The organism is Actinoplanes sp. 13 (genome assembly GCF_056134165.1).
Genome location: NZ_JBVYOQ010000029.1, coordinates 56,805 through 106,922, shown reverse-complemented (window position 1 = coordinate 106,922; position 50,118 = coordinate 56,805). Strand labels below are relative to the sequence as shown.

The 50,118-nt window shown below is 71.3% G+C and carries 47 protein-coding genes, 4 tRNA genes and 2 pseudogenes (1 of these 53 cut by a window edge); 27 read left to right on the top strand and 26 right to left on the bottom strand.

All coding sequences use genetic code 11. The features are described from left to right. A partial coding sequence (locus tag AC0NH5_RS35755; protein WP_474411521.1) for a cbb3-type cytochrome c oxidase subunit I occupies nt 1-465 on the top strand: 465 nt, incomplete at its 5' end. Between the two features lie 273 nt (nt 466-738). Next, nucleotides 739-1,938: pseudogene (locus tag AC0NH5_RS35750) on the top strand (MFS transporter); the annotation flags it as partial. A gap of 562 nt (nt 1,939-2,500) precedes the next feature. Here AC0NH5_RS35750 and AC0NH5_RS35745 read toward each other — a convergent pair. The 3 genes from AC0NH5_RS35745 to AC0NH5_RS35735 form a co-directional block, all read right to left on the bottom strand. After that, the gene (locus tag AC0NH5_RS35745) at nt 2,501-3,160 is read right to left on the bottom strand and encodes a GNAT family N-acetyltransferase (RefSeq protein WP_474411519.1); all 660 of its coding nucleotides are present in this window, start codon (nt 3,158-3,160) and stop codon (nt 2,501-2,503) included. Nucleotides 3,161-3,243: 83 nt separating this feature from the next. Further along, complete coding sequence (locus AC0NH5_RS35740) at nt 3,244-3,822, bottom strand: isochorismatase family protein (RefSeq protein WP_474411517.1); 579 nt, start codon at nt 3,820-3,822, stop codon at nt 3,244-3,246. Between the two features lie 10 nt (nt 3,823-3,832). Next, a complete protein-coding gene (locus AC0NH5_RS35735; RefSeq protein ID WP_474411516.1) occupies nt 3,833-5,119 on the bottom strand; it encodes a nicotinate phosphoribosyltransferase in 1,287 nt (428 codons plus the stop codon). 119 nt (nt 5,120-5,238) lie between these two features. On the opposite strand from AC0NH5_RS35735, the gene clpS reads away from it, so the two are divergent. From clpS to AC0NH5_RS35710, 5 genes and pseudogenes are all read left to right on the top strand, one after another. Then, the gene (gene clpS / locus AC0NH5_RS35730) at nt 5,239-5,529 is read left to right on the top strand and encodes an ATP-dependent Clp protease adapter ClpS (RefSeq protein ID WP_474411514.1); all 291 of its coding nucleotides are present in this window, start codon (nt 5,239-5,241) and stop codon (nt 5,527-5,529) included. A 20-nt stretch (nt 5,530-5,549) separates the two neighbouring features. After that, on the top strand, nt 5,550-6,050 hold the full coding sequence (locus AC0NH5_RS35725; protein WP_474411512.1) for a DUF2017 domain-containing protein: 501 nt from the start codon (nt 5,550-5,552) through the stop codon (nt 6,048-6,050). 59 nt (nt 6,051-6,109) lie between these two features. After that, a pseudogene (locus AC0NH5_RS35720) lies at nt 6,110-6,606 on the top strand (M67 family metallopeptidase). Between the two features lie 57 nt (nt 6,607-6,663). Further along, complete coding sequence (locus tag AC0NH5_RS35715) at nt 6,664-6,978, top strand: MoaD family protein (protein ID WP_474411510.1); 315 nt, start codon at nt 6,664-6,666, stop codon at nt 6,976-6,978. Between the two features lie 5 nt (nt 6,979-6,983). Continuing rightward, the gene (locus tag AC0NH5_RS35710) at nt 6,984-7,949 is read left to right on the top strand and encodes a PLP-dependent cysteine synthase family protein (protein WP_474411508.1); all 966 of its coding nucleotides are present in this window, start codon (nt 6,984-6,986) and stop codon (nt 7,947-7,949) included. 99 nt (nt 7,950-8,048) lie between these two features. On the opposite strand, the gene AC0NH5_RS35705 is transcribed toward AC0NH5_RS35710, so the two are convergent. Then, nucleotides 8,049-8,432, bottom strand: coding sequence for a hypothetical protein (locus AC0NH5_RS35705; protein WP_474411506.1), 384 nt, complete (start codon nt 8,430-8,432; stop codon nt 8,049-8,051). Nucleotides 8,433-8,705: 273 nt separating this feature from the next. Here AC0NH5_RS35705 and AC0NH5_RS35700 point away from each other — a divergent pair, with 273 nt between their 5' ends. The 5 genes from AC0NH5_RS35700 (at nt 8,706) to AC0NH5_RS35680 (ending at nt 13,379) form a co-directional block, all read left to right on the top strand. Further along, entirely contained in the window at nt 8,706-9,452 is a 747-nt protein-coding gene (locus AC0NH5_RS35700) for an MBL fold metallo-hydrolase (protein ID WP_474411504.1), read from the top strand. 65 nt (nt 9,453-9,517) lie between these two features. Further along, a complete protein-coding gene (locus AC0NH5_RS35695) occupies nt 9,518-10,720 on the top strand; it encodes a glycosyltransferase (protein ID WP_474411502.1) in 1,203 nt (400 codons plus the stop codon). 10 nt (nt 10,721-10,730) lie between these two features. Continuing rightward, nucleotides 10,731-11,459 carry a ribonuclease PH gene (gene rph, locus AC0NH5_RS35690; RefSeq protein ID WP_474411500.1) on the top strand — a complete coding sequence of 243 codons (729 nt, stop codon included), beginning with the start codon at nt 10,731-10,733 and terminating at the stop codon, nt 11,457-11,459. Continuing rightward, nucleotides 11,456-12,070: an RdgB/HAM1 family non-canonical purine NTP pyrophosphatase gene (gene rdgB / locus AC0NH5_RS35685; RefSeq protein ID WP_474411498.1), complete on the top strand. Its 615-nt coding sequence runs from the start codon at nt 11,456-11,458 to the stop codon at nt 12,068-12,070. Before rph ends, rdgB begins: the two co-directional genes overlap by 4 nt. Before the next feature lie 61 nt (nt 12,071-12,131). After that, nucleotides 12,132-13,379, top strand: coding sequence for an ATP-binding protein (locus AC0NH5_RS35680; protein WP_474411496.1), 1,248 nt, complete (start codon nt 12,132-12,134; stop codon nt 13,377-13,379). Here AC0NH5_RS35680 and hutH read toward each other — a convergent pair. From hutH to AC0NH5_RS35650, 6 genes are read right to left on the bottom strand one after another with little or no spacing between them, the layout of a single operon-like run. Beyond that, nucleotides 13,372-14,907 carry a histidine ammonia-lyase gene (hutH, locus tag AC0NH5_RS35675; RefSeq protein WP_474411494.1) on the bottom strand — a complete coding sequence of 512 codons (1,536 nt, stop codon included), beginning with the start codon at nt 14,905-14,907 and terminating at the stop codon, nt 13,372-13,374. The two genes, AC0NH5_RS35680 and hutH, sit on opposite strands and share 8 nt — an antisense overlap. Continuing rightward, the gene (hutI, locus tag AC0NH5_RS35670) at nt 14,904-16,052 is read right to left on the bottom strand and encodes an imidazolonepropionase (RefSeq protein ID WP_474411492.1); all 1,149 of its coding nucleotides are present in this window, start codon (nt 16,050-16,052) and stop codon (nt 14,904-14,906) included. Before hutI ends, hutH begins: the two co-directional genes overlap by 4 nt. After that, nucleotides 16,049-17,335, bottom strand: coding sequence for a formimidoylglutamate deiminase (locus tag AC0NH5_RS35665; protein WP_474411490.1), 1,287 nt, complete (start codon nt 17,333-17,335; stop codon nt 16,049-16,051). Before AC0NH5_RS35665 ends, hutI begins: the two co-directional genes overlap by 4 nt. Next, nucleotides 17,332-18,486 (bottom strand): allantoate amidohydrolase, encoded by a 1,155-nt coding sequence (locus AC0NH5_RS35660; RefSeq protein WP_474411488.1) that lies wholly within the window; start codon nt 18,484-18,486, stop codon nt 17,332-17,334. The genes AC0NH5_RS35665 and AC0NH5_RS35660 overlap by 4 nt, the downstream gene beginning before the upstream one ends. Then, complete coding sequence (locus AC0NH5_RS35655; RefSeq protein ID WP_474411486.1) at nt 18,483-20,114, bottom strand: urocanate hydratase; 1,632 nt, start codon at nt 20,112-20,114, stop codon at nt 18,483-18,485. Before AC0NH5_RS35655 ends, AC0NH5_RS35660 begins: the two co-directional genes overlap by 4 nt. 11 nt (nt 20,115-20,125) lie before the next feature. Further along, nucleotides 20,126-20,971, bottom strand: a complete 846-nt coding sequence (locus tag AC0NH5_RS35650) for a MurR/RpiR family transcriptional regulator (RefSeq protein WP_474411484.1) — start codon at nt 20,969-20,971, stop codon at nt 20,126-20,128. A gap of 261 nt (nt 20,972-21,232) precedes the next feature. Here AC0NH5_RS35650 and AC0NH5_RS35645 point away from each other — a divergent pair, with 261 nt between their 5' ends. Both AC0NH5_RS35645 and AC0NH5_RS35640 read left to right on the top strand, forming a co-directional pair. Next, the gene (locus AC0NH5_RS35645) at nt 21,233-22,024 is read left to right on the top strand and encodes an MOSC domain-containing protein (RefSeq protein WP_474411482.1); all 792 of its coding nucleotides are present in this window, start codon (nt 21,233-21,235) and stop codon (nt 22,022-22,024) included. Between the two features lie 71 nt (nt 22,025-22,095). Continuing rightward, on the top strand, nt 22,096-23,028 hold the full coding sequence (locus AC0NH5_RS35640; RefSeq protein WP_474411480.1) for an expansin EXLX1 family cellulose-binding protein: 933 nt from the start codon (nt 22,096-22,098) through the stop codon (nt 23,026-23,028). A gap of 90 nt (nt 23,029-23,118) precedes the next feature. Here the strand turns inward: AC0NH5_RS35640 and AC0NH5_RS35635 are convergent. The 3 genes from AC0NH5_RS35635 to AC0NH5_RS35625 form a co-directional block, all read right to left on the bottom strand. Further along, a tRNA-Leu gene (locus tag AC0NH5_RS35635) sits at nt 23,119-23,193 on the bottom strand. A gap of 774 nt (nt 23,194-23,967) precedes the next feature. Next, nucleotides 23,968-24,444, bottom strand: a complete 477-nt coding sequence (gene bcp / locus AC0NH5_RS35630) for a thioredoxin-dependent thiol peroxidase (protein ID WP_474411478.1) — start codon at nt 24,442-24,444, stop codon at nt 23,968-23,970. Further along, complete coding sequence (locus AC0NH5_RS35625) at nt 24,437-24,877, bottom strand: S-adenosylmethionine decarboxylase (protein WP_474411476.1); 441 nt, start codon at nt 24,875-24,877, stop codon at nt 24,437-24,439. Before AC0NH5_RS35625 ends, bcp begins: the two co-directional genes overlap by 8 nt. Nucleotides 24,878-25,094: 217 nt before the next feature. Between AC0NH5_RS35625 and AC0NH5_RS35620 the strand changes: the two genes are divergently transcribed. Further along, entirely contained in the window at nt 25,095-25,451 is a 357-nt protein-coding gene (locus AC0NH5_RS35620; RefSeq protein ID WP_474411474.1) for an Asp23/Gls24 family envelope stress response protein, read from the top strand. On the opposite strand, the gene AC0NH5_RS35615 is transcribed toward AC0NH5_RS35620, so the two are convergent. From AC0NH5_RS35615 to AC0NH5_RS35580, 8 genes are all read right to left on the bottom strand, one after another. Continuing rightward, entirely contained in the window at nt 25,438-26,094 is a 657-nt protein-coding gene (locus tag AC0NH5_RS35615) for a response regulator (RefSeq protein ID WP_474411472.1), read from the bottom strand. The genes AC0NH5_RS35620 and AC0NH5_RS35615 overlap by 14 nt on opposite strands. Next, nucleotides 26,091-27,254, bottom strand: a complete 1,164-nt coding sequence (locus AC0NH5_RS35610) for a sensor histidine kinase (RefSeq protein WP_474411471.1) — start codon at nt 27,252-27,254, stop codon at nt 26,091-26,093. Before AC0NH5_RS35610 ends, AC0NH5_RS35615 begins: the two co-directional genes overlap by 4 nt. A gap of 38 nt (nt 27,255-27,292) precedes the next feature. Continuing rightward, nucleotides 27,293-28,063 carry a hypothetical protein gene (locus tag AC0NH5_RS35605; RefSeq protein ID WP_474411470.1) on the bottom strand — a complete coding sequence of 257 codons (771 nt, stop codon included), beginning with the start codon at nt 28,061-28,063 and terminating at the stop codon, nt 27,293-27,295. Continuing rightward, entirely contained in the window at nt 28,060-28,815 is a 756-nt protein-coding gene (locus AC0NH5_RS35600) for an ATP-binding cassette domain-containing protein (protein WP_474411469.1), read from the bottom strand. The genes AC0NH5_RS35605 and AC0NH5_RS35600 overlap by 4 nt, the downstream gene beginning before the upstream one ends. 198 nt (nt 28,816-29,013) lie before the next feature. After that, on the bottom strand, nt 29,014-30,000 hold the full coding sequence (locus AC0NH5_RS35595) for a hypothetical protein (RefSeq protein WP_474411468.1): 987 nt from the start codon (nt 29,998-30,000) through the stop codon (nt 29,014-29,016). Continuing rightward, the gene (locus tag AC0NH5_RS35590; protein ID WP_474411467.1) at nt 29,997-30,731 is read right to left on the bottom strand and encodes a DsbA family protein; all 735 of its coding nucleotides are present in this window, start codon (nt 30,729-30,731) and stop codon (nt 29,997-29,999) included. Before AC0NH5_RS35590 ends, AC0NH5_RS35595 begins: the two co-directional genes overlap by 4 nt. Then, nucleotides 30,728-31,207 carry a MauE/DoxX family redox-associated membrane protein gene (locus AC0NH5_RS35585; protein WP_474411466.1) on the bottom strand — a complete coding sequence of 160 codons (480 nt, stop codon included), beginning with the start codon at nt 31,205-31,207 and terminating at the stop codon, nt 30,728-30,730. Before AC0NH5_RS35585 ends, AC0NH5_RS35590 begins: the two co-directional genes overlap by 4 nt. A gap of 89 nt (nt 31,208-31,296) precedes the next feature. Further along, nucleotides 31,297-31,845 (bottom strand): sigma-70 family RNA polymerase sigma factor, encoded by a 549-nt coding sequence (locus AC0NH5_RS35580; RefSeq protein ID WP_474411465.1) that lies wholly within the window; start codon nt 31,843-31,845, stop codon nt 31,297-31,299. Between the two features lie 95 nt (nt 31,846-31,940). On the opposite strand from AC0NH5_RS35580, the gene AC0NH5_RS35575 reads away from it, so the two are divergent. The 6 genes from AC0NH5_RS35575 (at nt 31,941) to AC0NH5_RS35550 (ending at nt 39,827) form a co-directional block, all read left to right on the top strand. After that, nucleotides 31,941-33,611, top strand: a complete 1,671-nt coding sequence (locus tag AC0NH5_RS35575) for a copper resistance CopC/CopD family protein (RefSeq protein WP_474411464.1) — start codon at nt 31,941-31,943, stop codon at nt 33,609-33,611. Nucleotides 33,612-33,756: 145 nt separating this feature from the next. Continuing rightward, complete coding sequence (locus tag AC0NH5_RS35570; protein WP_474411463.1) at nt 33,757-36,927, top strand: DNA polymerase III subunit gamma/tau domain-containing protein; 3,171 nt, start codon at nt 33,757-33,759, stop codon at nt 36,925-36,927. 92 nt (nt 36,928-37,019) lie between these two features. After that, nucleotides 37,020-38,138 (top strand): winged helix DNA-binding domain-containing protein, encoded by a 1,119-nt coding sequence (locus AC0NH5_RS35565; RefSeq protein WP_474411462.1) that lies wholly within the window; start codon nt 37,020-37,022, stop codon nt 38,136-38,138. Between the two features lie 208 nt (nt 38,139-38,346). Further along, the gene (gene orn / locus AC0NH5_RS35560; protein ID WP_474411461.1) at nt 38,347-38,937 is read left to right on the top strand and encodes an oligoribonuclease; all 591 of its coding nucleotides are present in this window, start codon (nt 38,347-38,349) and stop codon (nt 38,935-38,937) included. A 117-nt stretch (nt 38,938-39,054) separates the two neighbouring features. Further along, nucleotides 39,055-39,130: transfer RNA gene (locus AC0NH5_RS35555), tRNA-His, on the top strand. A 184-nt stretch (nt 39,131-39,314) separates the two neighbouring features. After that, entirely contained in the window at nt 39,315-39,827 is a 513-nt protein-coding gene (locus tag AC0NH5_RS35550; RefSeq protein ID WP_474411460.1) for a SigE family RNA polymerase sigma factor, read from the top strand. A gap of 133 nt (nt 39,828-39,960) precedes the next feature. Here AC0NH5_RS35550 and AC0NH5_RS35545 read toward each other — a convergent pair whose 3' ends face one another. Then, on the bottom strand, nt 39,961-40,404 hold the full coding sequence (locus AC0NH5_RS35545; protein ID WP_474411459.1) for a hypothetical protein: 444 nt from the start codon (nt 40,402-40,404) through the stop codon (nt 39,961-39,963). Between the two features lie 100 nt (nt 40,405-40,504). Here AC0NH5_RS35545 and AC0NH5_RS35540 point away from each other — a divergent pair, with 100 nt between their 5' ends. Further along, the gene (locus AC0NH5_RS35540; RefSeq protein WP_474411458.1) at nt 40,505-41,389 is read left to right on the top strand and encodes a DUF6461 domain-containing protein; all 885 of its coding nucleotides are present in this window, start codon (nt 40,505-40,507) and stop codon (nt 41,387-41,389) included. A 107-nt stretch (nt 41,390-41,496) separates the two neighbouring features. Here AC0NH5_RS35540 and AC0NH5_RS35535 read toward each other — a convergent pair whose 3' ends face one another. Then, nucleotides 41,497-42,726, bottom strand: coding sequence for a L,D-transpeptidase (locus AC0NH5_RS35535; protein ID WP_474411457.1), 1,230 nt, complete (start codon nt 42,724-42,726; stop codon nt 41,497-41,499). Between the two features lie 150 nt (nt 42,727-42,876). Then, complete coding sequence (locus AC0NH5_RS35530) at nt 42,877-44,115, bottom strand: L,D-transpeptidase (protein WP_474411456.1); 1,239 nt, start codon at nt 44,113-44,115, stop codon at nt 42,877-42,879. Between the two features lie 138 nt (nt 44,116-44,253). Between AC0NH5_RS35530 and AC0NH5_RS35525 the strand changes: the two genes are divergently transcribed. After that, nucleotides 44,254-44,326: transfer RNA gene (locus tag AC0NH5_RS35525), tRNA-Lys, on the top strand. A 131-nt stretch (nt 44,327-44,457) separates the two neighbouring features. Here the strand turns inward: AC0NH5_RS35525 and AC0NH5_RS35520 are convergent. Beyond that, nucleotides 44,458-44,730, bottom strand: coding sequence for a hypothetical protein (locus tag AC0NH5_RS35520; RefSeq protein ID WP_474411455.1), 273 nt, complete (start codon nt 44,728-44,730; stop codon nt 44,458-44,460). Between the two features lie 319 nt (nt 44,731-45,049). Here AC0NH5_RS35520 and AC0NH5_RS35515 point away from each other — a divergent pair, with 319 nt between their 5' ends. The 4 genes from AC0NH5_RS35515 to AC0NH5_RS35500 all read left to right on the top strand — a co-directional run bounded on the left by AC0NH5_RS35515 (nt 45,050) and on the right by AC0NH5_RS35500 (nt 49,576). After that, the gene (locus tag AC0NH5_RS35515) at nt 45,050-46,093 is read left to right on the top strand and encodes a helix-turn-helix domain-containing protein (RefSeq protein WP_474411454.1); all 1,044 of its coding nucleotides are present in this window, start codon (nt 45,050-45,052) and stop codon (nt 46,091-46,093) included. Continuing rightward, nucleotides 46,090-47,244 (top strand): hypothetical protein, encoded by a 1,155-nt coding sequence (locus tag AC0NH5_RS35510; RefSeq protein ID WP_474411453.1) that lies wholly within the window; start codon nt 46,090-46,092, stop codon nt 47,242-47,244. Before AC0NH5_RS35515 ends, AC0NH5_RS35510 begins: the two co-directional genes overlap by 4 nt. A 168-nt stretch (nt 47,245-47,412) precedes the next feature. Then, nucleotides 47,413-49,371: an endo-1,4-beta-xylanase gene (locus AC0NH5_RS35505; RefSeq protein ID WP_474411452.1), complete on the top strand. Its 1,959-nt coding sequence runs from the start codon at nt 47,413-47,415 to the stop codon at nt 49,369-49,371. A gap of 132 nt (nt 49,372-49,503) precedes the next feature. After that, nucleotides 49,504-49,576: transfer RNA gene (locus AC0NH5_RS35500), tRNA-Lys, on the top strand. A gap of 96 nt (nt 49,577-49,672) precedes the next feature. On the opposite strand, the gene AC0NH5_RS35495 is transcribed toward AC0NH5_RS35500, so the two are convergent. Next, nucleotides 49,673-50,118, bottom strand: partial view of a DUF4190 domain-containing protein gene (locus AC0NH5_RS35495; protein WP_474411451.1) — the 3' portion only. 349 nt of this gene lie beyond the right edge of the window; only the last 446 of its 795 coding nucleotides appear in the window; its start codon lies off the right edge, out of view; it ends in the stop codon at nt 49,673-49,675.

The window sequence follows — 50,118 nt, the reverse complement described above, 5'->3', positions numbered from 1 at the left end:
CACTTCTGGCTCACGATGATCGGCTTCCACAGCACGTTCCTCGTGCAGCACTGGCTCGGCACCAAGGGCATGCCCCGGCGGTACGTGGACTACCTGCCCAGCGACGACTTCACCTTTCTGAACACCTTCTCCACGGTCGGATCGTTCGTGCTGGGCCTGTCGACCCTGCCGTTCATCTACAACGTGTGGAAGTCGTACAAGGTCGGCAAGGTCGTCACGGCCGACGACCCGTGGGGCCACGGCAACTCGCTGGAGTGGGCCACCACGACGCCGCCGCCGCTGCGCAACTTCGACCGGATGCCGCGGATCCGCTCCGAGCGCCCGGCCTTCGACCTGAAGTTCCCGGAACTCGCCGCCGGCCAGACCATCGCCGGCCCGCCGGAGGGCGGTGCCCGGCCGCTGAGCAGCGAGTCCGACGGGGGAGCGCGATACCAGGAAGACGTCGCCACCGACCGGGACAAGTAGTAAGACGATCTGAAATGCCGCGGCGGCCCGCACTCCCTCGGGAGTGCGGGCCGCTTCGCTTGGCGCGGGTCCGCGCCACCCCGCCTGCCCGCGCTAACCCGCGGGTCCGCGCCACCCCGCCTGGCCGCGCCAACCCCGCCTGCCCGCGTCGCCCCATGCCTGGCCGCGTCGTGCGTTCGGCACTGAGTCGGGCGTCACCGCTGGTGGTGGCGGAACTCGTTGGATTTATGTCGTACCTCCACGGCAGGATGGGCCGCGGAGGTCAGGATCGACATGTTGCTCACGCCTTACCGGGAAACGCTCGCGTTACCGAAGATTCCCTCGTTGCTGGTGGTGGCCACGCTCGCCCGCATCCCGATCGCGGCGGCCACGGTGGTGCTCACCCTGCACGTCGTCACCGAGCTCGGCCGGGGTTACGGCGCGGCGGGTCTGATCGGCGCCGCGGCGACTCTCGGTGGCTCGTTCGGCGCTCCGGTGATGGGCCGCCTGATCGACCGGCGCGGGCTGCGGCCGGTGCTGGTGCTCACCACGATCGCCGAGGTCGTCTACTGGCTCGTGGCCCAGTCGCTGCCCTACTGGGCCCTGCTGCCGGTCGCCGTGGTCGGCGGTTTCCTGGCCCTGCCCGCCTTCTCGGTGGCCCGGCAGTCGATCGCCGCGCTGACCCCCGAGTCGCATCGGCTGCCCGCCTTCGCCCTCGATTCGATCACCACCGAGATGTCGTTCATGGCGGGTCCCGCGCTCGGTGTGCTGATCGCCACCACTGCCGGCTCCCGCGTCGCCATGATGACGCTGGCCGTCGGCATCCTGCTGGCCGGCATCGGCCTCTGGCTGCTCAACCCGCCGGTCCGCGCCGCACACGAGAAGCCGGTGGAGAGCGGCGAGCGCGTCTCCCGGCGCAGCTGGCTCAAGCCGCGTTTCGTCGCGATCCTGGCCGTCACGATGGCCGCCACCCTGGTTCTTTCCGGCACCGACGTCGCCGTGGTCGCCGTGCTGCGCGACTCCGGCCAGATCGAGTGGACCGGCGCGGTCCTGTCCCTGTGGGCGCTGTTCTCGCTGATCGGCGGCTTCGCCTACGGCACCCTCCGGCGCGGCGTGCCCGCCCTGGCCCTCTTCGCCCCGATGGCCCTGCTCACGATCCCGGTCGGCCTCGGCGGCGACCACTGGTGGTTGCTCGCCCTCCTGCTGATCCCGGCCGGCGCCCTCTGCGCCCCCACGATCACTGCCAGCTCCGACGCCATCAGCCGCATGATCCCGGCCGCCGCCCGCGGCGAGGCGATGGGCATGCACAACTCCGCGCTCACCGTCGGTGTGGCTCTGGGCGGCCCGCTCGCCGGCCTGGCCATCGACAGGTTCGGCCCGGCGTGGGGCTTCGTGGCCGTGGGCGCGGTGGGCGTCGTGGTCGCCCTCTTCGTCCTCCCCGCCGAACTCCGCCGCCGCCGCGACCTCTCCCCGCCCACTCCTGTCACCGAACCCACTGTCGCCACCGGATCCACCGTCGCCACCGGATCCGCTGAGGCCACCGGATCCGCTTCGGCCACCGGACCTGCTTCGGCCACCGGACCTGCTTCGGCCACCGGACCTGCTTCGGCCACCGGACCCGCTTCGGCCACCGGACCCACGGTGGCCACCCACGACCCCGCCGTCCCCGGCGCAGCTTCGCGCGATGCCGCTGACCTTGGCGCAGCCGCGCGTGAGGCCGTTGAGCCCGGTGCAGTCGTGTCCAAGGCCGCTGAGCCTGGTGCAGCTGCCCGCGAGGCCGCTGAGCTCGACCCGGTCACGCGCGAGGCCGCTGAGCCTGGTGCAGCTGCCCGCGAGGCCGCTGAGCTCGACCCGGTCGCGCGCGAGGCCGCTGGGCTCGGTGCGGCTGCGCGTGAGGCCGCTGGCCCGGGTGCAGTCGCGCGGAAGGGCGCCGGCCCCGGCGTAGGTGGGCGTGACGCCGTGCCGGACGACGTGATCAGCTCGGGTACGTCCGGACCTTGAGCGATTGACCGCCGCTTTCGGTCGCCAATCGTCCAAGATCGGGTCGGGTGCGAGGTCAGAGACCGAAGAGGGGGAGGCAGGGGAGAAGGCCGTCGACGGTGGCGGGCGGGTGGTTCAGCTCGAGCCACTTCTCGCGGGTGAGGCGGAGACGGTCGGAGATCAGGGCCTCGTCGCCCCGGGCGTCGATCGAGATGCCGTCGTGTTCGTAACCCAGCTTGCGCGACACGCCCTGTGAGGCGTGATTGTCCTGGAAGACGTCGGTGCGGGCGTGCTCGGCGCCGAGGTGGTCGAAGGCGAGGGTGAGCAGGGCGGCGCGGGCCTCGGTGCCGTAACCCTGACCCTGATGCGGCAGACCCAGCCACGACCAGGTGGTGACCTGCCGGGTCACCGCGAAGTCGCGCCCCACCAGCGCGACCACTCCGATCGGCGTGCCGGCGTCGTCGGTGGTGCGGTAGACGCCGAGAGGGAGCTGCCACTTGGCCGGGGTCCAGTCGGCGAGGCTGGTCCAGTGGCCGGTCAGCACGCCGCGGGCCCGTTCCTCGGGGGTGCCGTCGGTCCAGGTGGTGAGGAACGGCCGTTCGCCGGGCTGGTGCATGCCGTCGGCGGCCAGCCGGGCGAGACCGGGCAGTTCCTCCTCGCGGGGTAGGCGCAGCTCGAGGCGGGGCGTGCGGATCCGGATTCCGAAGGGCGGCCAGACATCGGCGAGTTGCGACATCGGGTCAGAATTCCAGATCCGGTCGGTACGGACCGCCCCGCGCGGGGTGGACGGTGAGTCGCGCGGTCCGGCGTTCGGCGGGGTCAGGCGTCGACGACGGGCTCGCCGGTGGTGACGACGGAGGCGGCGCGGAGCTGTTCCAGGGCGGCGTCGGTCGTGGCCCGGGCCACGCCGGCGGTCAGTTCCAGCAGCACGGTGGTGGCGAAGCCTTCGGCGGCGGCGTCGAGCGCGGTTGCGCGTACGCAATGGTCTGTCGCGATGCCCACGACCTCGACCTCCGTGACTCCCTTGTCCCGCAGCCAGTCGGCGAGGGTTTCGCCTGTCTCGGTGTGGCCCTCGAAGCCGGAGTAGGCAGCCTGGTGGGCGCCCTTGTGGAAGACCGCCTCGATCCGGTCGGTGACCAGCTCGGGGTGGAAGTCGGCGCCGGTCGTGCCGACCACGCAGTGCTGCGGCCAGGAGTCGACGAAGTCGGGCTGCGCGCTGAAGTGCGAACCCGGATCGATGTGGTAGTCCTTCGTGGCGACGACGTGCTCCCACCGGTCGCCGGCTTTGGCCAGCACCAGCGAGATGCCCTTGGCGACTGCCGCGCCGCCGGCGACTGCCAGTGAGCCGCCTTCGCAGAAGTCGTTCTGGACGTCGACGATGATCAACGCGCGGGACATGCGAACACCCCTAGGTGGTGGGAACGATGACGACGGGGATGGCGGGATCGCCGGCGGAGAGCTTGAGGCCCTCCCACGGGATGGAGATCAGGCATTGCCGCAGGTGGTCGCGGGACTCGGCGAGTGTCGGCGCCGGGAGCACCTCGCCGTCGGCGATCCAGCCGTGCTGCAGCATGCGGTCGTTGGCCTGGTGGTCGGGGACACCCTGGGAGTAGATGATCTCCTCGGTGGCGGTGCCGGTGGGCTTGTGCCGGCGCACCGCGGTCTTGCGGCCGCCGACGGTGCCCTTGTTCTCCGAGCGTTTGACCACCGGGCGCCCGTCCACCTCGACCAGCTTGTAGACCAGGCCGGCGGTGGGCGCGCCGGAGCCGGTGACCACCGCGGTGCCGGCGCCGTACATGTCGACCGGTTCGGCGGCGAGGGTGGCGATCGAGTACTCGTCCATGTCGCCGGAGACGATGATCTTCGTCTCGGTGGCGCCGAGGGAGTCGAGCAGCTCGCGGGACTGCTGGGCCAGGACCGACAGGTCGCCGGAGTCGATGCGGACGGCGCGCAGGTCGGGCCCGGCGACCGCGATCGCGTTGCGGATGCCCTGGCTGATGTCGTACGTGTCGACGAGCAACGTGGTGTTCTTGCCCAGGGCCGCCACCTGTGACCCGAAAGCGGTCGGCTCGTCGTCGTGCAGCAGCGTGAACGCGTGCGCCGAGGTGCCCGTGGTGGGGATGCCGAAGGCCCGGCCCGCCGCCAGGTTGGAGGTGGAGGCGAAACCGGCCAGGTACGCCGCCCGCGCCGCCGCCACCGCGGCCTGCTCGTGGGTGCGCCGCGAGCCCATCTCGATGATCGGCCGGCCTCGTGCGGCGGTGACCATCCGGGCGGCCGCCGCGGCGATCGCGCTGTCGTGGTTGAGCACCGACAGGATCAGCGTCTCCAGCACCACGCACTCGGCGAAGCCACCGGAGATGGTGAGGATCGGTGAACCGGGGAAGAACAGCTCGCCCTCGAGGTAGCCGTCGACGTCGCCGGTGAAACGGTAGTTCGCCAGCCAGGCCGCGGTGGTCTCGTCGACCACGCCGGACGAGCGCAGGAACTCGATCTCGCCGGGCTCGAACCGGAAGTCCCGGATCATCTCGATCAGGCGGCCGGTGCCGGCGACCACCCCGTACCGCCGCCCGGTGGGCAGCCGGCGGGCGAAGACCTCGAAGACGCATCGCCGGTCCGCGGTGCCGTCCTTCAGCGCGGCGCTGATCATGGTCAGCTCGTAGTGGTCCGTCATGAGGGCCGGCGCGATCGTCTCCACGCGCCTAGCCTATTGCGCTCGCCGCCCGGATGCGGGCCACGGTCCACTGAACGGCTGCTGACCAGCGGTTCGGTGCCTCGATTCACCGGTTCGCCGAATCCGGTGGCACCATGGGGGGCATGGCGTTGCCTCAGGTTGCTCCCGTCGAGACGCCGGAGATCGAGGAAGTACCGGCCGCGGACCGGCCGTGGGTGACCATCGTCTGGGACGATCCGGTCAATCTCATGTCGTACGTGACGTGGGTCTTCCAGAAGCTCTTCGGCTACAGCAAGGAAAAGGCCGAGTTGCTGATGATGGACGTGCACACCAAGGGCAAGGCGGTGGTTTCCACCGGCGCCCGGGAGCGCATGGAGATGGACGCCAACCAACTGCACGGATACGGTCTCTGGGCAACTGTGGACCGGGCCTGACAAAGCGGGTGGGGAATAGCATGTTCCGACGCAGCGGCGGCCATTGTGTGGCCACGTTCGCGCACGACGAGGTGCGTGTTCTGCGCAAGGTGGCCGCTGAGGTGGTCGGCCTGCTGACCGACGGCATGGATCACACCGATCCGGTCGTGTCGCGGCTGTTCCCGGACATCTACCCGGATCGGCCGGAGGACTCCGAGGAGTTCCGCCTCTACACCGAGGGCGACCTGAAGACCAGCAAGATCGACCAGGCCGGTGCGATCCTGGCGGCGCTGCCCGACGAGGGCGAGGGTGAGGTGCGCCTGGACGGCGAGGCCGCCGAGGCCTGGCTGCGGGCGATCAACGACGCCCGGCTCGCCATGGGCACCCGGCTGGACATCCAGGCGGACACCGATCTGGCCGACGAACTGGACGAGGCGGTCCTCACCGATCCCGGATCGAGCCGGGTCTTCCAGCTCTCGGTGTACGCGTACCTGGGCTATCTCCAGGAGTCGCTGCTGAACGCGCTGCCGGAGATCAAGTAACGCCCGGTGTGGGCACTGCCACGCTGGAGGCACGGAAATCTCACGGTAATGTGAACGGCGTGCTGACCATCGACCGTGCGATCGTCGACGCGATCGTCGCCCACGCCCGCCGGGACCACCCGGACGAGGCCTGTGGCGTCATCGCCGGCCCGATCGGCAGTGACGTGCCGTCCCGGCACATCCCGATGGACAACGCGGCCCGGTCGATGACGTTCTACGAGTTCGACTCGATGGAGCAGTTGCGGGTCTGGCGCGAGATGGACGACCTCGACGAGGAGCCGGTGGTCATCTATCACTCGCACACCGCCACCGAGGCGTTCCCGTCGCGGACCGACATCTCGTTCGCCGGCGAGCCGAACGCGCATTATCTGCTCGTCTCGACCCGCGAGCCGGATTCCGACGAGATCCGGTCGTTCCGTATCGTGGACGGTGTGGTGACCGAAGAAGAGGTCAACATCGTGGATGCGACGGTGAAGGCGTGATTTCCACCTCCGTGCAGTCGTACATGTTCGGGCAGAGCCCGGCGTCGGTCTTCTACGAGTGTCGCTGTCGCTGACACCGGCCGACCGACCCCTGCCTTTTCCCGTTCGACGTCTCTAGGAGCATGACAGTCATGGCTATCGAAGTCCGCGTTCCCACCATCCTGCGCAACTACACCGGCGGCGCCAAGGTCGTCGAGGGTGCCGGCGACACGCTCACCGCCCTGATCGACGACCTCGACGCCAAGCACAACGGCCTCAAGGGCCGGCTGATCACCCCCGAGGGCGGCCTGCACCGCTTCGTGAACATCTACGTCAACGACGAGGACGTCCGTTTCCTCGGTGCGCTGGACGCGAAGCTCAACGACGGCGACTCGATCACCATCCTGCCGGCGGTGGCCGGCGGCGCCCTCGGCTTCGCGGCAGCTGCCGCCCTCTTGGGGGTCTAACCCTCATGGCTCGTTATGAGAGCCTGCTGGACGCATGCGGGGGCACGCCGCTGGTCGGCCTGCCCCGGCTCTCCCCGGCGGTGCCCGACGGGGCGCCGCCGGTGCGGCTGTGGGCCAAGCTCGAGGACCGCAACCCGACCGGCAGCATCAAGGACCGCGCGGCGCTGTTCATGGTGCGCGAGGCCGAGGAGTCGGGGCATCTGCGCCCCGGCGACACCATCCTGGAACCGACCAGCGGCAACACCGGCATCGCGCTGGCCATGGTGGCGAAGCTGCGGGGTTACCGGCTGGTCTGCGTGATGCCGGAGAACGTGTCGGCCGAGCGCATCCAACTTCTCCGGATGTACGGAGCGGAGATCATCTTTTCGCCGGCCGCGGGCGGCTCGAACCAGGCTGTGGCGACCGCGAAGCAGATCGCCGCCGAGCATCCCGACTGGAAGATGCTGTTCCAGTACGGCAACCCGGCGAACGCCCGCGCCCACTTCGAGACCACCGGTCCCGAGCTGCTGCACGACCTGCCCACGATCACGCATTTCGTGGCGGGGCTGGGGACCACCGGCACGCTGATGGGCACCGGGCGGTTCCTCAAGGAGAAGGTCGAGGGCATCCAGATCGTCGCCGCCGAGCCGCGGTACGGCGAGCTGGTCTACGGGCTGCGCAACATCGACGAGGGTTACGTGCCCGAGCTGTACGACGCCTCCGTGCTCGACCGGCGGTTCTCGGTCGGGACGCGGGACGCGGTTCTGCGTACCCGGCAGCTGGTCGAGGTCGAGGGCATCTTCGCGGGCTTCTCCAGCGGCGCGATCCTGCACGCGGCGCTCGCCGTGGCGCACGAGGCGGTCAAGGCGGGCAAGCGGGCCGACGTGGCGTTCGTGATCTGCGACGGCGGCTGGAAGTACCTGTCGACCGGTGCGTACGGCGGCACCCTGAACGACGCCGAAGAGGCCCTCGAAGGGCAGCTCTGGGCGTGACGGCGCGAGCCGGCCGTCTCATCTGATGGGCGGCCGGAAAGCGAGCCGGGTCGCCGTAAAGCGAACCCGGCCGCTGGGGTCTGTCCCGCGGGACAGACCCTAGTAGGAGAACGCCACCATCGCCGCGGCCACCATCGGCGGCGTGGCCGCCAGCATCAGCATCCACGGCAGCCTGCGCTGGTGGATGGCGAGGAAGGCGGTCGCCGCGGGCACCACGCTGAGCAGCGTCAGCAGACCGAGAACCGGCAGGTACCAGCCGGGGGCCCCGCCGAAGACCGCCACGACCGCGTACAGGCCGACGCTCACTCCGGTCAGGCCGAGCGCGGCGCCGCACAGCGACATCCCGACCATCCGCCGTGCTCCGGGGGCCGGATCGTCCGGCGCCGGGAAGCGCAGCGCGGTTTCCTCACTGGTCCACGGCAGAACGGACTGGTTTTGCGGCTCGGTGCCACGGGTAGTGCGGGCCTGTTCGACCGCGGTCACGTCGCCTCCATCAAATGACCTTCTGCTTCTTACCCTGTGCAACGCAGACAGGTCACTCGGCGTGACGGCGAAATCAGTAATGACCGAGGTCACGGCGGCTGTGATGTACGTTGTCGATTTTGCGACAAATCGATCAGTTGTTTACGCCAAGCGCTGGTCGGGGCGTACGCTTCGCTGCGTGATTGACTGGTCTGCGATGGCCGGCGCGGACCGGTTCGGCGGGACGTGGACGACCCGGTGTTGTTCGACCCCATGTGAGCCAGAGGGACCCGCATGCGACTAACCGTCCTCGGTTGTGCCGGAAGTTTCCCCGGCCCCGAGTCGGCGTGTTCGGCGTACCTGGTCGAGGCCGAGGGGTACCGGCTGCTGATCGATTTCGGGTCGGGCTCGCTCTCCGCACTGCAGCGCTACTCCGACATGCGCCGGGTCGATGCGATCCTTCTCACCCACCTGCACTGTGACCACATGATGGACGCCTGCACCTACGTGGTGGTCCGGCGGTACGATCCGGCCGGCCCGCTCCCGCCGGTGCCGGTCTACGCCCCACTGGGCGCCGCCGAGCGGATCGCCGCGGCGTACAGCACCGAGGGCGAGCCGGTCGACGACGTCTACACCTTCTACGGGCTGCAGCCCGGCACCTTCCCGATCGGCCCGCTGACCGTCACCGTGGACCGGGTCAACCACCCCGTCGAGACGTACGGTGTGCGGATCGAGCACAACGGCCGGGTGCTGGCGTACTCGTCGGACACGGCTCCGTGCGAGGCGCTGCTGCGGCTGGCTGCCGGCGCTGACGCGTTCCTCTGTGAGGCGAGTTACCTCGACGGCGTGCCCAACCCGCCTGACCTGCACCTGACCGGCGGCGAGGCGGGCGAGGCGGCCACCAAGGCGGACGTGAGCCGCCTTCTGCTGACGCATCTCGTGCCGGCCTGGGCCAGTGAGGCCTCTATTGTGGAGGCCGCCTGTGCCGCGTACGCGGGACCGGTGGAAGTCGTCCGCCCCGGGGCCAGATACGATCTCTGAGCCGGTACGGGGGCGGGATCGGCTGCACCGATTTGCACCGCGTGTCGTGATCTTGGAGTTGTTGCATGCGCATCGTTCGCCTCGCCAACTTCGTCACGGTCCACACCGGCGGGTTACGCACCGCGCTCCGGATGCTCGGCCGGGGATATCAACGGGCCGGTCACGAGGCGATCCTGGTCATCCCGGGCCGTCGCTACTCCGACAAGATGACCAAACAGGGCCGGGTCATCACGCTGCCCAGCGCGCCGCTGCCGCGGACCGGCGGGTACCGCGTGCTGGCCGGCCGGCGTGAGCTGTCCAAGCTGCTGGACAGCCTGGAGCCGGACCGGATCGAGGTCTCCGACCGCACCACCCTGCGCTGGACCGGCAACTGGGCGCGGCAGCGCGGTGTGCGATCGATGATGGTCTCCCACGAGAGTCTCGGCGGCATGCTCGGCGTCTGGGGGATGCCGAAACGCGACGCCCTCGCGGACCGCTTCAACCAGCGGACCGCGGAGGCCTTCGACACGATCGTCTGCACCACCTCGTTCGCGGCCGCCGAGTTCCGCCGGCTCGACGTGCCCAACCTGGTCGAGGTCCCGCTCGGCGTGGACCTGGACGTGTTCCACCCGAGCCGGATGGACGTCGGCGTACGGTCCCGGTACGCGCGGCCCGACGAGTTGCTGGTCGTGTATGCCAGCCGGCTCTCCGCGGCGAAACGGCCGGAACTGGCTGTCGACGCGGTTGCCGCGCTGCGCAACGGCAAGGTGCCGGCGGTCCTGGTGATGGCCGGTGACGGCACCCGGCGTACGGCCCTGGCGTACCGCGCGGCCCGCCTGCCGGTCCGGTTCGCCGGGCACATCGGCGAGCGCCCCGCCGTGGCGGCCCTGCTCGCCAGCGCCGACGTGACGCTCTCGCCGGGGCCGGTGGAGACCTTCGGGCTGGCCGCGCTGGAGTCGCTGGCCTGCGGCACCCCGGTGGTGGTGAACGAGCAGAGCGCGCTTCCCGAGGTGGTCGGCGACGCCGGCGTGGCCGTGCCGGGCACCGCGGAGGCGTTCGCCGAGGCGGTCACCGGCCTGATGGAGCGTCCCCGTGTCGAGCGGCGGGCCGCGGCCCGCGCCCGGGCCGAGAACTTCAGCTGGCAGCGGTCGGTCCAGGGCTTCCTCCAGGCACACGACGCGATCCCGGCGCACCAGGCCGTTCCGGCGCGGGCCACGCTGCTGCGCCCCGCGGTTCCGTTGAGCCGAAAGCCCGGGGCAGACGAAGCGGGCGCGACACGCTACGCATAGGGTTGGGGGCATGGCGCGACCCGACGGCCGGACGGCCGACCAGCTGCGACCGGTGACGCTGACCCGGCACTGGAGCATCCACCCCGAAGGCTCGGTGCTGGTGGAGTTCGGCAACACCCGGGTGCTCTGCACCGCGAGCGTCACCGAGGGGGTGCCGCGGTGGCGCAAGGGCTCCGGGCTCGGCTGGGTGACCGCGGAGTACGCGATGCTGCCCCGTGCCACGAACACCCGTGGTGACCGGGAGAGCGTCAAGGGCAAGGTCGGCGGGCGGACCCAGGAGATCTCCCGGCTGATCGGCCGCAGCCTGCGGGCCTGCATCGATCTGAAGGCGCTCGGGGAGAACTCGATCGTGCTGGACTGTGACGTGCTGCAGGCCGACGGCGGCACCCGCACCGCGGCCATCACCGGTGCCTACGTGGCGCTGCACGACGCGGTGAGCTGGCTGGCCGACCGCAAGTCACTCGCCGGCAAGGTGGAGAAGGTGCTGCACACCTCCATCCAGGCCGTCAGCGTCGGCATCATCGCCGGCGAGCCGCGACTCGACCTGAACTACGACGAGGACGTCACCGCCGAGGTCGACATGAACGTGGTGTGCACCGGCACCGGCGACTTCGTCGAGGTCCAGGGCACCGGCGAGAACGGCGTGTTCCGGCGGGCGCAGCTGGACGCGATGCTCGACCTCGGCGTCCTCGGCTGCGTGGAGCTGGCCGCGGCCCAGCAGAAGGCCCTCACCGCATGAGCGCCCGGCTCCTGCTCGCGACCGGCAACAAGAAGAAGCTCGCCGAGCTGCAGCGCATCCTGGACGCCGCGCTCGGCCGTCAGCAGGTCGAGCTGGCCGGGCTGGGCGACTTCCCGGACTACCCCGACGTCCCCGAGACCGGCCTGACGTTCGGCGAGAACGCGCTGATCAAGGCCCGCGAGGGCGCCCGGCGCACCGGCCTGCCGACAGTGGCCGACGACTCCGGCATCGCGGTCGACGCGCTGAACGGCATGCCCGGCGTGTTCAGCGCCCGCTGGTCCGGCCGGCACGGCGACGACCAGGCCAACCTCGACCTCCTGCTGGCCCAGATCAGCGACGTCTCCGACGCTCAGCGCGGCGGCGCCTTCGTCTGCGCGGCCGCGCTGGTCCTGCCGAACGGCCGGGAGCATCTGGTCGAGGGCCGGCAGACCGGCCGCCTGTTGCGGGCCCGGCGCGGTGCGGGCGGCTTCGGCTATGACCCGATCTTCGTGGGCGACGGCCAGGACCGGACCAACGCCGAGCTGAGCCCGGCGGAGAAGGATGCGATCAGCCACCGCGGCAAGGCGTTCCGCGAGCTGTCCAAGGTCATCGCCAAGGAGCTTCCGAAGTAAGCTCGCGGATCGAAAGTTCAAGGCTCGCGGATCGAAAAGATCAGCACGCTATCGTGGTGCGGTGCCCGCGTCCGACCTGATCCCGCGCCGTGCCGAGAGAGCCGTTGCGGCAGCTCTTGCGGACACCCGCGTCGTGCTGATCAACGGCGCCCGCCAGTCCGGCAAGAGCACCCTGGTCCGGGTGCTGGCCGGCAGCCGGTCGGCCGAGCGCCGCGACCTGGACCGGGAGCCGGACCGGGCGGCTGCGCTGGCCGATCCCACGGGCTTCGTGTCGTTCGGCGAGCTGATGGTCATCGACGAGATCCAGCAGGTCCCCGATCTCCTGCTGGCCATCAAGGTGGCTGTCGACGAGGATCCCCGCCCCGGCCGGTTCCTGCTCACCGGCTCCTCCCGTCTCTTCGGCCTCCGCGGCGCCCCGGACGCTCTGCCGGGCCGGATGGAGACCGTGGAGCTGTGGCCGTTCTCCCAGGGCGAGATCGACGGCACTCCCGACGGCTTCATCGACGCGGTGTTCGCCCAGGGACCGCAGTTGCGGCACGAGTCCACTGTCGATCGTGCGGGCTACGCGGCACGCATCGTGCGCGGCGGCCTCCCGGAAGCGGTGTTCCGGGCGGACCTGCGGCGGCGGGGCCGGTTCCTGGAGAGTTATGTGCAGGCGCTCATCGACCGTGACGTGCAGGAACTCGTCCGGATCGAGCGGGCGCCGCAGCTGCGCGGGCTGGTGCGCCTGCTGGCGGCCCGCTCGGCCACCCTCATCGCGGCCGGCGGGCTGGAGTCCGAGCTGGGCCTGAGCCGCCCCACCGTGGCGCGTTACCTGCAGTTGCTCGAGGAGGTCTTCCTCGTCAAACGGATCCCGGGATGGTCCCGGAACCTCGGCAGCCGGGTCACCCACGCCCCGAAACTGATCTTCGTCGACTCCGGGGTGGCCGCCCAGCAGATGGGCGTCGACCCGCACCAGCTGCTGCGGCCGGGGCAGCCCTTCGGTCCGCTGCTGGAAAGCTTCGTGATCTCCGAGCTGGCTCGTCAGGTCACCTGGTCGGACCAGCTCGTCGATCTCTTTCACTACCGTGACCAGCACAAGGTCGAGGTCGACGTCATCCTGGAGAACCGGCGGCGCCAGGTCGTCGCCGTCGAGGTGAAGGCGTCCTCCACGGTCCGGTCCGACGACTTCCGCGGTCTGCGGCGGCTCGCGGACCGGCTCGGGGACGACCTGATCGCCGGGATCGTGCTCTACACCGGAACCAGCACGCTCCCCTTCGGGGAGAAGATGCGAGCGATGCCGGTCAGCGCACTGTGGGAGATCAGCTGAGCGGTCCCACCGCCGCCTCGATCTCGGTTCGTAGCGCCGGCCCCGCGACCACCGCGCGCGCCTGCTCCAGCACCGGCGCCAGGAACACGTCGGGCCCCGGCCCGCCGGCGAACGGCGCGACCGCCGCCACCGCGGCCCGCCCGGCCGGCGACGGGATCAGCGGCGACCGCAGCTGCAAGCCGCGGACCGCCGCCAGCAGCTCCACCGCGAGCAGGCTGGTCAAGTTGTCCAGGACGGTCCGCAGCTTCTTGGTGGCCGCCCACCCCATCGACACGTGGTCCTCCTGCATGCCGCTGGTCGGCAGCGAGTCCACCGACGCCGGCGACGCGAGCCTCCGGTTCTCGGCCACGATCCCGGCCGCCGTGTACTGGGCGATCATCAACCCCGAGTTCACCCCCGCGTCCGGCGACAGGAACGGCGGCAGGTCCCGGGAGCGGGTCACGTCCAGCAGCCGGTCCACCCGCCGCTCGGCGATCGCACCCACCTCGGCGGCGGCGATCGCCAGATAATCGGCCACGAACCCGAGCGGCGCTCCGTGGAAGTTGCCGGTCGACTCCACCCGCCCGTCCAGCAGCACCACCGGATTGTCGACCACCGAGACCAACTCCCGGGAGCACACCGTCCGGACGAAGTCGAGCGTGTCCCGGGCCGCGCCGGCCACCTGCGGGGCGCAGCGCATCGAGTACGCGTCCTGCACCGCGTGCGCCAGGTCGTCCCGGTGCGAGTCCATGATCGACGAGTGCTGGAGGAGCCGGTGGATGTTGCCGGCGGACGCGGCCTGCCCGGGGTGCGGCCGAATGCTGTGCAGCTCGGGCAGGAACGGCCGTTCCGAGCCGAGCATCGCCTCGATGGCCAGCGCCGCGGTGACGTCGGCCATGGTGAACAGGTGCGCGGCGTCGGCGACGGCCAGCAGGAGCATGCCGAGCATCCCGTCGGTGCCGTTGATCAGGGCCAGGCCCTCCTTGGCGGCCAGGCCGAGCGGCCGCAGCCCGGCGCGGTGCAGGGCCTCGGCGGCGGTGATCCGGGCGCCGTCCTTGCCCAGCACCCAGCCCTCGCCGAGCAGCACGATCGCGCAGTGGGCGAGCGGCGCCAGGTCACCGGAGGCGCCCAGCGAGCCGTGCTCCGGCACCCACGGCGTGATGTCCTGGTTGAGCAGGTCGGCCAGGCCCTGGGCGAGCGCCGGGCGCACCCCGGACCGGCCCAGCGCGAGGGACCGCACCCGCAGCAGCATCATCGCCCGGACCACCTCGCGCGGCATCGGCGCGCCGATCCCGGCGGCGTGCGAGCGGATCAGCGCGTGCTGCAGCTCGGCGCGGCGCTGCGGCGCGATCGAGGTGTTGGCGAGCGCCCCGAAACCGGTGGAGACGCCGTAGACCGGCCGCCCGGACGACTCGATGTCGTCGACGATCGCGCGGCTGACGGCCATCGCCTCGACGGCGGCGGGGGCGAGCTCGACCCGGGCGTCACGGCGGGCGACGGCGAGCAGATCGGCGGGGGTGATGCCGGTGGGCTGGACGGTGACGATCATCGCGGTGCTCCGTGCTGCAGGACGTGGCGGATCAGGGGAACACCCGGCCGGTAGGCCAGATGCAGGTGGGACGGGGCGTCGAGCACGATCAGGTCGGCGCGGGCGCCGGGGGAGATCCGGCCCAGGTCGGTGCGGCGCAGGGCCGCGGCGCCCCCGGCGGTGGCTGCCGCGACGGCTTCGGCCGGGGTCAGACCCGTTTCTCGTACGGCCAGGGCGACGCAGAACGGCATCGAGCTGGTGTACGACGAACCGGGGTTGCAGTCGGTCGCGAGCGCCACGGTCACGCCGGCGTCCAGCAGCCGGCGGGCGTCCGGATAGGGCGACCGGGTGGAGAACTCGGCGCCGGGCAGCAGGGTGGCCACCGTGTCCGAGCCCGCCAGCGCGTCCACGTCGGCGTCGTCGAGGTGGGTGCAGTGGTCGGCGCTCGCGGCGCCCAGCTCCACCGCCAGCCGCACCCCGGGGCCGGGCCCGAGCTGGTTGGCGTGCACCCGTAGGCCCAGGCCCCGCTCGGCGCCGGCCGTCAGGACCGCACGAGCCTGGTCACCGTCGAACGCGCCGCGCTCACAGAAGACATCGACCCATTTCGCGTACGCGTGAACGGCGTCCAGCATCTCGCCGGTGACCAGGTCGACGTAGTCGTCGGGGCGGTCCGCGTATTCGGCGGGCACCACGTGGGCGCCGAGGAACGTGGTCTCGCCGGTCAGCTCACCGGCCAGCCGCAGCGCTCTGACCTCGTCCGGGACGCTCAGGCCGTACCCCGACTTGATCTCGATCGTGGTGGTGCCCTGCCGCAGCGCCTCGCCGACCAGGCGCCGCGCGTTGCGGCGCAGCTCCTCGTCGCTCGCGGCGCGGGTGGCGGCCACCGTGGTCCGGATCCCGCCGCCGGTGTACGGCCGGCCGGCCATCCGCGCACCGAACTCGGCCGCCCGGTCCCCGGCGAAGATCAGGTGCGCGTGGCTGTCCACGAAGCCCGGCAGCACCGCCGCGCCGTCGGCGTCCAGCCGCAGGTCGGCCGCGGGCGCCGCGGTGGCGGCGCCGACCCAGACGATCCGGTCGCCGTCCACCACCACCGCGGCGTCGTGCCGGATGCCCAGCTCCGGGTCGTTGGTGAGCAGCTCACCGATGTTGGTGACGACGAGGCTCATGAGACAACAGCTCCGATCGTGTGGGCCAGGGCGTGCGGCACATCGATGCTCGTGTGCCGGCCGTCGGCGACGATCGTCCGCCCGCCGCTGACGACGTGCGTGACGTCCGCCGCCGTGGCCGCCAGGAACGCCTGGTCAGCCACGGCACCGGCGGTGCGTACGCTCGTCAGGCTCACCGATACCAGATCGGCTCGCCGCCCGGGGGCGATCGCGCCGGCGTCGTCCCAGCCCAGCGCGGCGTGGCCGGCGGCGGCGGCAACGAGTTCCGGCAGCCGGAACCGGCCACGGCTCCGGCTGGCCAGCCGCTCGTTCATCTCCAGCCCGCGGACCTCCTCGAACATGTCGACGACGGCGTGGCTGTCGCTGCCCAGGCTCAACCGCGTGCCGGCGTCGGCCAGCCGGCGGGCCGGCCCGATGCCGTCGGCCAGGTCGCGTTCGGTGGTGGGGCACAGGCAGACCCCGGCGCCGCTGTCACCGAGCAGCTTCACGTCGCCGTCGGTGAGATGGGTGGCGTGCACCGCGGTGGTGCCCGGCCCGAGGATGCCGTGCCGGTCGAGCAGCTCGGTGGGCGTGCAGCCGTGCACAGCGCGGCACTGCTCGTTCTCGGCCGGCTGCTCGGAGAGGTGGACATGCAGCGGCGCGCGCCCGGCCGGCGAGGAGAGCTGGGCGGCGGGCACCGCGCGTACCGAATGGATCGCCGCACCGATCAGGGCGTGCGGCCCGGCAGCCAGCCCGGCCACCCGCTCGGCCCAGCGGTCCGCGTCGCCGTCGCCGAACCGTTCCTGCACGCCCCGCAGCGGGGTGCCGTCCACGCCGGCGGTCAGATAGAGCGTGTCCAGCAGGGTGATCCGGATGCCGGCCTCGGCGGCCGCCTCGACCAGGGCCACACCCATCGCGTTCGGGTCGGCGTACCGGGCGCCGCCGGCGGCGTGGTGCAGATAGTGGAACTCGCCGACGCAGGTGATCCCGGCCAGGGCCATCTCGGCGTAGACGGCCCGGGCGAGCGCGAGATAGCTGTCCGGCTCCAGCCGGGCGGCGACCGCGTACATCTGCTCCCGCCAGGTCCAGAAGCTGCCCTGCCCGCCGTGGGTGCGCCCGCGCAGCGCCCGGTGGAAGGCGTGCGAGTGCGCGTTCGCCAGGCCGGGCAGCACCAGGCCGGGCAGCCGCTCGCCGCCGGCCGGGGCGCCCGGCGTGACCGCGGCGAACCGGTCGCCGTCGACCTCGATCAGCACGTCGCGTTCGACCCGGTCGCCGACCCAGGCATGCTCCGCGAAATATCTCACGTCAGCTCCTCCAGCACCGTGGCCAGCGCCTCCACACCGGCTTCGCAGTCGGCGTCGGTGGCGTGCTCGGCGGGGGAGTGCGACACCCCGGTCGGGTTCCGCACGAACAGCATCGCGGTCGGCACGTGCGCGGAGAGCACCCCGGCGTCGTGCCCGGCGCCGGTCGGCAGGATCGGCGCGCCGCCCAGCAGCGCCGCGAGACGCCCGGCCAGCCCGGCGTCGAAGGCGACCTCGCCGGTCACCGACTCGGCGGTCATCGTGACCTCGGTGCCGTCCCGGCCGGCCCGCTCGACCACCTTCTGCGCCAGCGAGTCGACCAGCTGGTCCAGGGTCGCGGTGTCCGCGGCCCGGGCGTCCAGCCAGCCGCGCACCAGCGACGGGATGGCGTTGGTGGCGTTCGGCTCCACCAGCACCCTGGCCATCGTGGCGTGCGCGCCGGCCAGGCGGGCCTCCTTGTACGCGGCGAGCACGGCGAACGCGAACGTCAGCATCGGGTCGCGCCGGTCGGTCATCAGCGTGGTGCCGGCATGGTCGCCGACCCCGGTGAAGTCCAGCCGCCAGCGGCCGTGCGGCCAGATCGCGCTGGCCACCCCGACCGGTGTGTCCAGGGCCCGGCCCTGCTCGATGTGCAACTCGACGACGGCCGCGATCTGCTCGAGCTCCTTGACCGCCCCGGCGGGCCGGCCGCCCAGCGCCGCGCCGAACGTGACGCCGTCCCGGTCGGTCAGCGCGGCCGCGCGGTCCGGGTCCAGCACACCGGTCAGCAGCCGCGACCCGAGGCAGGGCACCCCGAAGCGGGCACCCTCCTCCTCGGCGAACGCGGCGACGGCGACCTTGCGCTCCCGGGGCAGGCGGTCGACGGCGAGGAAGGCGCTGACGATCCCGAGCGGCCCGTCATATCCACCGCCGTGCGGGACGGAGTCGAAATGTGAACCGGACAGCACCGTCCCGGGCGCCCACGGTTCGTCCCGCCACGCGAAGAGGTTCCCGTTGCCGTCGGCGGTGACCCGCATGTCCCTTCGCGCGGCCTGAGCAGCGAACCAGTCGCGCAGCGTCAGCTCGGGAGGGGTCAGCGCGTACCGCAGGTAACCGCCGCTGCCGGCTCGGCCGATCGGCGCGATCTCCGCCCACAGCTTTCCGAAAGTGGTCATCGGTTCATCGGGATGCGCAGGCCCGCGGCGGATCGCGACTCGTAACCGGCGTCGACGTGGCGCAGCACCCCCGTCGCCGGGTCGTTGCTGAGCACCCGCTCGATCTTCTGTCCGGCCAGCACGGTGCCGTCGGCCACGCACACCTGCCCGGCGTGGATGCTGCGGCCGATCCCGACCCCGCCACCGTGGTGGATCGACACCCAGCTCGCCCCGGACGCGGTGTTCACCAGCGCGTTGAGCAGCGGCCAGTCGGCGATCGCGTCGGAGCCGTCCAGCATGGCCTCGGTCTCCCGGTACGGCGAGGCCACCGATCCCGAGTCCAGGTGATCCCGTCCGATCACGATCGGCGCGGACAGCTCCCCGCTCGCCACCATCTCGTTGAAGCGGACACCGGCCCTGTCCCGCTCCCCGTGTCCCAGCCAGCAGATCCGGGCCGGCAGCCCCTGGAAGGCGACCCGCTCGCCGGCCATCCGGATCCAGCGGGCCAGATGCGCGTCCTGCGGGAACAGGTCGAGCACCGCCCGGTCGGTGGCGGCGATGTCGGCCGGGTCGCCGGACAGCGCGGCCCAGCGGAACGGGCCCTTGCCCTCGGCGAACAACGGGCGGATGTACGCCGGGACGAACCCGGGGAAGTCGAAGGCCCGCTCGTAGCCGGCGAGCTTCGCCTCGCCGCGGATCGAGTTCCCGTAGTCGAAGACCTCCGCGCCGGCGTCCAGGAAACCGACCATGGCGGCCACCTGCTTCGCCATGCTGTCGCGCGCCCGGTCGGTGAACTCCTCCGGCTTGGTCCGCGCGTACTCCGCGGCGCCGGCCGGGTCCACGCCTACCGGGACGTAGCTGAGCGGGTCGTGCGCGCTGGTCTGATCGGTCACGATGTCGATCTCGACGCCCCTGCCCAGCAGCTCCGGGAAGACGGCGGCCGCGTTGGCCACGACACCGATCGACTTCGCCACCTTCGCCGTCCGCGCGGCGGCAGCCATCGCCACGGCCTGGTCGAGATCGTCGGCGATCACGTCGAGATAGCGGTTGTCCACCCGCCGTTGCAGACGCGACCGGTCCACGTCGACGACCAGGCAGACGCCGCCGTTCATGGTCACCGCGAGCGGCTGCGCGCCGCCCATCCCGCCGCAGCCGCCGGTCAGCGTCAGCGTCCCCGCCAGCGTGCCGCCGAACCGCTTCGCGGCCACCGCGGCGAACGTCTCATAAGTGCCCTGCAGGATGCCCTGAGTGCCGATGTAGATCCACGAGCCGGCGGTCATCTGGCCGTACATGGTCAGGCCGAGCTGCTCCAGGCGCCGGAACTCCGGCCACGTCGCCCAGTCCCCGACCAGGTTCGAGTTGGCGATCAGCACCCGCGGCGCCCACTCGTGGGTGCGCAGCACGCCGACCGGCCGGCCGGACTGCACCAGCAGCGTCTCATCCCCGGCCAGCTCGTCGAGCTCGCGCACGATCGCATGGAACGACGGCCAGTCGCGGGCGGCCCGGCCGGTGCCGCCGTAGACCACCAGATCCGCCGGCCGCTCGGCCACCTCCGGATCGAGGTTGTTCATCAGCATCCGCTTGGCGGCCTCCTGCGGCCAGCCCTTCGCGGTGTACGACGTACCGCGCGCCGCGCGAATCTCCGACATCGTCGTCCCCTTCACGCCATGAAGATGTGCCGCCGCGACGCGGTGGCCTCGAACTCCTCCAGACGGCGCTGCACCGGCTCCGGCGCCGCGTCGCACATCGCCTGCAACAGCACCATGGCCATCGCCATCGGCCCGGTGTGCAGGTCGAACACCAGCTGGGTGCCGACCACCGCGGGCAGCGTCACATCGGCCCACTCGGCCACCGGGCTCACCGCCGAATCGGTGATCGCCACCATCGCGAGACCGGCCTGCTTCGCCTCCCGGACCACGTCCACAGCCTCCCGCGGATAGCGGGGCAACACGATGGCCAGCATCGCACCGGCGCCGGCCGCGCGGGCCTGATCGAGCCTGTCCAGCAGGCCGGTGCCCCCACCGTCGAGCACCCGCACGTCCGGGAACACCTTCGCGGCGAAATAGCCGAAGTACGCCGCCAGCGGCGCGGCGGCCCGCAGCCCGAGCACCGGAAGCGGCCGGCTGCCGGCCAGCAGGTGCGCCGCCGCGCGTACCGCACCAAGATCTTGAAGATCCTCACCCAGCCGCCGCAGATGCTCCGTCTCGGCGTGCACCGCACGCTGCATCGCGTTCTGGCCGGCCGACTCGGCCGGCCCACTCGCGGTCAGCGACCGCAGCTCCCGGCGCAGCGCCGGATAGCCGGAGTAGCCCAGCGCCATCGCGAACCGGGTGACCGAGGGCTGGCTGACCCCGGCCAGCTCCGCGACCTCCGCCGCCGACAGATATGCGGCCTTCGCCGCATGCTCCACCAGGCTGTGCGCGATCCGCCGCTGCGTCGGCGTGAGGCGCGCCCCCTGAAAGAGATCAAGCACCCGCTCCGCCGTCTTGATCACTTCGCCATTCACGCAGCCAGCTTATGCATAAAAATTTTCAGAAAGCTAGGTCGACGTGCTGACGGCGCCGGGCATTCAGCCGTAGTCGTCATCGGAATCCTGTCGAGGCACGCGATGCGGCTCCGACCACCTTTGGAAGGGAGCCGTCCGGCTCCGGACGAACATGCATCGTGGAACCGTCACCCGCCTCCATCCACCAGGACCACCCACGTTCGCGGCTCCAACGCCCCGAACGGGCCGGCCGGCCGCGCACCGCCCTCCTAGGCTGAGGGCATGCGGATCACCGGGCTCCACACGTACCCGATCAAGGGTTGTCATCGCCTGGACCACGACGAAGCGCAGCTCGAACCCCGCGGCCTGGCCGGCGACCGCCGCTGGATCGTCGTCGACGCCGACGGCGTCGGAATCACCCAGCGTGAGACCTCCCGCCTCACCCAGCTCACCGCCCGGCCCCGCCCCGGCGGCCTGCGCCTCAGCGCGCCCGGTCGCCCCGACCTCGACATCGATGAGCCCGCCGACGGCCCGAAGATCGACGTGAAGGTGTTCCGGAACAAGCCCGCCTATCCCGCGCGGCTCGCCGAGAGTGACTGGATCAGCGCGTTCCTCGGCCGGGACGCCCGGCTCGCCTGGCAGGCCGACCCGGTCAGCCGGCCGGTCGCGGCCGGCGGCTGGGTCAGCTTCGCCGACGGCCATCCGGTGCTGCTCGCCAACACCGCCTCGCTCGACGCGGTCAACGACTGGCTTGTCGAGGGCGGCGACGAGCCCGTGCCCATGCACCGGTTCCGCCCCAACATCGTGGTCGATGGCGCCCCGGCCTGGGCCGAGGACGACTGGATCGGCAAGCGACTGCGCATCGGCGACCTCACCCTGCGCGTCGCGAGTCCCTGCGATCGCTGCCGGGTGACCACGATCGATCAGGAGACCGGGGAGGCGGGGCGGCAGCCGCTGAAGGTCCTCGGGCAGCATCGGAACATCGGCCAGAAGCTGCTTTTCGGGGTCAATCTGATCCCGGACCACCCCGGCACCCTCCGGGTGGGTGACACTCTCGCGGTGATTTCGTCTTAGCGGAGTCTTAGGGGAGTTGCCCCGCACCCGGCACGACGACCAGGATGCCCGGGGTGAGTGCTCATCGACGCATGTTTTCGATCAGATGGCTCGCGGCCGGCGGCGCCGCGATCCTCGCCGGTTTCATCGGCGTCGCCCTGCTCCTGCAGAACAGCGGATCCGCGTGCGCCGCGCCGCCGAGCACCAGCACCAAGACCGGCAAGGCCACCTTCTACGACCTGGCCGCCACCTCCGGCAACTGCTCGTTCGAGGTGCCCGCCGACGACCTCTACGTCGCGCTCGGACCCGACCAGTACGCCGCAGGCGCCTCCTGCGGCGCCTACCTCGACGTCACCGGCCCGAAGGGCAAGGTCCGCGTCAAGGTCTTCGACTCCTGCCCGGAATGCGCCGCCGGCCACCTCGACCTCAGCCGCACCGCCTTCAAGAAGATCGGCGCCGAGGTCGACGGCATCATCCCGATCAAGTACAAGTTGGTCGCCAACCCCGCCGTGCCCGCCCCGATCAGCGTGCGGGTCAAAGAGGGTGCCTCGCAGTACTGGTTCGCCGCCCGCATCGACAACCACGCCAACCTGCTGTCATCGGTCAAGGTGGCCGGCGCGGGACGCGGCTTCACCGCGGCCCAGCGCACCGACTTCAACTATTGGATCATCGACAGCGGCGCCGGGCCCGGACCGTACCGGATCAGAATCACCGATGTGTACGGGAGGACGACCACCGTCGCCGGCATCGACATGAACCCCGGCGCCGTCCAGAAGACCGGTGTCCGCATCGGCGGCGGCTCCACCACCGTCACCGTGCCGAAGAAGAAGACCGCCACCGCGTCGCCCTCGGCCTCGGCCACCGTCAAGAAGAAGGCGGCCACGCCGTCGGCGACCAGCTCCGCACCCACCGCCCCGGCCGCTTCCGCGTCGTCGGCCGCCCCCGTCCTGGAGTCGGCGACGACGGCGCCCGCGCCCGGCGAGCAGCCGCTGGTCGACCTGGCCGCAGCCCCCACCACCTGCTGACCGGCTGGTCGTCTCGGGCGGAACACGCACCTACGGCAAACGGAGCCTTGCTCGATCGTGGCGCCGATCGGGCAAGGCTCCGTTCATCGGTAGGGCCGGCGGGACTCGAACCCGCACTGTCATGGACCTAAACCATGTGCCTGCTGCCAATTGGGCTACGGCCCCCAGGGTGCATAAATGTACACATCCCACGGCCATTGTCGCCGACGAGGGAGACGTCTGCCTAGCGGAATCCCGGTCGGAGTGGTGGCCGTATCGTCGTAGATGACGTCGTCCGGGGCTGACGGATCACGCCGGGTGCCCGCATATGTCGATGTCTGGCTGTGGCAGTTCGGGCAGAGGAACCGAAGGTTCCGGGGCCGGTTGTCCAGGAAGTCCCCGTTGATGTGGTCGACGTGCAGCACGAGGGGTCGGCCGTTCCAGGTCGTGCCGCAGCCGCATTTCTCGCAATGTTCGGGCAGGCCGATGCGAAGCATCGCGGGGCGCAGTCGCTGGCCGGGGATCCTGCGCGAGCCCTCCGGGAGTTGAACAAGCCGCTCCCGGGGAGGCAGGTTCCACAGCCGGCGGTGTCCCCGGTTGTGGGCCGAGCCGGTGAAGTGGGAGGTGTCGATGCCGAATCGCTTCATCTGCCGGCTGATGTGTGCATGCGAGCCGCCGCTCTGCCGGAGGCCGAGCACCCGTAGCACCTCTGCGACGCTGTGCGCCTGCGCGGCTGCGGTCCGAAGGACCTCCGCGATGTACTTGACCCTAGGCATGAAGCAAGTTTACGTGTGACGTCAATGCGCGTGCACGGCGGCCGCCTTGCGGGTTGGTACCGCATGACGGCCGCCGTGAGCCCGGGCGCCGCGCCGGCCTGGAAAGACGGTGGCGATGCTTTCCTGATCGGCGGGTGTGGCCGGGACTTGCGGATTTCGTCGGACCGATCTCGGTCCGGTGGGGTCAGTCCAGCCCGAGGTCGCGGCGCAGCTTGGCGACGTGGCCGGTGGCCTTGACGTTGTAGAGGGCGCGCTCGACCGTGCCGTTCTCGTCGATGACGAAGGTGGACCGGATGACGCCGGTGACCGTCTTGCCGTAGAGCTGTTTCTCACCGAACGCGCCGTACGCCGTGAGCACGCTCTTGTCCTCGTCGCTGACCAGCGGGAACGTGATGGCGTCGTGTTCGCGGAACTTGGCGAGCTTGGCCGGCTTGTCGGGGGAGATGCCGACCACTTCATATCCCGCGGCCTGCAGCGAGGCGAGCGAGTCGCGGAAGTCGCAGGCCTGCTTGGTGCAGCCGGGCGTCATCGCGGCGGGGTACGCGTACAGCACCACCTTGCGTCCGCGCAGGTCCTTGAGTGTGAGGTTGTCGCCGGTGTCGGTGGGCAGGGTGAAGTCGGGCGCGGCGTCGCCGGCGCTGAGACGCACGTTTTCAGTCATGCGCCGACGATAGTGCGACCCGCTGGGCGGTCCAGACGTGGCGGGCGGCGTGGACGTCGCGGGGCCATTCTTCGCCGCGCCGGGTGAGGGCGCGTTCGGTGACGGTGAAGTCGCCGACGAGCCGGTGGAACTCGGCGAGGACGTCCACCTCGCGGAACGGTTTGCAGGAGAACACGTTGACGAGGATCTCCCGCAGGTGCGGATAGGTGTGTATGGCGGCGTGCGATTCGGCGAGGATCACGACCGCGGATTTCCCGGCCTTCTCCGGCGGGCCGTCCTCGGTGGCGACCAGCGGCCCGGCGATGACGGTCATGCCGATGCCGGTGACCAGGTCACGCATGAACGTGGTGAGTGCCCGGTCGTCGTCGAGCTGCCGGGTGTCGCTGATCGAGGAGAGCCGGAGAGTCAATTCGTCGCCGTAATGATCGTCCATCGATCCTCCTGAAAGAAATGGCCGTGGAGAAACGTTACCGCCATGTCGCTGACCATTGTTATGCCAAAGTGGATTCCGTTTCCCGGCATGGCGGCAATGGCCGTTTTCCGATTGGGCGGGGGCGTGGGAACGCGTTATCGATGGCGTTCTACGCACGGTGCGCTGTACTCGCGGTACGCTCCCCCGGCGCATCGGCGAGAGAAGCGGAGAGCAGGGCATGAGCGAGGCTACGAACGGCAGCACCACCGTCTCCACCGAGGTCGTGGAGAAGATCGCGGCCGCGGCGGCCAGGGCCGTTCCCGGCGTCGCGGAGCTCGGTGGCGACGTGGCCCGGTTCTTCAACAGCGTGCTCGACAAGGTCGGCCTGGACGAGGTCGGCGACGCGACCCGGGGCGTGGGCGCCAAGGTCAAGGGCAACGACGTGACGGTGACCGTGGTGCTGGTCCTGGCGGCCGGCCGGGTGGTCGCCGAGGTCACCGCCGAGGTGCAGGCCAAGGTCAAGGAGGCGCTGACCGGTTACGGGCTGAACGTGGTGGCCGTCAACGTCAACGTGGACGACATCACCGGCGTCTGAACCGGAGCCCGTTCTCGTACGCGTGGATCACCAGCTGCACCCGGTCGCGGGATTCGAGCTTGCTGAGCAGCCGGCCGACGTGGGCCTTCACGGTCGCTTCGGACAGGTGCAGCTCGGCGGCGATCTCCTGGTTCGAGCGCCCTTCGGCGACGAGCAGCAGCACCTCGCGTTCCCGGTGGGTGAGCCGGTCGAGGCGGTCGTCGCCGGCCGGCCCGGGCAGGTGCGGCAGGACGGTGTCCAGCAGGCGCCGGGTGACCGCGGGTGCGACCACGGCATGTCCGCCGGCCACCGCGTGCACCGCGCTGATCAGGTCGGCCGGCGGCACGTCCTTGAGCAGGAACCCGCTGGCGCCGGCCCGCAGCGCGGCGTACACGTATTCGTCCAGGTCGAAGGTGGTCAGCACGAGGACGCGGGCCGGGCTGCCACCGGCGACGATCTCGCGGGTGGCCTCGATGCCGTCGAGCACCGGCATGCGCACGTCCATCAGCACCACGTCGGGGCGCAGCGCGCGGGTCATGGTGACGGCCTGCGCGCCGTTGCCGGCCTCGCCGACCACAGTGATGTCCGGCTGGGCCTCCAGCACCAGGCGAAGCCCGAGCGACAGCAGCGGCTGGTCGTCGGCGAGCAGGACGTCGACCGTCATCCGGTGGCCCCGAACCGCAGGCGGGCGTGCACCTGCCAGCCGGGACCGGGGCGCGGTCCGGCGTCCAGGCGCCCGGCGTAGGCGGTCACCCGTTCCAGCATGCCGGCGAGTCCGTGCCGGCCGGCGGGTTCCGGCCGGGCGGCGATCCGGCCGGCGCCGTCGTCGACCACCGACACCTCGGCGCCGTCGGGGCGGTAGCGCAGCGACACCTCGGCGGCCGCGTGCGGTCCGGCGTGTTTGAGGGTGTTGGTGAGGGCCTCCTGCACGATCCGGTAGACGGTCAGCCCGGCCGCCGGCCCCCAGTCGCCGGGCGCGCCCTCGCGGGTCAGGCTCACGCGCACCCCGGCCTCCCGGATCCGGTCGACCAGGGCGTCGATGTCGTCCAGGCCGGGCTGCGGCGCGCGTTCGCCGTACCCGCCGCCGGTCGAGGTGCGCAGCAGGCCGACCAGCCGGCGCATCTCGCTCAGCGCCTGCCGCCCGGTGGCCGAGACCTGGGTCATCACGCCGGCGGCGCGGTCCGGTGCGGCCGGTCCGGTGGCGGCGGCACCGTCGGAGAGGGCGACCATCACGGCGAGGTGGTGCGCGACGACGTCGTGCATCTCGCGCGCTATGCGCGCCCGCTCCTCGGCGACCGCGAGGCGGGTGCGCTGGTCGCGATCCTGTTCCAGCCGTCGGGCTCGATCTTCCAACTCGTTGAGGTACGCCGTGCGCGTCCGCTGGTTGACGCCGATCAGGGCGGCGGCGACCGTGGCGGCGGACACCGCGAAGAAGGCGCCCAAGGCCGGCGGTCTGTCGACGGTGGACATCACGGTGAGCGCCACGGCGGGCCAGACGTACCGCGCGGGGTGATGGCGGGCCAGGGCGTGCAGGGCCATGAGCAGGACCAGGAAGGCGGCCGGTGACTGGGCGCCGAACCCGGCGGTGATCCACATCAGCGCGGTGGTGGCCAGGAAGACCCGGCCGGGCGCACGCCGCCGCCAGATCAGCGGCACCGGCACCAGCACCACCGAGGCCCAGTCCAGAGGGCTCGCCGGGTGCACCGTAGCACCGGTCCGTCCAGTGAGGACGAGGCCGCAGAACAGGATCACGGACACGGCGATCCCGGCGTCCACCGTCAGCGGGTGGCGCCCGGTCAGGGCCCGGAGCTCGCGCAGCCTCACCCGGCCATTGTGGCCGGGTGAGGCGTCCCGGTGTGTCCTCACGGATCCCGGCGGCGGACGGCCACCGTCCCTGCGGCGAGTGCCAGCAGCACCCATCCGAGCGTGACCAGGGCGGCCGGGCCGGCGTCGAGCATCCGGAACGGGTTGCCGCTCTGCGCGGAGTACATCGCCTGGGCGGCGGCCACCGGCACGTGACGCAGCACGTCGTCGGCCACCGACTCCGGCAGCGCCGGCTCGATCAGGGCCGGCAGCACGAGCAGGACCAGGACGTACACGGTGATGGCGGCGGCGGTGTGCCGGATCAGGGCGCCGATGCCGAGACCGATCAGGGCGAGGGCCACCGGCGCGGCGGCGGCGCCCGGAAGCGCGTGCGCCGGCAGGTCGCCGAGACCGATCCGCTGCCCGTCCGGGAGAAAGAATTCCGCGACGGCGAGCGAGGCGGCGCAGACGGCGAACATCACCGGGGCGGCCGCAGCGGTCAGCGCGGCGGCCTTCGCCCAGACCACCGGGGTGCGGCGGGGCACCGCGGCGAACGTGGCCCGGATCAGGCCGGAGCTGTACTCCCCGGTGATCAGCAGGACGCCGAACACGCCGAGCACCAGCGAGATGACGTCGATGCCGAGGAACGCCTGGGCGATCAGCGCGGCCGGGGACACCTCGGCGCCGGCCACCCGGTAGATGTTCCAGTTGATCGCGCCGGCCAGGCCCACGGTGATCAGCGCGGCCGACGCGAAGACCACCCAGGTGGAGCGCAGGGCGGTCAGCTTGCCCCACTCGGCGTAAGTCACCCGCGCCAACGACACCCTCATGACGCCATCAACTCCATGTACGCCTGCTCCAGCGAGGCCCTGCGCGGCGTCAGCTCGTGCAGCACCAGCTGATGGGCGGCCGCCGTCGTGCCGATCTCCCGCGCGTCCCGGCCGCGCACCTCCAGCACCGCAGGCTCCGGGCCGGCGGCCACGGTCGCGCCGCCGGCCACCAGCACCTCGCGCAGCCGGGCGGCGTCCGGTGAGCGGACCAGGCAGCGGTCCGTGCCGGCCCGGGCGATCAGCTCGTCCACAGTGGTGTCCGCGAGCAACCGGCCGTTCGCCACGATCAGCAGGTGATCGGCGGTGACTGCCATCTCGCTCATCAGGTGGCTGGAGATCAGCACCGTACGGCCCTGTGTGGCGAGGTCCTTGAGCATCGTCCGGATCCACAGCACGCCGTCCGGGTCGAGGCCGTTCACCGGCTCGTCCAGGATCACCACCGCCGGGTCGCCGAGCAGGGCGGCGGCCACCCCGAGCCGCTGGCTCATGCCGAGCGAGAACCCGCCGGCCCGCCGCCCGGCGACCGCCGCGAGCCCGGCCTCGGCCAGCACCTCGTCCACCCGGCGGCCGGGGATCCCGTGAGTGCGGGCCAGCCCGAGCAGATGCGCACGGGCGGACCGGCCCCGGTGCAGGGCCCGTCCCTCCAGCAGCGCGCCGACCACGCGGAGCGGGGCGGCGAGCCGCCGGTACGGCTGCCCGTTCACCAGGGCGGTGCCCGAGGTGGGCCGGTCCAGCCCGATCACCATCCGCATGGTGGTCGACTTCCCGGCGCCGTTGGGTCCAGGAAACCGGTCACCTGGCCGGGCCGCACGGTGAACGACAGTCCGTTCACCGCTGTGGTGTTCCCGAAGCGTTTCGTCAGTCCGTCGACTTCAATCATGATTTCGACGCTAGGGACAGGGCGAGCTGCGCAGAAGCGCCCACGGTCGGGTCCGTGGGCGACCGGCCCGCTACCGGGGTAGGGGTGCCGGCGCCGCGGGGACGGCGGCGCGCAGCCGCAGGAGCCCGGTGAGGGCCAGCCCGGCGCCGGCCCCGACGGCCACCACGACGGCCACCCGGGCCGTCCAGTCCGGCCCGGCGACCGGCAGCACCGCGGCGGTGAACACGTCCGAGCTGCCGAAACCGGCGAACGCGGACAGCACGAAACCGGCGAGCGCCAGATAGAACGGCGGGTGCCGCAGACCGGCCGCGCAGGCGAGCAGGCCGGCCAGGATCAGTACGCCCGGGGGTGAACTGCCGTCCAGGGCGCGCGTCGTCGCGTACCCCAAGGTGATCGTCCCGGCGAGGAGCGCGACCGCCCCGACCGTTCCCGGCCACCGCCGGGCGATGAGGGTGACCGCGACCGCCAGCAGCGCCGCGCCCGCCCACCAGGCCCATGCCCGCGGCGGCGGCTGGTAGTCGAGGGTTCCCTGAACCTCGAAGGTCCGCGTCTGGTCGCGCAGCGGAACGGCCCACTCGCTGATCCGGTGTTCCCGGCCCGGCTCGGCGGCCACCTGCGGCGGCCGGCCGGGCCCGCGCCATTGGGTGCGCTGATCGTGCCAGCGCACGGTGGTCCCGCCGGAGATCCGGCGCCAGGACGGCGCGGCGGTGGGATCGGCGGCGGCGGGCAGCGGCGTGTCACCGTCGAGCGTCTCGTTGACGTACGCGGCCGGCGAGTTGACGTTCTGGTACACGCCGTCCGGCCTGCTCTCCAGGTAGGGCTCGCCGGAGTAGCCGAGCACCTCGACGGCCCGCTCGGTCTCGTTGCTGAGCTCGAGTCGCGCGCCGCCCTCGACCACTCGCACGCTCAGCCCGTCCATCGGGGTGCTGACCCCGGTCACGTCGACCCGATAGTCGCTGACCCCGTCGGTGTCGCCGGTGTGCGCGGACGCGGGAGTGGCCGGCGCGAGAACCACGCCGGCCACTGTCAGCAGAAGGAGGAGGGCGAGTCGCCTCACCCGGCCGCCTTGTCGATGGCCTGGGTGAGCAATTCGGCGGTGGGCAGGGTGTCGTCCGGCCCGGTCACCTGCTCGCTGTTGACCGCGATCGAGGGGGTGCCGCTGAAGCCGCGCTCGGAGAACTTCTCGGTGGCCTGGGTAGCCCATGTCCTGTAGGTGCCCTCCCGGACCGCGGTGGTGAACTTCTCGCTGGTCAGGCCGACCGATGCGGCCAGCTCGATGAGCTTGTCGTCGGTGAGGCCCGCGGTGTTCTCGGCCGGCTGGTTGGCGTAGAGCACGTCGTGGTACTCGACGAACTTGCCCTCCTCGGCCGCGGCAGCCGACGCGGCGGCCGCCCGTGTCGAGTATTCCGTGCCGTTGGAGAAGCGGTCCAGGATGGCGACCGGGTGGAACCGCAGTGTGATCTTGTTGGACGCGGCCAGCTCGGTCAGCTTCGGCCCGACCGTCTGCTCGAAGCTCCGGCAGGCCGGGCACATGAAGTCCTCGTAGACGTCCACGGTGACACCTCCGGTGCCGGTGGCGAACGCGGTGCCCTCGTCGACCGCCGCGGCCGGGGTGGTGAGCTTGCCCTTGTCCGCGCCGGTCATCGCGTTGTAACCGATCAGCCCGGCGACGAACAGGACCAGCACCGCGGCCACCGAGGTCCAGAGCGTCACGGTGCGGCGACGTTCAGCGGTGCGCTGGTGCTCGACGACCTGCCGCGCCTTCAGGGTCCGTTTGCCCTTGCTCATCGTTCCCCCATGAGTACTGCGTCGACGGAGAACCGGGTCCGCGGCCGCCACAGCAGAATCCCGGCCAGTGCCAGAAACCCGAGGTCCCGCAGGAGGTCCACGCCGTACGCGGTGTCCTGCCCGGCGGCCAGCTCACCGCCAATGCTGAAGCAGCCACAGTCGATCTGCAGGCCGCGGGCCCAGGCCGAGACGATCCCGGCGATGAAGACCACCAGCAGCACGGCGGAGACGGCGGCGGTGAGCCGCACCGCGAGCCCGGCCAGTAGGAGCAGCCCGAGAGCGATCTCGAGGAAGGGCTGGACGGCGCCGACGACCTTGGCCACGTCGTACGGCATCAGCTGGTAGGCGTTGACCGCGCGGGCGGAGGCGGCGAGATCGCCGGCCTTGAGCCCGCCGGCGACCAACCAGACCGCGGCGAGGCCGAACCGCGCGGCGGTGGAGATCCACGGCCAGGCCGCCGGAATCCGGGTTTCCATGGTCACGCCCCGTTAGACGCTCGTCGTCGCGGTCGAGTTCCCGATCATTTTGAGCGGGCCCACACCGGGACAGACAGGGGCGAAAGTCCCTAGCTCGCCTGGGCTCGGGAGATCGCGGTGATCAGCTCGTCGCGGGCGCGGGCCACCCGGGAGCGGATCGTGCCGACCGGCACGTCCTCCACCTCGGCCGCCTCCGCGTACGACAGGCCGAGCACCTGGGTCAGCACGAACGCGGTCCGGCGCTCCTCGCTGAGCCGGCTCAGCAGGTCGGCGCTGGACAGCCGGTGCGCCGGGTCACCGGCGGGCAGATCGGTGATGGCCTGCGCGGCGAGCCGGGCGTCGAGGCGGCGCCGGCGCACCACCGAGCGCAGGTGATCGGCGCACGTGCGGCGGGCGATGCCGAGCAGCCAGGTGCGGACGGTGGACCGGCCGGCGAAGCTGTGCAACGCCCGGAACGCCCGCAGATAGGTCTCCTGGGTGAGGTCGTCGGCGGCGCCCGGATCGATCAACGCGGCGGTGAAACGCCACACGTCGGCCTGGGTGGCGCGGACGAACGCGGCCTGCGCCGCCGGGTCGCCCGTGCGGGCGAGCAGAGCCAGCCGGGTCGTCTCGTCCACTTCGCGCTCCCCTGCCGTCACGGGCGGAATGGTACGCGAATCGGCAACATCGGTCGCCATCTGGAACCATGCAAGTGCCTCGGGCGACTACCCGTTCATGACCGGAGAGGGAGGGCATGCCGAAAGTGGGCTACGCCAAGACTGACCGACGCCGGGTCTGGGCCGTGCTGGCCGGGCTGCTGCTCGGCCTCTTCGGCTCGCTGGTGACGGCGGCGCCGGCCGGCGCGCACGCCGCCCTGGTCGGCAGCGACCCCGGCAACGGCACGATCGTGCCGGACGCGCCGAACCGGGTCACCCTCACCTTCAGCGAGTCGGTGCAACTGCTCTCCGACAAGATCCGGGTGCTCGCCCCCGACGGCTCCCGGGCCGACCAGGGCGAGCCGACCGCCGCCGGCACGGTGGTGACGATCCCGCTGCGCTCCGGCAGCAGTCGCGGGACCTACCTGGTCAGCTACCGGGTGATCTCCGCCGACAGCCACCCGGTGGCGGGCACCATCAGCTTCTCGGTCGGCGCGGCCTCCACGCCGCCCACGGCGGCCGAGGACGACGTGCGGGCCGATCCGGTGGTCCGCACCCTCATTCCGATCGCCAAATATCTGGGGTACGCCGGACTCGTGCTGCTTGTGGGCCCGGTGCTGGTGCTGGCTCTGCTCTGGCCCCAGCGGCTGAGCCGGCGGGGACCCGGGCGACTGATCTGGACCGGGATCGGGCTGGTCGGCGTGAGCACCCTGCTCGGGTTGTGGCTGCAGGCGCCGTACACGCTGGGCACCGGGTTCTTCGATGTCGGGCTGGACGACCTGCGGGATGTGCTGGCCAGCACCTTCGGCGCGGTGATGCTGGTCCGGCTGGGCGTGGTGATCGCCGCGGCGTTCCTGCTGCGGCCGTTGCTGACCGGCCCGGCGGGCGGCGAGTCGAAGCTCGACCTGGCCCTGCTCGGCGTCCTCGGCGTGGCCGCCCTGGCCACCTGGCCGCTGACCGGGCATCCCACCGCGTCCCCGGTGGCCGGCGTCTCGGTGGTGATCGACGCGCTGCACCTGGCCGCGATGGCGGTGTGGCTGGGCGGCCTGGTCATGCTCTTCGGCTTCCTGCTGCGCCAGGCGAACGGGCGGGAACTCGGCGCGATCCTGCCGATCTGGTCCCGCTGGGCGGCCACCGCGGTCGGCGCCCTGGTCTTCGCCGGGGTGGTGCAGGCGCTGATCGAGGTGGCGTCGCTGGACGGTCTGGTCAACAGCACGTACGGCCGGCTGATCCTGGCCAAGGTCGCGATGGCCGCGCTGGTCATCGGGATCGCCGCGTACTCCCGGAAGCTGGTCCGGTCCAGGGCCGCCGAGGATTCGCCGGGGCCGCTGCGCCGCATCGTGCTGGCCGAGCTGGCGATCACCGCGGTGGTGCTGGGGGTCACCTCGGTGCTGGTGCAGATCCCGCCGCCACGGACCGCCGAGGCGGCCGAGGTGGGCGCCACCAGCACCACCGTCACGCAGATGCTCACCTCGGACAAGATGTCGCTGCAGGTGGACGTCTTCCCGGCCACCGTGGGCAACAACTCGATCCATCTGTACGCCTACACCCCGGACAGCAAGCCGCTGCCGGTGGTCGAGTGGAAGGCGACCGCGGCGCTCACCGCGAAGGGCATCGAGCCGATCGAGATACCGCTGCTGCGGATCACCGACTTCCACGCGATCGGCGACATCGCGCTGCCCGCGGCGGGGGAGTGGACCTTCAAGTTCACCGCCCGGACCAGTGAGATCGACCAGTCGACGCTGACCATGACGGCCACCATCAACTGATCTTCAAAGCGTGTACGGCCCGGTCCCGGAAGGGGCCGGGCCGTTGTCATATCTCTATCGGAGGCCACCGTGCCTGTTTGACCACTTTGGTGTTATTTGAGTCTGTATGGTCCCCGCAGTACGGCCCGGGAAGGGGGAGAGACAGATGCGGGTGTTCCGCACGATCCTCGGCATGCTGTTACTGACCATCGGACTACCCGCGCTGCTCGCCGGCGGCGGACTGTGGGCGCTGATGCAGCACCGTGACCCCGGCGGAGCGTTCAGCGGCAGGCTGACCAGCGCCGCGGTGCCCGGGTACGCCGTCGTGGTGCCCGACATCGACCGGCTGCTGCGCGACGACGCCCCGTTCACCCGGGTCGGCTCCACCCGCCTCCGGCTCTCCGCGATCACCGTGGCCGGTCCCGCCTTCGTCGGCCTCGCCCCCACCGCCGACGTGCAGCGCTACCTGGCCGGCGTCCCGCACAACCGGGTCGACGCCGTCGACATCGGCACCGGCCCCCTCCCGATCACCGCCGGCCGGGTCCCCGGGCGGCTCGCCCCGGCCGGGCCGCCCGCACGCCAGCCGTTCTGGACGCTCTCCGGGGACGGCCAGCTCAGCTGGACACCCGGCAAGCTCACCGGCGGCCCGTACAGCCTGGTCCTGATGGACCCGGCGGCCAAACCGGTCAACCGCCTCGGCGCGGCCGCCGAGGTGTGGCCGAGCTGGCTGAACTCCAGCGCCTGGGGCCTGCTCACCCTCGGCACCCTGCTGGTGATGACCAGCGTGATCGTGCTGGCCTGGCCCGGGCGCCGCCGCGAGATCGTCTACGTCGTCGAACCCAGCCAGGTACCCGACCTGATCAAAGCCATCGGGGCCCCCCTGCCGCTGCCCACCGGCCCGGCCCTGCCGCCCGGCGGCGGGCGCCCCGGCGGAGCACACCGCCCGCGTACGCTCGCCGACTCCCGGCCCAGCCGCCCGCCCGCACTCCCGCAGTTCTCCTGGCCCCCGCGCTCCGGTCCCGGCGCCTCGGGTGGCGGCGCGGCCGCCCCCGCCTCCTCCGCGCTGGCCCTCGCCCCGGCACCCACTCCCGTCCTGGAACCGCCCGCCGACAGCGCGCCGGCCGGCGCGCACACCCCCGCGCCCGGCAAGCCGCTGAACCTGCTCAACGGGACCCCGGCCCTGTCCGGCCTGCAGCCGGCCCCGCCACCGGCCCGCCGCAGCGAACGCCGGCGCGCACCGGCCCCCAACGACCTGCCCGAGTTCCACGCCACCGCGGTCGGCGCGTGGGTCGCGGCCACCGCCCCGGAGCGGGCCCGCCAGACCGAGGCGCGCGCGGCGGCCCGCCTGGCCGAGGCCGCCCGCAAGTCGGCGGTGGGCAAATCTGCGACGGGCAAGCCACCGGTGGTCAAGCCGCCGGCGGGGGGCAGACCGGCGCCGGCCCAGGGTGGACCGCGGGGCGATGCAGCCGTGGCGGGCGTCCCGGCCGCCGCACCGCGCACGCGGACCGCGGGGGAGCAGCGCACCGGCGAGGCCGCCGACCACGTCGAGACCCCGGCGAAGCCCACGATCCAGGCGCAGCCTGCGACCCGCGCCCAGCCTACGACCGACGCCCGGCCTGCGACCGACGCCCAGCCTGACACTGAGACGCAGGCTCGCACTGAGGCGCAGCCTCTCACCGAGGCGCCGGCAAAGCTTCCCACTGAGGCGAAGTCCGAGGGGCAGACCGAGCCGGGCAGTGACGCTGAACTCGAGAACCCGAAGGAGGACGAGCGTCCGCGCATCGCCCTGCACACCGGGCCGGCGGTCACCGACTGGACGGCCACCGGGCTGACCCGGCTGGGTACCAGCCGGGCCGGCCAACCCGGCAAGGAAGCCGCCGTGGAGCCGAAGCCGGCGGAGCCCAGGACCGCGACGCAGCCGGAAGAGAAGGAATCGGCTCGGGGCACAGCTTCGAGCAGGAGCGATGGAAAGGCCGACGCGATGCCGACGAAGGCGACCACGGCGCCCGCGCCGCCGATCGAAGACCCCGCGCCGCCGGCCGAGGGCCCTGGGTCGGGCGATGCCGAACCGGAGAAGTCGGACGGTCCGAAGCGGCCCATCGTTCCGTTCCCCAGCCGCCCGGCGAACCAGGCCGAAGTCACCGGGACGGCCGAGGCCGCCCCGAAGACCACGCCGGAGCCGGTCGGGCAGGTCCCGCCGGGCCGGGCGTCTATGCACGCGATGGAGTCCGGGCGCCCTGCAGACGGCGCCCCCCTGCCCTCCGCGGCTGCCACCGCTGCCACGGTGCCGGCACAGCCCGAGCCGGCCGCGACGGTGCCGGCGCAGCCCGAGCAGGCCGCGACGGTGCCGGCGCAGCCCGAGCAGGCCGCGACGGTGCCGGCACAGCCCGAGCAGGCTGAGCCGGTGCCGGCACAGCCCGGACAGGTTGAGCCGGCGATGAAGGGACAGCCGGAGCAGACGCAGCGAGCGTCGATGCACGCGGTCGAGCTCGACGGCCCGGTCAAGGTCCCGGCGACCGGCAGGAAGACCGGGCGTGCGGACAACCCGCTGTCCCGCGCGCAGGACCGGGCGGCAGGCAAGCCGGCCGGCGTCGGCGCCGCCCGGCAGCAGACCGGGACCCGGCGTGCCCCGGCGGCGTGGATCAAAGCCGCCGAGACGGTAGCCGCTCGGGTCGCCCGCGTCACCGATCAGCAGCCGTCCGAGGCAGCGGCGAAGGCCATCGAAGCGGCGCGGGCCGTGGAGACGGCGCCGACCACCGCGACAGCCCGCGCGGCGCAGCTGGCCGACGAGGCGCCCGCCAAGCGCGCCGCCGAGGACGCCGACGGTGCCGGGCGGGCAGTCGCCGGGCGGGTGCCCCGTCCGGCGAGCACCCCCGCGAAGCCGGCCACGACGCTCGGCCCGCGTCCCGCCGGCCCTCGGCCGTCGGAGCCCGCAGCTCAGGTCCCGCCGCGCAAGGTGCGGACCAGCCCGCAAACCGCACCGAAGCCGAGCCAGCGAGCGAGCACGGCACCCAAGCCCCCAGCACCCAAGCCCCCAGCACTCAAGGACGGGGCGCTCAAGGACGCCGCGCCCAAGGACGCCGCACCCAAGGACGCCACACCCAAGGACGCCGCACCGACCATTGCGCCGGCGTCTTCCGGGAAGGCAGAACCGCCCGCCGCCAAGGCCCCCGCGAAGTCCAAGCCCGGTTCACGGATCCTCAGCTACCGGGAGGAGGCCGCCGAACTGCTCGCCGGCAGCACGGAGCGGCGCCGCCGCCGAACCATCGCCGGCCGTCCGGAAGACCGCACGGGGACAGACCGCGAGCAGCCCAAGGACAGTCAGCGAAGCAGCTGACCACCGCGCACACCGAAGCGGGCCACCCTGAGGGTGGCCCGCCCGCTACATTCCGGCCGGAAACTGGCCTCTATCGGTCCTACCGTCATCTCATGAGAGTCCTCACCACCCGCGAGCTGAACCGGACCTTTCTGCACCGGCAGATGCTCGGCGAGCGGACCCCCCGCCCGGCCGCCGACATCGTCGAGCGCCTCGTCGCCCTCCAGGGCCAGGAACCGGACTCGCCCTACCTGAGCCTCTGGGCGCGGTCGGAGAGCTTCCGGCTGGACGATCTGACCGGGCTGCTGACCGATCGCCAGGTGGTGCGCAGCGCGCTGCTGCGGGGCACCCAGCATCTGAGCGCGAGCGCCGACTACCCCTGGCTGCGGCCCACGATCCAACCGGCGCTGGACCGGTTCGCCGGCCGCGGCGGCAACCTCGCCGGCGTCGACCCGGAGAAGTTCACCGAGATCGCACGTGAGGTGCTGGCCGAGGGCCCGGTGACCCGGCCGGAGTTGTCCCGTCGCCTGGTCGAGCGGTTCCCCGGAGTCGATGCCAAGGCGCTTTCGTACGTCGTACATCTGCGGTTGCCGTTGCTGCACCCGCCGCCGTCCGGAACCTGGCGGCACCGGGGCCGAGTCGCGTGTGTGCTCGCCGAGGACTGGCTCGGGCGTCCGCTGAACCCGGCGCCGAGTCCGGAGACGCTGGTCCGGCGCTATCTGGCGGCGTTCGGCCCGGCGTCCGTGAAGGACATCCAGACCTGGTCGGGTCTGACCAAACTGAGCGGCCTGCTGCCGGCGATGCGGTTGCGGACCTTCAAGGACGAGACCGGGATCGATCTGTACGACCTACCGGACGCCCCGTTGCTCGATGCGGACGCCCCGGCGCCCGTGGTGTTCCTGCCCGAGTTCGACAACGCCGTGCTCGGGCATGCCGACCGTGCCCGGATCCTCCGTCCGGGTGACCGGGCGATCGTCATGCCGGGCTGGTCGATCGTGCGGCCGACCGTCCTGATCGACGGCTTCGTGGGCGCGATCTGGGCGCTGATCGGCACCACGCTGAGCATCGCCCCGTTCCGTCCGCTCGGGGCGGCCGATCGGGCGGCGGTGGAGGCGCAGGCCGAGCGGCTGCTGGCGTTCGCCCTGCCGGATGCCGCCGCAGACGTCGATATCCGGTGGGTGGAGACCGGCGGCGTCGCGATCGACCGGTCCTGGCTGCCGCCACGGAATTGAAAGGGCCCTTCACGCTGCCGACGTGAAGGGCCCTTTACCGGGGGGAACGGAGTAACCGAAGGGGGGCTTCGTCCGTTAAGTACGACTTTACCCGGCAATCGGCCAAGTGGGAAGTCTCGGGTATGAAGGGGACAAACGACGCGAAGGCGTGCCGCGATCGGCCGTAGGCGTCAAACAGGAGCCCCTCGCCCGGCGTAGTCTGGACGCCGTGGCGGATCTTCTTGTGTGGATCGACTGTGAGATGACCGGCCTCGACCTGGGCAAGGACAAGCTCATCGAGGTCGCGGCGCTGGTCACCGATCCGGAGCTCAACGTGCTCGGCGAGGGCGTCGACCTGGTCATCCATGCCGATGACGCGGCGTTGGACGCGATGCCCCCGGTGGTGCGCGACATGCACGCCAAGTCCGGCCTGACCGACGAGGTCCGCCGCTCGGCGATCACCATGGCCGAGGCCGAGGAGGCCGTCCTCGCCTACATCCGGGAGTTCGTGCCCAACCCCCGGACCGCCCCGCTGTGCGGCAACTCGATCGCCACCGACCGCGGCTTCCTGGCCCGCGACATGCCGGCGCTCGACGCCCACCTGCACTACCGGATGATCGACGTCTCCTCGATCAAGGAGCTGTGCCGCCGGTGGTACCCCCGGGTGTACTTCGGTCAGCCCGCCAAGGGCCTGTCGCACCGGGCGCTCGCCGACATCCGGGAGAGCATCCGCGAGCTGGAGTACTACCGGCGAACCATCTTCGTGCCCCAGCCGGGCCCGGACGTCGAGGCCGCCAAGGCAGTCGCCGCCGACTTGTGAGGCGCGCCGGGAACCCGCTCGACGGCACCGGCCGGGGTGTGGCTATGATTGTCCGGCACAGCGGGGATGGTTTCCCGTGGGTGTGGTGGTAGCAAGGCATAGTGGTAGCAAGACATGGTGGTCGTAGCTCAGCTGGTAGAGCACCGGGTTGTGGTCCCGGGGGTCGCGGGTTCAAGTCCCGTCGATCACCCCAGTCAAGTGCGAAAGGCTCGGTCTTCGGACCGGGCCTTTCGCCGTTGTAGGCACTGCGTCGTCGCGGGGTGTGTGAAAAAAGTTCTCGGGCAGCGGGCAACCTTTTCCGGGTCGCCGGACCACTGGGGTGTGGATCAACCTTCGTTCCCTCGCGAGACTCCCCTGACGGTCAGGAAACAGCCGCCTTGTCCGATGCCGAACTCGCCTTCCGGCGCTTCTTCGACGACCATCACACCGATCTCTCCCGGCTCGCCTATCTGGTGACCGGTGACTCGCAGGCCGCCGACGACCTGGCCGCCGACGCGTTCGTGGAGGTGTGGCGGCACTGGGAACGCGTACAGGCGGCGCAGAGCCCCATCGCGTACGCCCGCGGCATCGTGGCCAACCTGACCCGCCAGTGGATCAAGAAGCAGAGCCGGGAACGCGCCGGTCTGCTGCGTCTGGGCCTGCTGCGCCGCGAGCGCGGCGAGAGCGACACCGCGGCAGTGCTCGATGTGCGAGCGGCCCTGCGGCGACTTCCGCTGCGGCGTCGCGAGTGCGTCATCCTGCGGTACGCCTTCGACGTGCCGGAACGGGAGGTCGCCTCGATCCTGGGCATCTCGGTCGGCGCGGTGAAGAGCCACACCTCGCGCGGTGCCGCCCAGCTGAGCGAATACCTGCACGGCATGCCGCTGATGACGGGCGGCCACCATGGCTGAGTCACCACGCAACCCGGTCGAGCACAGCGTGTGAACTTCGGGTGCGTATCGAGCCTCAAGTCCCCACACGTCGGGGTGGAGCAGTGTGTAGGGAACTTCGGGTGCGTATCGAGCCCTGAGTCGGCACGGGGGCTCAGCGGACTGATTCGAGGCCGCTCTCGCCGCAGATCTTCGACATCTCGGCGGCGGCGCCGCTGACCGCGGCGATGGCGTCCGGCTCCGCGGGCCGGCCGCGTTCGGCAAGCGCTGTCGCGTAAGCCTCGGCCAGCGCGGTGGCCGCGTCGGCCACCGGAGCGTCGGCGGTGGCGCTGCTGTGCGTTATCTCGTCCACGACGCCGGCGTCCATCAGGGTCGCGTCCCGGAGCGCGCCCGCGACCTGCCGGCAGGCGATCAGCCCGGGTGGGTCGTCCACCGGCGCGGAATCGATGCTCGGGCTCGGTGCGGCGCCGGAAACGGCCGCGTCACCACCGGTGCCGGTGACGGGGCCGGTGTCGGGCGCGCCGGTGCCGGCGGTGTCGCTGGAGCAGGCGCCGGCCAGCAGGATCAGCCCGACGGCGAAGGGGGCGATTCTCGCCATACCGGTCAGGCTACGGTCGCCGGTGACCCGCCGGACCCGGAATTCGATCATGCCTGGTGGGGCCCTGGCAGGTGGCGTCGCCGTGGTGCATGATCGCCGGATGGTTGCAGCGAGTGCCGACGACTACGCCTGGTTCACCGAGCAGTGCGCGGAGCTGGCGGACGCGTATTGCCTGACCCTCGTGCGCGGCCGTACGCCGGACGAGGTGATCGACCTGCTCGGCGGTGTCGGGGCGACCGTGACCATCGGGATCCGGCGGGTGCCGGGCCTGGACAGCGCCGGATCGCAGCCCCGGTGGGTGCCGGGCCCGGACGGTGCCGGGTCGCAGCCCGATGGCCGGGTGGTCGCGGCGACCGGGTTCGGTGATTGGACGCTGATCGTCGAGCCGCGCGCAGCCCGGGACGCCGCTGATCCGGGGCTGCGGACGCTGTCCCGGGGCACGGTGCTGGTCTCGCACTGTGACAGCGAGAGCGCCGATGCACGTTTCGTGTGGCTGCGCGACGGCGAGGTGCTGCTCGACTTCGACCCGGCCGGTGCGGGAACGCGGCGGGGATGTGAGCCGGACGGGCTGGTCGAGGTGCTGGAGAAGCTCGGGTTCGACCTGGGCGAGGAGGACTCCGACGGCACCGATGCGGGGTGGGCCGGGGACGCCCGGTACCGGGAGCGGATGCTTGCCCTGGGCGAGCAGCTCACCGGCGTACACCTGACTCTTGCGGCTCTGGAGACCGCGACCTGGCGGTGGGTCACCCTGCTGGAATCGGCAGGCGCCGGGCCGGCGGCCACCCGGCCGGCGGTGATCCCCGCGCCGCGCCCGGTTCCGCAGCGTCGCTGGTCGCGGGGGGAGAAGTGGGACGAGGAGTACGAGATCGACGACGAGGGCGACCACCGCGAGGACGACGGGGACGAGGGTGACCCGGAGGAGCGGGAGTGGCCACGCCTGGTGGTCGCCTCGGCGCGGCGGCTCGGCCGCCTCTTCCGCGGCTAGCAAGCAGCAAGGCGACGCGGGCTGAAAGAATCCGCCGGCAGCAGGAAGGCTGGAAAGACCGCGGGCCCGGTCGACAGGACCAGGCCCGCGTCACGCCGGGGGAGCCGTCAGTTGAGGGCGCTGCCCTTCTTGTACTCCGCCCAGCTCATGTTCCAGTCGGTCCAGCCGTTGCCGTTCTTCAGCTTCTCCTCGGTGCCGGAGACCGTGATCACGTCGCCCATCATGGTGCGGTCGAAGAGCCACTTGCCCATCGCCATCGAGACGTTGACGCAGCCGTGGGAGACGTTGCTGCGGCCCTGCACACCCTCGGACCAGGGGGCGGCGTGGATGAACTGGCCGCTCCAGGTGATCCGCTGCGCGTAGTCGATCTCGGTGCGGTAGCCCTCCTCGGGGCCCAGCTCGTCGAGCGTGTCGAAGACGGTGTGTTCCTTCTTCTCGATGACGACCATGGTGCCGCTCGAGGAGGGAGTCTTCGGCTTGCCGAGGCTCACCGGGATCGTCTTGATGACCTTGCCGTCCTGCTTGACGGTCATCTTCTTCGTCTTGTTCGACACGGTCATGACCAGCGCGCGGCCGATCTTCATGTCGACGGTGAGGTCGGAGCGCCCGTACCACCCGTCGCCCATCTTCACACCCTTGAGCTGCACCTTGTAGAAGACCTTGGAACCGGCCTTCCAGTAGTCCTTGGTCCGGTAGCGCACCTCGGTGGGGCTGGCCCAGTGCCAGGTGCCCTCCTGGGCCGGCGTGGCGGTCACCACCATCCGGCGTTCGACCTCCGCCCGGTACTTCTCCGGGATCGACCGCCCGAACCTGATGATCAGCGGCATGCCGACGCCGACGGTCTGGTCGTCACCGAGGAAGCTGGTCACGCGCACCAGGTTCTTCGGCTTCTTCATCGTGGTGAACGAGCTGGTGACGGTGCTGTTCTTGCCCTCGGCCTCGGGGCCGTCCACGGTCACCGTGTATTTCTTGCCCCAGTCCATCGACTCGCTCGGGCGCCAGACGTTGTCGTCCTTGTCGACCGTGCCCTTGACTTCCTCGCCCTCGGCGTCGGTGACCTTGACGGTGGTGCTGTCCGGGTCCTCGCTGTTGTACTTCACCTCGGACCAGGCCTCGACGTCGGTGGCGTCCTGCGCGGGAGAGGTCACCGCGACCGTGCTCAGCGTCGGCTCCGGCGAGGGGGCCTCCGCCGAGGGTGCGGTGCCGTTTCCGCCGCCCTGCCACGACGGCGAGTCGTCGCCGCCGCTGCACGCGGCCGTCAGCAGCAGCGTGCCGGTCAGCAGCGCGGCCACGGTCAGGCGCCAGTGGCGCCGACCGGCTCGGCGACTTGCATCCATCTCCACGGTCCCCTCACGGCGTCGTTCTCCGGCGCCCAGTGTGCTCCAAAAACGCCGGTTGACCAATCCCGGGTTCGTGCCGCGCCCGGTCTCGTCCCATTGACGTACCCCGTGCGGGGACGGGATCCACCCGGCGTCGCCGAACGAGGGTCACCCGAGGTTGTCGGGCACCTCCAGCGCGCTTCCCTCGGCGAACTTCTCCCAGCTCACGTCCCAAGGCGTCCAGCCGTTGCCGTATTCCAGCTTGTCCTCGGTGCCCTTCACGGTGACCGGGTCACCGACGAGGGTCTTGTCGAACAGCCATCGCGCGTTGGACGGGGACACGTTGACGCATCCGTGCGACACGTTGCGGCGACCTTGATCACCCACCGACCACGGGGCGGAGTGGATGTACTGACCGCTCCAGGTCAGGCGCTGCGCGTATTGGATCTCGGTGCGGTAGCCCTCAGCGCCGTCGGTGTCGGTGGTGTCGAAGACGGTGTCTGCCATCTTCTGCATCACCACCATCGTGCCGCTGGACGACGGGGTGCTCTTCTTGCCGAGGCTGACCGGCATCGTCTTGACCGTCTTACCGTCCTGGACCACGGTCATCTTCTTCGACTTGTTGTCGACCTTCATCTCGAACTGGCGGCCGATCTTGGAAGTCGCCGACCGGTCCCGGTCGCCGTAGATGCCGTCGCCGGTGGGCAGGCCGCCGACCGCGATCCGGACCTTCAGCGTGGTGCCCGGCTTCCAGAACTGCGGGGCGCGGTAGTACGCCTGCGTGCCGCTCGCCGTCCACGACCAGGTGCCGGGCTGCGGCGGATCGGTCTGCACGAACATCCGCTTCTGCACCGCGGCACGGTTCGCCTTCTTGATGCCCGGGTTGAACTCGACCACCACCGGCATGGCCACGCCGTAGGTGTTGCCGTCGAACAGGTACAGCCCGGTGCCGGTGCGGCGGCCCGGCGCCCCCATCGTGGTGAACGAGGTCGTGGCGGTGGTGCTGGCGCCGTCCTTGCCCGTGGCGACGACGGTTGCCTCGTACGTCTGCTTGGTCTTCAGCGGCTTGCTCGGCACCCAGCTGGAACCGTCCTCGCGCATCTCGCCGGCGACGGCCTTGCCCTTGGCGTCCTTGAGGGTGACCGAGGTCACCTCGCCGCCGCTCACCTTCAGCCCGATCTCGGAGCTCACCGGCACGTTCTTCTTGTCCTTCGCCGGTGTGATGGTCAGCGCCACCGGCTCGGCGATCGTCGTGCTCTCGGTGACCGGCGCCGGGGCGCCGGCCGACGAGCTCGCCGTGGTGCCGGGCTCGGCGAAGGTCGGCTCTGTGTCGTCGCCACACGCGGTGAGGGGGGCGATCAGGGCAATCGCCATGATCGCCGCAAGGGAGCGGCGGAGGTCAGCCATCGTCGGGCCCCGTTCTGGAGTTCTCAGCGCAGACATACTGACTCATGGACGCAAATCGCGGGTCCCCCTTGAGGTGGGAACTGGCCGATTTCAGGGATCTTCGCGGCCCGTGCTAACGTTTCTTTCGTTGCACGGCGAGCGTCGCTAGCTCAACTGGCAGAGCAGCGGACTCTTAATCCGCGGGTTGTAGGTTCAAGTCCTACGCGACGCACTCTCTCCACGCACCACAGCTCCACCCAAGGCCCCGACTGACCGTCGGGGCCTTTTCCATCTGTCCCGCCCCACCCCGCCCCGGCGCTTCGCCGACCGGCGCCGGTGCCGATCGGCGAAGGGGGACCCTCGTCAGGTCCGGGCGGACACCACCATCGAGGCGATCAGCATGAAAAGGATCATCGAGACGAGGATGATGCTGCCGACTGCCGCGGTGGCCGCCCGGATCACTTCGCGGAACGGGCCGAGGGCAGTGCTGAGCAGCCGGATCGCGAGGACCGTGAGAACGGCTGCCATCAGCAGGAGCGCGACCAGGCCGCCGGAGTTGTCCGCGGCCGCGGTCGCGGCCTGACTCACCGGAACAGCGGACTTCGGGATGACTGCGTCGAGAGTTACCGTAAGCATGGTTGTCTTCCCTCTGCTGAGCGGGACGGATTACCTGCAACGTCCTCGGTGGCCGCCGGGGGCGTTGCTGCTTGTCGGTGCGCATTCGACGTGCCGATGGGCTGCGGGGGCGCTCGTGCGGATGGGCTCATCGGACCTCCTCGACCCTTCCTTAACCATGGTTAAGGCTTGAGGTGTCTTCAGGCTAAACTTCAGTAATCAGCTGAAGCAACGAGTTGGTCACAGACTTGGCAGGGTCCTCGACGCGACATCTGTGACCGCTAAGTTCGAGATCATTTCCGGTTCAGTGCCCTCATGAACATCGCTGAAGGGCGGCGTGATGACCCATCCCGGTGTTGAGGCGCTGGCACGGCGGCTACGGGACCTGCGTGCGAGTCTGAAGCTGAAGCAGCCGGTGCTCGCCCGGGCACTCGACGTCAGCGTGCCGTTGATCTCGTCCTGGGAGAACGGCAAGGCGGTGCCGCCGCTGGAGCGTCTCGAGGGCTACGCGCGGTTCTTCGCTGTGGACGGAGCTGTGGACAAAGCGCGGCGCGGCGTCGACAGCTTCGACGACAGCGAGCTCGAACGATTTCGGGACCTGCGGAGCGAATTGCTCGACCTTCGTCCGCCCGGCGCTGTTCTCAACGGTGATCTGACCACCCGGGCGCCGCAGGAAGGGCTCTGGCACTTCACCGACCGGGCGCCGATCACGCTCGCGTGTGCCGCGCTGCCGCCCAGCCTGCGCGCGGACGAGCATTACACCGATCCGGAAAGTCCGGATTACATCGAGTTGTATACCTATGCTGACCTGGACGCCCTGATGGAGTTGTACGGCCATCTGGTGGCCGCCAACCCCGGTGTCGTCATTGTCCGCAAACTTGCTGAGCAGCTCACGCCGAACGATCTCACCAACCACCTCGTACTCCTGGGCGGGGTGGACTGGAACCCCGTAACCGGCAGTGTGATCGAGGCGTTGGAGGTTCCCGTGAGCCAGGAACGGCGCGAGGGTGACCCCGACATCGGCGCGTTCCGGGTTCAGGACGGAGCCGGCGAGCAGATCTTCCGTTCCGTGCTGGCCGGCCGGCCGCCGCGCGCCCGGCTGGTCCAGGACGTCGCCCACTTCTGCCGCGGCCCGAATCCGTTCAACCAGAAGCGGACGGTCACCATCTGCAACGGCAACTACGGCCGTGGCACGCTCGCGGCGGTGCGTGCGCTCACCGACCCCCGGTTCCGCGACCGCAACCGCCGGCACGTGGAGCGGCGCTTCGACCTCGGCGCGACGTTCAGCGTGCTGGCCCGGGTCGACATCGTGCAGGGGACGATCATCACGCCGGACTGGACCCGGGACGGCACCGTGCTGCACGAGTGGCCGCGGACGGCATGACCGCACGCGCGCTGTCGCGGCCCTTGCGCGCCGAGCCCGTGCAGCCGCCGGCCGGCCGGATCGGTCACCGGTTCTCGCACCGGGAGCTGCTCGCGTTCCCCGAGCCGCGGGAGCCGGGCGACGTGCCGGCGATCGTGGTGCCCACCATCCGCAACCCGGCCGCGATCCGGGACGCCCTGCGGCTCGGCAACGAGCTGAACCGGCCGGTCATAGCCCTGTGCAGCCGATGGTCGTCGCCGGAGACGGTGCGCCGGGAGGCCGAGATGGTCGGCGCCCACGTGATCGCCGTCGAGGTGACCGGGCACGCCGGCCTGCCGGCGTTCGCCGCCGACGCGCTCGTCCGCGAGGCGGGGCTGGTCGGGCTGGACCGCCCCAACGACGTCAGCCGCAAGCGCAACCTGGGCATCGTCGTCGCCCGGATGCTGGGCTGGCCGGGCGTGGTGTTCCTCGACGACGACATCACCGACCTGCAGCCGGACTCGATCCGCGCCGCCGCGGGCCTGCTCGCCACCCATCACGTCGCCGCGCTGCAGAACGTCGGTTTTCCGGACAACTCCGTGGTCTGTCACGCCCTGCGCGAGGTGGGCGAGACCCAGGACACGTTCGTGGGCGGTGGCGCGATGGCCGTCCGGGTCGGCGCGCAGACGCCGTTCTTCCCGACCATCTACAACGAGGACTGGCTGTTCCTGGTGGGCCGCCGGCGCATCGAGCGGGTCGCGGTCTGCGGCAAGGTCAGCCAGCGGGAGTACGACCCGTACCTCACCCCGGAGCGGGCCCGCACCGAGGAGTTCGGCGACGTGCTGGCGGAGGGCCTGTTCGCGCTCGCCGGCGAGGACCGTCCGGCGCAGGCGGCCACCGAGGAGTACTGGCGGGCCTTCCTCGCCGACCGGGCCCGGATGATCGACCGGATCCTGGGCAAGGTGCACCGGGTGCCCGACGCGGACCGGCGGCACCGGATGACGCAGGCGCTGATCGGGGCGAAGGGGCGCTGCATGGTCATCGATCCGGCGTTCTGCGTGCGCTATCTGGCGGCCTGGCGGGACGACCTCGACAACTGGCGGAAGTTCCTCGCCGGGCTGCCGCGGCACCGCGATCCGGCCGAGGCTTTCGTCGCCCGGGGCCTGAAAGTTTTCGAACACACCCCTCGGTAGTTTCGGGCCTTGATGTCGAAACGATTCACCCCGGCCCAGTCCACACCGCTTCCGAAACTTTCGGAAATTTATCGGTAGTAAACCGTTGACGCGGGCGGAACACCTCCCAACAATGAGACAGCGACGGTCGTCAATTCACCGCTCCCTCGTTGAAAAGGTGATATCCCCATGCCCAGAAAGAGAGCAGGTGCCGCGGCCGTCCTCACCGCGGCCCTGGCAGCAGCGGGCGCCGTTCTTCTCGCCCCGTCCGCCGAGGCGGCCACCACCCTGGGCGCCGCAGCCGCGCAGAGCGGCCGCTATTTCGGCGTCGCCATCAGCGCGGGCCGGCTGTCCGACTCGACGTACACGTCGATCGCGAGCCGCGAGTTCGACTCGGTCACCGCCGAGAACGAGATGAAGATCGACGCCACCGAGCCGAACCAGAACCAGTTCAACTACACCAACGGCGACCGGGTGGCGAACTGGGCGATCAGCAACGGCAAGAAACTGCGCGGCCACACGCTGGCCTGGCATTCCCAGCAGCCGGGCTGGATGCAGAGCATGAGCGGTACGACCTTGCGCAACGCCATGCTCAATCACGTCACCCAGGTCGCCACCCACTACCGCGGCAAGATCCACTCGTGGGACGTGGTGAACGAGGCGTTCTCCGACAACGGCGACGGCTCACGGCGCGACTCCAACCTGCAGCGCACCGGCAACGACTGGATCGAGGCGGCGTTCCGGGCCGCGCGGACCGCCGACCCGGGCGCCAAGCTCTGCTACAACGACTACAACATCGACAACTGGAGCCACGCCAAGACGCAGGCCGTCTACAACATGGTCCGCGACTTCAAGTCCCGTCAGGTGCCGATCGACTGCGTCGGCCTTCAGGCGCACTTCAACAGCGGCAACCCGGTGCCGAGCAATTTCGGCACCACGGTGTCCAGCTTCGCGGCGCTCGGCGTCGACGTGCAGATCACCGAGCTGGACATCCAGGGCTCCGGCACCGACCAGGCGAACAAGTACCGGAGCGTGGTCAACGCCTGCCTGGCGGTGGCCCGGTGCACCGGGATCACCGTCTGGGGCGTGCGCGACACCGACTCCTGGCGGGCGAGTGACACCCCGCTGCTCTTCGACGGCAGCGGCAACAAGAAGGCGGCGTACACCGCGGTGCTCGACGCGCTCAACGCCGCCGGACCGGGCAACCCGACCACACCGCCGCCGAGCAACCCCACCACGCCGCCGCCGTCGAACGACTGCCGCAACGGCTACGTCGGCCTGACGTACGACGACGGGCCCAACGCCGGCAACACCACGACGCTGCTCAACGCGCTGCGGTCCGCCGGTCTGCGAGCCACCATGTTCAACACCGGCCAGAACGCGGCCGCCAACCCGTCGCTGGTCCAGGCGCAGGTCACGGCAGGCATGTGGGTGGCGAACCACAGCTACACCCACCCGCACATGCTGACCCTCTCGGCGGCGCAGATGAGCTCCGAGCTGTCCCGGACGCAGAGCGCGATCCAGGCCGCCGGCGGTGGCACGCCGGTGCTCTTCCGCCCTCCGTACGGGGAGACCAACGCCACCCTGGAGTCGGCGGCGTCGGCGCTCGGCATGCGGACGATCATCTGGGACGTCGACTCGCAGGACTGGAACGGCGCCACCACGGCCCAGATCGTGCAGCGGGCCGGCACGCTGACCAACGGCCAGATCATCCTGATGCACGACCAGTACGCGGCCACCGTGGCGGCGATCCCGCAGATCGCGGCCGACCTGCGGAACCGTGGCCTGTGCGCCGGCATGATCTCGCCTACCACCGGCCGTGCGGTGGCGCCGGGCGGAACGACCTCGCCGCCGCCCACGACCACCCCTCCGCCGTCCGGGAACTGCACGGCCACCTACGCCGAGGGCCAGAAGTGGAATGACCGGTTCAACGGTCAGGTCACGGTCACCGGGGCGACCAACTGGCGGGTCACGGTCACCATCCGGTCGCCGCAGCGGATCATCGCCACCTGGAACGCCGCGGTCACCTGGGACGGCACCGGCACCGTGATGACCGCCCGGCCGAACGGCAGCGGCAACACCTTCGGATTCACCGTTCAGCACGGCGGCAACTGGGCGTGGCCCACGCTGGCGTGCACGACAGCCTGATTCCCGTTCCCCGAAGATCCGCCGCGGGCGTGGGCCCCTCCCACGTCCGCGGCGGCCTTTCCGCAGCCCGGGGCGCCTGCCCCGCGCATTCGGCCGGTAACCCTGGTGTGCTAATGTTCTGCCTCGTTGCAAGCGCTGCTAGCTCAACTGGCAGAGCAGCGGACTCTTAATCCGCGGGTTGTAGGTTCGAGTCCTACGCGGCGCACAACACGACTGAAGGCCCATCCTTGCGGATGGGCCTTCGGTGCGTTCCGGGGCCGGGGTGGCCGGCCCGGGTGCGGGCCGGCCATGGCGCGCCGGGTCAGAGCAGGCCGGCGACGCCGCCCACCCCGCCGATCACCGCGATCAGGATCGCCGGGCCGATGAAGATGTAGCCGAGCACCAGCCCGGCAACAGCCATGCCCTGGCCGGACTTCGCGCCCCGCTTGGTCTCCGCGAGCCCGAGGTGGCCGAAGATCACCGCGAGCAGCGACGGGATGCCGAAGGCCCCGAAAGCACAGGGCAGGAGCAGCAGGCCGACGATGCCGAGCACCATCGCCGCCACGCCCCAGCCCGAGGTGGGCGGGCCGACGTGGCCGACCATCACCGGCTGGTACATCGGCGGCGCGGGGTAGCCGCCCTTCTGCTCATAACCGGGCGGCGGCGGATAGGCCGCCGGGGACTGCGGATAGCCCGACACCGGAGGCGCGTACGGCTGGGGCTCGTACGACTGCGGCGCGTACGGCTGGGGTGGGAACGGCGCAGTGG

Excerpts from the sequence above, each read along its gene's own strand:
- AC0NH5_RS35745 (WP_474411519.1), bottom strand. The coding sequence starts at position 3,160 with ATGTCGCAACTCGCCGATGTCTGGCCGCCCTTCGGAATCCGGATCCGC.
- AC0NH5_RS35740 (WP_474411517.1), bottom strand. The coding sequence starts at position 3,822 with ATGTCCCGCGCGTTGATCATCGTCGACGTCCAGAACGACTTCTGCGAA.
- clpS (WP_474411514.1), top strand. The coding sequence starts at position 5,239 with ATGGCGTTGCCTCAGGTTGCTCCCGTCGAGACGCCGGAGATCGAGGAA.
- AC0NH5_RS35725 (WP_474411512.1), top strand. The coding sequence starts at position 5,550 with ATGTTCCGACGCAGCGGCGGCCATTGTGTGGCCACGTTCGCGCACGAC.
- AC0NH5_RS35715 (WP_474411510.1), top strand. The coding sequence starts at position 6,664 with ATGGCTATCGAAGTCCGCGTTCCCACCATCCTGCGCAACTACACCGGC.
- AC0NH5_RS35710 (WP_474411508.1), top strand. The coding sequence starts at position 6,984 with ATGGCTCGTTATGAGAGCCTGCTGGACGCATGCGGGGGCACGCCGCTG.
- AC0NH5_RS35700 (WP_474411504.1), top strand. The coding sequence starts at position 8,706 with ATGCGACTAACCGTCCTCGGTTGTGCCGGAAGTTTCCCCGGCCCCGAG.
- AC0NH5_RS35695 (WP_474411502.1), top strand. The coding sequence starts at position 9,518 with ATGCGCATCGTTCGCCTCGCCAACTTCGTCACGGTCCACACCGGCGGG.
- rph (WP_474411500.1), top strand. The coding sequence starts at position 10,731 with ATGGCGCGACCCGACGGCCGGACGGCCGACCAGCTGCGACCGGTGACG.
- rdgB (WP_474411498.1), top strand. The coding sequence starts at position 11,456 with ATGAGCGCCCGGCTCCTGCTCGCGACCGGCAACAAGAAGAAGCTCGCC.
- hutH (WP_474411494.1), bottom strand. The coding sequence starts at position 14,907 with ATGATCGTCACCGTCCAGCCCACCGGCATCACCCCCGCCGATCTGCTC.
- hutI (WP_474411492.1), bottom strand. The coding sequence starts at position 16,052 with ATGAGCCTCGTCGTCACCAACATCGGTGAGCTGCTCACCAACGACCCG.
- AC0NH5_RS35660 (WP_474411488.1), bottom strand. The coding sequence starts at position 18,486 with ATGACCACTTTCGGAAAGCTGTGGGCGGAGATCGCGCCGATCGGCCGA.
- AC0NH5_RS35655 (WP_474411486.1), bottom strand. The coding sequence starts at position 20,114 with ATGTCGGAGATTCGCGCGGCGCGCGGTACGTCGTACACCGCGAAGGGC.
- AC0NH5_RS35645 (WP_474411482.1), top strand. The coding sequence starts at position 21,233 with ATGCGGATCACCGGGCTCCACACGTACCCGATCAAGGGTTGTCATCGC.
- AC0NH5_RS35640 (WP_474411480.1), top strand. The coding sequence starts at position 22,096 with ATGTTTTCGATCAGATGGCTCGCGGCCGGCGGCGCCGCGATCCTCGCC.
- bcp (WP_474411478.1), bottom strand. The coding sequence starts at position 24,444 with ATGACTGAAAACGTGCGTCTCAGCGCCGGCGACGCCGCGCCCGACTTC.
- AC0NH5_RS35625 (WP_474411476.1), bottom strand. The coding sequence starts at position 24,877 with ATGGACGATCATTACGGCGACGAATTGACTCTCCGGCTCTCCTCGATC.
- AC0NH5_RS35620 (WP_474411474.1), top strand. The coding sequence starts at position 25,095 with ATGAGCGAGGCTACGAACGGCAGCACCACCGTCTCCACCGAGGTCGTG.
- AC0NH5_RS35615 (WP_474411472.1), bottom strand. The coding sequence starts at position 26,094 with ATGACGGTCGACGTCCTGCTCGCCGACGACCAGCCGCTGCTGTCGCTC.
- AC0NH5_RS35605 (WP_474411470.1), bottom strand. The coding sequence starts at position 28,063 with ATGAGGGTGTCGTTGGCGCGGGTGACTTACGCCGAGTGGGGCAAGCTG.
- AC0NH5_RS35600 (WP_474411469.1), bottom strand. The coding sequence starts at position 28,815 with ATGCGGATGGTGATCGGGCTGGACCGGCCCACCTCGGGCACCGCCCTG.
- AC0NH5_RS35590 (WP_474411467.1), bottom strand. The coding sequence starts at position 30,731 with ATGAGCAAGGGCAAACGGACCCTGAAGGCGCGGCAGGTCGTCGAGCAC.
- AC0NH5_RS35585 (WP_474411466.1), bottom strand. The coding sequence starts at position 31,207 with ATGGAAACCCGGATTCCGGCGGCCTGGCCGTGGATCTCCACCGCCGCG.
- AC0NH5_RS35575 (WP_474411464.1), top strand. The coding sequence starts at position 31,941 with ATGCCGAAAGTGGGCTACGCCAAGACTGACCGACGCCGGGTCTGGGCC.
- AC0NH5_RS35570 (WP_474411463.1), top strand. The coding sequence starts at position 33,757 with ATGCGGGTGTTCCGCACGATCCTCGGCATGCTGTTACTGACCATCGGA.
- AC0NH5_RS35565 (WP_474411462.1), top strand. The coding sequence starts at position 37,020 with ATGAGAGTCCTCACCACCCGCGAGCTGAACCGGACCTTTCTGCACCGG.
- AC0NH5_RS35545 (WP_474411459.1), bottom strand. The coding sequence starts at position 40,404 with ATGGCGAGAATCGCCCCCTTCGCCGTCGGGCTGATCCTGCTGGCCGGC.
- AC0NH5_RS35540 (WP_474411458.1), top strand. The coding sequence starts at position 40,505 with ATGGTTGCAGCGAGTGCCGACGACTACGCCTGGTTCACCGAGCAGTGC.
- AC0NH5_RS35535 (WP_474411457.1), bottom strand. The coding sequence starts at position 42,726 with ATGGATGCAAGTCGCCGAGCCGGTCGGCGCCACTGGCGCCTGACCGTG.
- AC0NH5_RS35530 (WP_474411456.1), bottom strand. The coding sequence starts at position 44,115 with ATGGCTGACCTCCGCCGCTCCCTTGCGGCGATCATGGCGATTGCCCTG.
- AC0NH5_RS35520 (WP_474411455.1), bottom strand. The coding sequence starts at position 44,730 with ATGCTTACGGTAACTCTCGACGCAGTCATCCCGAAGTCCGCTGTTCCG.
- AC0NH5_RS35515 (WP_474411454.1), top strand. The coding sequence starts at position 45,050 with ATGACCCATCCCGGTGTTGAGGCGCTGGCACGGCGGCTACGGGACCTG.
- AC0NH5_RS35510 (WP_474411453.1), top strand. The coding sequence starts at position 46,090 with ATGACCGCACGCGCGCTGTCGCGGCCCTTGCGCGCCGAGCCCGTGCAG.
- AC0NH5_RS35505 (WP_474411452.1), top strand. The coding sequence starts at position 47,413 with ATGCCCAGAAAGAGAGCAGGTGCCGCGGCCGTCCTCACCGCGGCCCTG.